Here is a 55,336-nt window from a genome sequence, read left to right as displayed (position 1 = left end):
GCTGGGACAAGATCAAGCTCTATTTCATGATCGGCCTGCCGGGAGAGACTGACGCCGATGTCATTGGGATTGCCCGCACGGTTGAGATGCTGCAGCGAGAATGTGCGGCCTTGGGTCACAAGAAGGTGGAGTTTACCCTCACGGTCTCCAACTTTGTCCCCAAGCCCCACACCCCCTTCCAGTGGCACCGGGTGGACTACGCCGACGTGCAGCGCAAGCAGGCCTTGCTGCAAAAGGAGCTGCGGCGGCTGCGGGGGGTCAAAGCCCACTTCACCGACATCCGCTTCAGCATCCTGGAAGACTTTATTGGCAAGGGGGATCGCTCCCTGGGCCGCATGATCGAGCAGGCCTGGCGGGCCGGCGCCGGCCTGGACGCCTGGTGGGAAAACATCGACGCCGCCTATGCCGCCTGGGTCAAGGCCTACTGCGGCGAAGCGGTGGATCCCAGCGCCGATCCGGTTGCCCTCTGCGCCCATCTCCCCATGCGCGAATTGGGCCTGGAGGATCCCTTGCCCTGGGATCACATCGATACCGGCATCGACAAAAAATGGCTGCAGAAAGACTACCGCCGCGCCCTGGAAGCCCTCACTGTGGAAGACTGCTCCTTCGAGGGCTGCTCCGCCTGCGGCATCTGCGGCCCCGGCTTCGGCCACAACATCGTCATCCCGCCCCCGCCCGTCCCACCCCTGCAAAGCCGGCCCACCCCCACCCCAGATCCCCTGGAGCCGCAGCCGCCCGCCCAGCGCTTCCGCATCACCTACGGCAAAACTGGGGATCTGCGCTGGCTGGGCCACCTGGATCTGATGCGGCTGTGGGAACGGGCCTGTCGGCGAGCGGGGCTGCCTCTGGCCTTTAGCGGCGGTTACCACCCCATGCCCCGCCTGGCTAACGCCAACGCCCTGCCCATCGGCCAGGAAGGCTATGGGGAGATCCTCGATCTGGAACTCCTGGCCCGCCCCGGGGCTCCCTTTACCCCGGAGGAGCTGCGCGCCCTGCTGGCCGAGCAACTGCCCCCCGAAATTCCCATCCAGGCCATTCAAGAGATCGGCCTGCGGGATCCCTCGGCTACCGAAGCGGTTTACGCCGCCGAATATCAACTCAGCGTGAGCTGCGAGTTGCCCGAAGCCGACTGGCCGACCTGGGTTACCCAGATCCTGGATGCGCGGGAAATTTGGATTGAAAAATCCACCAAATCCGGCAAACCCTGTCGCTTCAACGCTCGCCCCCTGCTCTACTACCTGGAGTTTCAGGGCCTGGCCCCCGACGGCAGCGCCCGCCTCCTCTACCGCGGCAGTTGCCGCAACGACGGCGCTTACCTGCGGCCCAATCAACTCGTGCAAATGGCCGAGTCCTTGGGCTTGCCCCGCTGGACGCTACAGATGGCCAGGCGGCTGCGTCTGCTGTGGCAAGACGGCACCTCCGATCCCGACTGAGGAGCGGCCTCAGGATCGACCGGACAAAAAGGAGACCAAGGCTGGGCTCTGCCCCTGTCTGGAGGGGGGGATCCGACAGGCGCTATGTTGTCTATTGCTGGCTTCTGCCGCTGCGGAGCTTGCCGGGATCAACTTGGCCAAAGGCAGGGCAGGCAGCAGGCAACAGTTTGATCGGATTCTGAAATGGAGACCCAGAAGGATAGCTTGGCGGCCCTGTACTTTAGTTAGTACGGTGCGGAAAAGCCCGCAAGCAACTTCGGTTGCTCGCCAATGGTGCTCAGGGAGTTAGTATACTTGTTGATGAGGCGTACCGTTTCCAGGCGAGCACCTAATCACGGTGAAAAACCCGACCGGTGGCAAGCGCCGAGGAGATGTCAACGTCTCAACCAACCTGATCAGAAAAGGTAAGCAGAACCTTGGAACTTTGCCCCAAGGAACTGTCCAGAGGCGGCTTGACAACGCCTTTACGAGTTCGTCTGTGGACTGCGTAAGAATCCCCCGCTTTCAGGCGGAGGGAGTGTCAACCCTAACTCAGTACCCAGGGCAGGTAACGGGCGCAACAGGGCCCAGTCGATAGGCGGTACAGAGAGGTGTGCCCCTGTGGCCTGGCTCTAGCACTATATTTTTTCTCCTGAGAAGGTGTTTCTTTCCGCGTGCAAACCCTGTCTTTCTGTGGATCTAGGCTGGCACGATTGGGGTTCTGCCACGAACCATCGTCTAATCTCTTCTGGGATGTCTGAGGCGGAGGGGTGTCATCTTGCCTCCTGAGCCTATCCATCAATCCCCATGCAAATCCCACCCAATCCTAAGGATCCGATGAGCTTGGACTCACCTCATCAATGGTGGAGTGGAAGCCCAGCAAATCGGTCATCCTCCGTCAAAGCAGAGCTTAGGGTAATGGACAGCCTCATGATGAATCGATTCTGGCTAAAAAAACTTGAGCGGATCCCGCCAAAAGGACAGCGCCTCGCCGCAAGGAGGGTTCAATCCACAACCGCAGGCCCTGGGGGCGGGGAGGAACGTTAATGCCCAGGCAGATTGTAATTGATGAGCAACACCGCGTCGCTGCTGTTTTTGCCGAAGACCAAGTCCAAGAGCTGATCGTTGCCAGTGGCACCTACCAGGTGGGAGACGTCTACGTCGGGATCGTCGAGAACGTCCTGCCCAGCATCGACGCTGCCTTTGTCAACATTGGCTCCGGCGAACGCAACGGGTTTATTCACGTCAGCGACCTAGGCCCGCTACGCCTCAAGCGCAACCATGCCTCCATCTCGGAGCTGGTTCTGCCACAGCAAAAGGTGCTGGTGCAGGTTATGAAGGAGCCCACCGGCAACAAAGGGCCACGCCTCACCGGCGATCTGGCCTTTCCAGGGCGGTACTTGGTGCTGCGACCCTACGGCAAAGGGGTTCATCTGTCCCGCCGCATCGAGGATCGGGAAGAACGCAATCGCCTCAAGTCGCTGGCTATTTTGATCAAACCCCCCCAGATGGGCCTGTTGGTGCGCACCGAGGCCGAGGGGGTGTCTGAAGAGGCGATGATCGAAGACCTGGAGCAATTGAAAAAGCTCTGGGAGGATATTCAACAGCAGTATCAGGCGGCACGGGGTCCGGGGCTGCTCAGCCGAGATGACGATTTTATCCAGCGAGTGCTGCGGGATGTCTACTCGGAGGACGTCAACCGCATCGTTACCGACTCGCCGGCAGGGGCGAAGCGGGTGCGTAGCTATTTGCAAGGTTGGAACAAGGGCCAGATGCCGCCCGGTGTTGTGGTCGATGCCCACCGCGAACCCACCCCCATCCTGGAGTATTTCCGGGTCAATGCAGTCATCCGGCAGGCGCTGCGACCCCGGGTGGATCTCCCCTCCGGCGGCTACATCGTCATTGAGCCCACCGAAGCCCTGACGGTGATCGATGTCAACTCTGGCTCTTTCACCCAATCGGCCACCTCTCGCGAGACAGTGCTGTGGACCAACTGTGAGGCGGCTACCGAGATTGCCCGTCAACTGAGGCTGCGCAACATTGCCGGCGTGATCGTGGTGGACTTCATCGACATGGATTCCCGCCGCGACCAGTTGCTGGTTTTGGAGCACTTCAACAAGGCCCTCTCCAGCGACAAAGCTCGCCCCCAGGTGGTTCAGTTGTCGGAATTGGGGCTGGTGGAGCTCACCCGCAAGCGGCAGGGGCAAAGCCTTTACGAGATCTTCGGCCACTCTTGTCCTACTTGTGAGGGGCTAGGGATCCTGGCCCGCCTGCCAGGAGCTGAGCCAGGACGGCTGTTGACGGTCGAAAGTGGCCTGCCGGTAACGTTGCCCACTGAGGGGGAGGACGGTTCCAGCCCAAGCCTGCTCCAGGAGGGCGACTCGCAGCGGGCGGGCCTGCGGCTGGGGAGCAATGGGGTGTCGCGAACCGAAGGCCGTGTCTCCCTGAGCCGCTCCCGTACTGCCCCAGAACAGCGACCGGATCTGGAGGAATCGCGAATTGAGGTGGGGCGCAAACGCTCCCGCGACGAGTGGGTGGATCCCCGCGTAGGCCAGCGCCCAGTTTCCCGGAGCGGAGAGACAGAAGGGGGCAGTCTGGAGGTGCCTGGGGAAGATCTCTTGCAGCCGGCAGGGGGCGGGGCGGAGCAGAAGCGCAAAGAATCCCGGCGTCCCAGCCGGGGAGAAGATGGGGAAGAGCAGGGCTCCCACAGAGACCAGCCTACCGCGGGGCGATCCGCTCGCGCCGGTGGGGTGGAGTCCTCAGAAAGCCGTCCAGCCCGGCAAGCCATTACTGTGGAGATGACCCCCTTGCAACAGCGGGTCTACTCAGAGTTAGGGCTGTCGCCGCTGTTGCTTCTGGATCAGCCACCGCCCTCGGGCCGCGACACGGTGGTTATGGTGGCCCTGCCGGGCACTGTAAAGATGGCCAGCCCGGAAGAGGCGGAGGCCGGTGCAACTTCTGCCAACGGCACGGCGGAGACGGTTGCCCCTGAAGCCGCAGCTTTGCCGGAGCAGGAGCCGGTAAATACTCTTCCCCCGCCAGCACCCTCCGAGCCGCAAACTCCTCCGCCTGTATCATCGATGGCGGAGCCGCCGGCAACGGTGACGCCCCAGGAGGTAGTCATCGACCCGTCTCAGCAATCTCCGGCGGCCTCCAGACGACGGCGCTCCCGCAGCAGCTAGCCGGCCCGCTGAGCCCGGGAGCAAACCTCGCCGTTGGTCGGTTGGCTCGGTCAAGAGGATGGTTGGCTCCGGAGTTGGGGGTGTGGACAAGGTGGTGCAGCCCAGCCTGAAGTGGGAGGGATCCCTGTGGCAACAGGGGATGCGGCGGGTGGCAGGCGTGGATGAGGTGGGGCGGGGGGCCCTGGCGGGGCCGGTGGTGGCGGCGGCGGTGATTTTGCCGGCCCATCTGGATCCGGAGGCGCTGTCAGGGGTGAGAGACTGCAAACAACTGCGCCCGCCGCAGCGCGCCCACTGGGCGGAGCGGATTGCCCAAGTAGCCCTGGCCGTAGGCATTGGCAGCGCCTCTGCCGCCGAGATCGACCAGCTCAACATTCGCCAGGCCACGCTGCTGGCCATGCAACGAGCTCTGGCGCAGGTGGGGGAAGTGGAGCACATCCTGCTGGATGGGTTGCCGTTGGCAGAGCTGGGATCCCGGCAGACGGCCCTGGTCAAAGGGGATCAGCTTAGCCTCTCCATCGCCGCCGCTTCCATCGTGGCCAAAGTCTGGCGGGATACCCTGATGCAGAGCTGGGATCACCAGTACCCCGGCTACGGCTGGCGCACCAACGTCGGCTATGGCACGCAGGAGCACCGACTGGCGCTGCAGCGCTTGGGGCCAAGCCCCCAGCACCGCCGTAGCTTTGCCCCCCTGCGAGACTTGCAGGCAGGCGAAATTGGAGGGTAGGATAGAGTCCACGTACTGCCCACGTAGCTCAGCGGACTAGAGCACTGGGTTCCGGTCCCAGGGGTCGGAGGTTCGAATCCTTTCGTGGGCGTTTCTTCCAGAAGCAGACAGCGAAGGAGCACTTCTCTCAGCAGGATCTGGATCTAAGCCTTAGCTAGGGGCTCGCAGTGGGTTCTGGTAGCACATAAACGGACTCCACCTGGCCTCCTGCTGCTGGCACGGCCTGGATGGTGCCTTTTTCGATGTGATAGATGACTTTTTCTGCTTGCAACTGATTTTCCCCTTGGCGGATGGTGACCTGGCCCTCCAGCTCGATCCGCTGCTCCCGGCTGTAGTACACCGCTCTCTGGGCGCGGGCCGTGAGGCGCTCGGCGGGAAAGCTGAGGGTGACATTGCCGGTGGCTACAAACACCCCCGTGTTGGCATTGGCCTCCTGGACATCGGCGCTGATGCTGAGGGCACGCGGGTTTTGCCCCCAAGCCAGGCTGGGGATCGCCAGCAGCAGCGCCACCCCCACCGCCCAGGCTACCCCCCTTAGCTGGCACCTGTTTTTCTGCTCAAGGTCGATCCCGACCGCCATGCGCATCACCCCAATCAAACCACCCCACCTGCCAGTCTAGCCCGGGATCCCTGGCCCCGCTGGCGGGGCAGCGCGTTAGTCCTTACCATTTCCTCCCTTGGGCAGGCCTTGGGCCAGTTGCTTTTCCAGCTCGCTGACCCGCTGCAGTAACTGGCGGTTGGTTTCCAGCAGCTCGCGGGCTTGGCTGCTGAGATAGGGATCCGATTCCCACCAGTTGATCCCAATCTCCTTGGCCTTGTCCACCGAAGCGATCAGCAGCCGAATGCGCACATTGAGCAGCTCCACATTGCCCACCGAAACGGTGATATCCCCGGCGATGACAATCCCCTTGTCCAAAACCCGCTCCAAGACATCGGCCAGAGAGGAGCCATGCGTTGCCGTGGCCAGGGGTTGAGAGGTAATAGGCACAGAGAATTTCCCTCCAAAGTGTGCGAAAGCATACAAATATCAGCCGGGCAGTTGATCCAGCAAATAGTTGAGCACCTGGGCTCCTTCCTCGTAGCGCTTGCCGGCCCTGGGCAACAGCACGTCGGCGCACAGAGCGCGAAAATCGGCATTGTCCTTGCTCACCGCCAGCTCGTGCTCCTTGACAATGCGTCCGATCATCAGACAACTGCGCAGGCTGGGGTGGCGGGTCAGATCCAATTTGCGGCGAAAAGCGCGGACGATGTGGACGATCTTGAGCGCATCAGGGGCAGAGAGACCGATGCGCGCGGTGAGGATCTCCTTTTCGGTCTCGATATCCGGCTCGCCGATATCGATGGTGATCATCCGATCCAGCAGCGCATCCTGGGCCTTGTGAACTCCGGTGTATTCCTCTGGGTTGGAGGTGAAGATGGCCCGGAACTGGGGATGCACCCGCAGATACTCCGAGCGGTTGCTGTCCGGCGGCAACACCAGCAGCCTCTCCTCCAAGGCACTCAGGAGAGCATTGTTGGCCTCAGGGCGGGAGCGATTGAACTCGTCGTAGATGAGGGTAAACCCCTCTCGGCAAGCCAAGGTGAGGCGGGCATCCACCCAGCGCTGCTGCACATCCTCCTCCGTCTTCACCACCGAGTGGATAAAGTTGTCCACCACCCGCCGATGGGTAAAGCCGGTGCGCCCCCCGATCAGGTCGGAAGAATCGAAGCGATCGTCGCCGTAGATCAGCAGATCAGCATGATGGGACGGCCCAGCAGGCTAGCCAGATGCATCGCCAGGGTAGTCTTGCCCGTGCCCGAAGGGCCCCGCAGATGCACCGCAAAACCCGATTGCAGATAGCGCAAAGCGCGGCGGGTAATCCGCTCGATGTAAGGAGTGTTTACGAACTGGCGGGGACGCGCCTGCAGAACCGTGGCCATAGCAATACCCAACTCTCAATTGCCTTGACGCTCTTGCCTCGACTATAGCGGCAACGGTCTTCTTGCGCTCACAGGTGTTAGGCCGGGATCAGATAGCAACCGTCGCTGACACCATACGCCGCAAGGTGGCCAGGATCTCGGAGGGATCCACCCCCAGATCCACCGCACCGCGGGCCAGCAGATCCCGCACCCGCTCCCGATCCCCGATCACCTGCAGCAAAGTTAGATCGGGAGCCTGCGCTTGCAGGTTGGTTACATAGTTGTTGACGTAGGCCATGATGCGATCCGAACTTGCCTCCTGCGGGGGCGCGGGCCGAACTGGAGCAGGTTCAGGTGGTGGCGGAGTCACCACAGGCTGAGGGGGAGGAGGAGCCGCCTCTTCTGAGACCGCAACCACAGGCTTTGGCAGGGAAACCTCAGCCGAAACCGTTTTCGAGGCATTGGCCGAGCTCTCAGACTTTTCACCTTCCAAGCCCTCAGAAGGGATGATGGGTTGGGCCTCTGGGATCCCATTCCCCCAGACCTGCTCGTGCAACGCCCTGCGGAAAGCCGCCAAAGCTTGCCGCAGAGCCTGGGCCTCTGCCCGCTGATCCTGAGCGACCTGAGCCAGCTCCTGCCGCGCGAGCTGCTGCAAAGCCTGTACCCGCTGCCGCAACTCAGCATAAAAAGACTGGCGAGCTTGTCGAGTTTGGCCGGCCATGGTCTGCCGGGCCTGTGCACAGGTGCTCAGCAATCTCCCCACCGTCGCTGTCAAGTTGGCTTGAAAAGTCTGCAGCTCCTGCTGCTGGGCCTGCGATTGGGCGGCTCGCTCTTGAGCCATGCGGGAGAGAAGCTCCGCCACCGCTTTGACCCGCTGGGCCACAGCCTCCATGCGAGAATGCTCGTCCAAGGCCCGCTGCGCCGCCCGGCTCTGGTTGAAGCTCTTCAGTTGCCTACGGGTTTGCTCCCTCTGTTGCCGGATTGCCTCTTGTCGTTCCCGGCGGCGTTGCTCCAGCTCGGCTATCAGAGCTCGGTGCTGCTCCAGACGCTGCTGCCGGGATTGACTGAACAAACTTTGATTCTGGGCCACCCGTTGGTTGTGGGCCATGGCCCACTGTTCCCGCAAACTCATGGCGCTCCCTCTCTCCTGTTGGTTTTTACTTTGACACTCCCACCGCCTAAAGGCGGGGGATTCTTACGCAGTCCACAAAAGAACCCGTAACGGCGTTGTCAAAGCGCCTCTAGACAGTTCCTTCACGCAAAGCCCCAAGGTTCTGCTGACTTTCTTAAGCAGGTTGGCGGCAGCATTTGCCTCAGCGTTGACCAACCACCCCTTTGCCGTTTGGTACAGGCCCCGCTTGACACGCTTTCCAGAGGGTCTCCACCCGTCGGGTTTTTCACCATAATTAGGTAGCCCATCTCCATCTAGGAAGCTTGCCTGCGAGCTGTACGCCTCCTCTACCTCAATAAATTCAATGCCATAATGCTGACTACCCTTTTGTGTGGGTCAGGGGCACTACGGCCTTTTTCCCTTCTCCCAGATAGCTGGCTTCGGCACTTGCGTGGCAATGCAAACCGGCAGGCCGCACAAGTCCTCCACCTGGGAGCGGGAATAGCCGGGCTGTTGGTCGGTCAAAGTTGGCCAGAACTGAGCAAAGCGAGGCAGAGACTCTACCCTGGTCCCTGCCTCACTAGCCACCTGCTTCGACAGGACTGCCAAGCTATAGCGGCTGCGGGAGGCAGCTGCCGCCTCTTTACAAGTGGCTGAAGACGGCCAGACTTAGACGGCAGGGGCAGCAGCAGTAGCCGTCAGGCCCACCGCCTCGGCGTATTTCAGGTAGGTTTCCACCGAAGCCACGACAACGCGAGCTTCAATGGCCAACAGCTCGATCCCCACCAGAGAAACCCGCACCCAGGCATCGACCACGATCCCTTTGTCCAAAATGCGGTCGATCACTTCGGCCAGGCTGGAAGAAGAGTTCACTTTCTCAACTGCCATGACGATCTCTCCTGCACTGATGATGGTTGGATGGTTGAAGACGAATCGGCGGCAAAATTGCAGGTTGGAAGGGATCCTAACCTTGGATCGGCCCCCTGGGGTAACACCCGCCCCTTGTATCACCCCAGCCCCATTGTGCTGGCTTTTTTCGGGGAGAACACCCGTAGATTCGCTTAAAAAACGTGACGGGCTGACAAGAGTCGCCGTCTCCTCCGAGCGCCACCCCGCCTTCATAGTACCCGCTGGTAGAGAAAATGGGTCAAAGGGTGAGAGCGTCCCGGGGAGAGGCCCTCAAGTCAGGGTGCGGGCCGGCAGGGATCCCCTATACTGAGAGCAGTGCGCTTGCCGACATGCCGTCCTTCCGCTGGCCAAGAGGGCTGCTGTGACCGAGTTCAACACCGGGATCCCAAGCGTGCGTCGCCTGCAGCGGGTGATCCGGGATCGGGAAATCGTTGAGGTTAAGCTCAATACCGGCGATGTCTTCGTCGGCCAGTTGCGCTGGCAGGATCCCGACTGCCTTTGTTTGGCCGACGCTGAGGGACAAGAATCGCTGCTGTGGCGCTCCGCCATCGCCTTCGTCAAAGTCAGACCTCCCTCCTAAACCCAAACCCCTGCAGCCCTTGGCCGTCGCTGGCTTCCCGGCGGCAAGGGTTTCTTTGGCGCACCTATCGACAGCTCTGGCCAAAGCCCCCGGCGAAAAGGCTATGATTCAGCAAGAAGTGTGAAAAAATTTACCCTCCTCCCCTCTAGCCATGTCAACCGGCCCCATCGAGCTTGCCCTGCAACCTGTCGCCCAGCGGCATAACCACTACAGCCGCGAGGATTTTTTTCGCTTCGACCGCTCCCAGGGATCCCTAGTAGACTGGACGGGCGCGCGCAACGTCTTGGTAAGCGAGGATTTTATCCTAGGTTTGCAACAGGGCCTGGAAGAAGAAGTGGGGGATGCCTCGGCCTCCTTGATGTACACCATTGGCCGCGAGTGGGGCCGCAACGATGCAATCCACTTCTCCCACTGGTTTGAGGAAGAGTATCGGCGCAAACCCAAGCAGAGCCACCTGATGTTCCTCTTGGAAACCTGGTGGTGGCCCTTGACCTCGCAAGGCTGGGGGCGCTGGGAGGTGGAGACCGAGAGCCGGCGGCAGGGGTTTATTTTTATCAACCTCTTTGACTCCGCCGTGGCCCGCACCCTGGGGGATGTGGGCAAGCCGGTTTGCCATCTCTACGCTGGCTTATTTGCCGGGTTTTTCAGCGCCATGGTGGAACGGCAGCTCAACTGCATCGAGATCCAGTGCTACTCCATGGGAGAAAGCTACTGTAAGTTTTTGCTCGGCAGCAAAGATCGCATCGATGCGGCTGCCTTTTGGCTCAACGAAGGGGCCAGCGCCAGCGAAATTGCCCAAAAGTTGCGCTCCGGTCAAGGAGTGACCAAGCCATGACAGCAGAGGTTTTTCTGGAAGAATCGGTGCAGAGCTTTTTTGCTCGCCTGAATTGGGATAACCGCCCTCTGCAAGACCCCTCGCTGCCCATGCCTTTTGTACGGGTGCGAGAGCATTTTGCCTCCATCCCCTGGACGGGGGATCCCCTGGCTTTGGCGGCCCGTTCCTTGGGATCCCTCTCGGCAGCGCTGCCGCCCCAGCCTGAAGAGGAACCGATTACTTTGGCCGATTTATTCAGCCTGTTTTGAACGCCGACACCCGCTGAGCACCCACCAACACTTTGGAGAAGTGAGATGGTGAGCCCACTGGAGCAGATGCTAATTGAGGCCGAGGCCCGCTACCTCACGCCGGAGCAACTGGAGCAGCTCAAAGCCTATGTGCTCGGCTGGCCAAAGCGGCTGCACGTGTACCGGGTCGTACGGGAAGGGGAGAGCCAGATGGTGAGCCGCACCCTAGACACCCTTCAAAAGGAGATGCCCAATCTTTCTCCGCAAACGGTAAACCTGTGCCGGCGGCACCTGCTCCTGTTGCTGCGTCAGAGCGCCCTGGCCATGTTGCTGCAGGACGAAAACCTCTTGAAGGAGCGGCTGATCGAGTGGATGGAAGAGGAGGTGCGCCTGTACGAGCTGCAGAGCGTTTATGAGGTAGTCCATCGGACTTTTCAGCAAGAGCTTAGGGATCACCTAACTCCCGGCGAACTGGAGTTCATCCGCCCCTGGATCACCCAGGTGCAGGCAGCTTTGCTCTCTTTAAACGGCCTCAAATCCGCCTAGAACCTTCCCCACCGCCTTTTGGTAACTTACCGATACTGATAACCCAGGGATCCCCTATGGCCAGCACCCCCCCCATCCCCAGCAGCCTCGCCGACTTTGACCCCTACACGCCTGTTTTGGCCAACTATTACGCGCCCAGCGCCTATCTGCAAGGCGATCTGGAGTCCGGTTTGCTGGAAAGTCGCCACGGCGACCGGCTCTTGGCCCTTCCAGAAGCATTGCTACGAGGCATCTACACCGGCTTGGAATACGAGACAGGGCAGGCCGCCCGCCTGGTATTGCGCAACTGTGGCCGTATGTGGGGCAAAGAGTTTTTCCGCCGCTTTGCCCAGGAGCTCTCCGACTACTACCAGAAGCCTTTGTCCGAGCTGGAGATGGGGCTCTTTTTACAAAATCTCAAACAAGCCTGGAAGACCCACGGCTGGGGGCTGATCGACATCGACTGGACCTACAAAAATCAGGGGGTGCTGGTGGTGTCGATCCGCAACTCTCCCTTTGCCGCTGCCACACCCCCCCACTTCAAGCGCCCGATGGGCTTTTTGGAGGCAGGGCTGTTGGCCACCTGGTTTAGCCAGCTGACCGGCCAGGATCTGGGCTGTGTGCAAACCACCAGCGAGGCTTTGGGAGCGAAGAGCAACTTGTTTATCTTGACCGCTGCCGCCCGCCTCAAGGAAGGAGAGGTCTGGGTGGACTCCGGCCTCAGCCACGACCAGATCCTGGAGAAGTTGTTACAGCCCGCCCCGTAACCAGATCCAGCAGCGGGATGGGATCCCGTCGGGACGAGTCTGTATAATTCTCTGGAAGCAGGACGAGCTCAAGCGCTTGAGGGTGTAGCCATTGGGGTGGCGGGTCAGAGCAATCCGAGGGGCCATCACCGTTCCGGCAAACACTGCCGAGGCCATTGGCGCTGCGGTGAACGAGCTACTGGACGCCCTGGAACATCGCAACGCCATCAATCCGGCGGAGTTGGTGAGCGTCATTTTCTCCGTTACCCCCGATCTCAACGCGGCCTTTCCTGCCCAATTTGCCCGCCGCCGCCCCGGCTGGGAGTTGGTGCCTCTGTTGGACGTGCAACAAATGGACGTCAACGGCGCTCTGCCCCGTTGTATCCGCGTTTTGATCCAACTGAACACCCCGCTGGCCCAGGCTGAGATGCACCACGTCTATCTGCGAGGTGCCCGCGAGCTACGGCCTGATCTCAGCCCAGTTTAGGAGGATAGCTTCTCGCGCAGCCGAGCCTCCCACTGTTGCAGCTGCTCCTGGCGGGCAGCTATCTCCGCTTCGCGACGGCTTAACTCTTGGCTTTGCCGAGTTAGCGAGAGACGCCAGTTTTCAATCTCTGTCCAGTCAACTAGGCTGTAGGCTTGGGAGAGGCTGTGCAGCATCTCCACCAGCTTCATCGCTGCCTCTTCCACCTGCTGCACCTGCCGGTTTTCTCCCAGCTCGACCAGCAGCAACACCCCGACGTTGTAAGGGGCTGCCTCCTTGAGAGTAATCCGCTCCGGCTGAGGCAGCGGTGTCCAAATCCCCTTCTCGCCCTGTTGGGCTAGAAGCTGTAACTCCGCTGGGCCAAAAAGACTTTTCTTGTCTACCCGTGCCAGGTACAGCATGGAGCCTACTGGGAGCTGCCGTCGATTCTAGCACCAACCCCTCCCTACCAAAGCATCCTGATCCTGGGCCGTGCCAGCAGAAGGATTGGTGTTAGGATCGGCTCTGAAAGGGGTAAAGCTTACAGCTTTCCCGCTCCTATCGTTTGGGGATCCCTGGCATGTTTCTCACCCAAAGCCCCTACTTTTTGATGGCAGCCCTGGTGGCAATTGCCAGTGGAGCCATCTTTGCCGTCCGATTTGTCAAGCCCGAAGCCTCGGAAGAGTCAGATGTAATCTTCGCTACGATGGGCCTGATCTATTCCATCTCTCTGCTCCTGGAAGGTCAGCGCCTAATCCCCTTGCTGTTTTTTGCCCAGGTGCTGTTGGCAGTGATGGCGGGCTGGTTTGCCATCCAGACCTTCCGCCTGCGCATTCTCCTAAACGAGAAGGTGCGCCAGATAACTGGAGTTCGTCCAGCTATGCGGCGCCAAGGCTTTAGCCGCACCTATCCGCCCGATGGCTATGGCCAAGGACGTGCCGTTGCCAGCGCGGCCAGCGGATCCCGCATTCGCGACACCTCCTCCGCCAGCCGCTCCATTCCTGAACGCAGCGAGGAACCAGCGCGCCGCCCGCGGCCCCAACTGACCAGCGATACCCGTGTGCGCCCCCGCCCTCGCCCGGCAGCGGAGGAGTATTACGAGGAGCAAGAGACCCGCTTCCGTCGGGACACCGAGGACGATGAGCCGGATCCCTCTCGCCGCTCGGCTGCCGAGGACTATCCCGAGGATGTGCAGGAAGAACGAGGCACAGTCACCCGCCGTCGTCCCCCCCGTCTGCCTCAAGACCAGGGTGAGAGCTACGTTGAGGAAAAACCTCGTCGTCCTTCCCGCCGTGTTGTCGAGGTGGAATCGGTGGAAGTGCAAGAGGCGGAGCCAGACGAGTACGAAGATGATTTGTTCTGACCTCACCCTCAAGCCGTCCTGGCCTGAGGGCTGCTCCTGCTGAGGCAACTCCCAACCGCCTTGCTCCCGGAGATATCCTAGGCCGGTTGGAGAGGGCCGTAGCTATCCTTGATCCCCAGGAAGAGTCGGTGCTCAGCCTGTGTTGCGCATACCGGCGGCGATGCCGTTGATGGTGAGCAGAGCTCCCCGCAGCAGCTCGGCGCGGTTGTACTGGGTGTTGTGGAAATGGGATTTTTGCTTGCCACGCAGGCGCTTGAGGAGCGAGACCTGGATAAACCCGAGGGGCACGATTGAACGGTTGCGCAGTTGCACCGAGCGCTTCAGATAGGGGTCGTTCTCCAACAGCTCCTTGTGTCCTGTAATTTTCAAAACCATCTCCCGGGTGCGGTACATCTCCTGGGCAATGAGCTCGAATAGCTCCATCGCCCGCTCCAGGCGCTCGGGGGAGCTCATCTCTCGCACGTAGTGGCGGGCAATTTGCAGATCCGCCTTGGCCAGGGTCATCTCCACTTTGGAGATCACCATGCGGAAGAAGGGCCACTCGCGGTAGAGATGCTGCAGGTGGTTGAGGTTGTGTTCGCCTTTAGCCGCGTATTCCTCTAGAGCGGTGCCCACTCCATACCATGCGGGCAAGAGAAAACGGCTCTGTGTCCAACTGAATACCCAGGGAATGGCCCGCAGGGATCCGATATCTTTCGAGTTGCCGCTGCGGCGAGCTGGGCGGGAGCTAATCTGCAGTTGGCTGATCTCTTCGATGGGGGTGACCTCGTGGAAAAACTCGACAAAGCCTTCCTGCTCGTAGACCAGGTTGCGGTACACCTGGCGAGAGCGCTCTGCCAGCGATTCCATCAGGCGCGACCACTCGTGCAGGTCGTTGGGGTAGGTGCGCAGCAGGCTCGCCTGGATGACGGCGCTGGTAACAGTTTCCAGGTTAAAAATGGCCAGATCCTGGAGAGAGTACTTAGAGGCCAACACCTCTCCCTGCTCAGTAATCTTGATGCGGCCCCCCACGCTGCGCCCCGGCTGGGCCAAGATCGCCTCGTAGGCCGGCCCTCCCCCGCGCCCCACCGAGCCACCCCGGCCATGGAAGATCTGCAACTTCACCCCATAGGACTCGGCCACCGCCTGCAGCCGCTGCTGGGCTTTGTAGATCTCCCAGTTGCTGCTTAGAAAGCCAGCGTCCTTGTTGCTATCCGAGTAGCCCAGCATCACCTCCTGTAGGTTTTCCTGCTGGGCCAGGTACTGGCGATAGAAGGGGATCTCCAACAACTGCCGCAGCACCTCTGGCGCCCCCTTTAGGTCTTCAACGGTCTCGAACAACGGCACCACCGCCAGGGATCCGCGCCCGCTGATGGGATCGTAAAGGCCCACCTCCTTAGCCAGCAGCAGCACCTCTAACAGATCGCTCAACTGGCGGCTCATGCTGATCACGTAGGTTTGGCACATGGCCATGCCAAATTCCTGCTGCAGCCGGCGCAGGGTGCGAAAGGTGGCAATCAGCTCCGCCGCTTTATCGGAAAAGGGAGCTTCTAGAGGGATGAGGGGCCGGCGGGTTTGCAGCTCCCGCAGGAGAAAAGCTGTTTTTTCCTCCTCCGTCATCTCGCTGTAGGGCCGCGGCAAGATCCGCAAGTACTCGAAGATCTCGGTGAGAGCGGCCTCGTGGTAGCTGCTGTCTTGGCGGATATCCAGGTGGGCCAGATGGAAGCCAAAGACCTGCACCTGGCAAATGAGGTGATCCAACTGGCGGCAGGAGAGGCCACTGTTTTTCAAGCTGCTCTGAATAAGCTGCAAGTCGGCCAGAAATTCTTCTGCATTGGCGTAGGCGTTGTCCAGAGGGGGCGGGACAGGCAGGCAAGCGGAGTCGGCCAAATTGCGGTTGCGCTCCCGCGTCAACTCCAGCCGCCGCTGGATGTAGCTGAGCTTGAGCCGGTAGGGCTCTTGGCGATATTGCAGCGAAAAGGACTCGTAAACCTCGGGCATGCGGCGGCGATCCTGCTCAAGGACATCCAGCAACTGGCTGTCCACATCCCCCCAGTGCAAAGAGACGCTCAGGGTTTTGGTGAGGGCCTTCACGGACTCGATGTACTTGCCCAAAATCAGGTTGCGCTGGTAGCGGGCCGTTTGCCAGGTAACGTCGGCAGTGACGGAAGGGTTGCCGTCCCGATCCCCGCCCACCCACGAGCCGAAGTTGCAAAAGCCTGCCGGCGGTGGCTCGACGCTGGGAAAGGACTTTTTCAAGCTGCGGCTGAGGTACTCATGCAGCAGAGGGATAGCCTGAAACAAAACCTCTTCAAAATAGTGCAAGGTGTAATCGACTTCGTTCAGAACGGTCGGTTTGGACTGATGCAACTCGTCGGTGCGCCACCAGAGCAGAACCTCCTCCGCCAGTTGTTCTCTCAACATCTGGGCCTGCAGAGGGTGAGACTGCTCTGCCCAGTCCAGTTGGCTGAGCAAGTGGGAGAAGGCCCGTTGCTTTTCGCGGATGGTGTGGCGGACGATCTCGGTGGGGTGGGCGGTGAACACCAGGCGGATGTGCAGCCGCTCCAGCAGCCGGCGCAGCAGTCCCGGCGGCACCCCCTGAAGCCGCAGGTAAGGGAACAGACGTTCAAATTTTTCGTTTTCCCGCACGGTGCGCTGCTGGCTGTCCACCATGCGCATATCTGAGTCTTCTGCCCGTTCGTAGTGCTGTTCAACGATGTTGATCAACTGAAAGAACAAAGCGAAGGCGCGGGCCGTTTGAATGGCTGCATCAAGGCTGAGATGCTCGACAATTTGTAGTACTTCCGGGATGGGGTACTCCAAGGCCTGCCCTTCAGGGGAACACATGGAGCGCAGCCGCTGCAACAGATCTACCAAAGGCTGCCCGCACTCCTGCAGGATTACGGCTTCCCAAAGTTCTTCCACCATTTGCAGGCGGCGATTCAACAGGTTGTTCCTGCGGTCGAGCGCTTCATCCACGGCGAGGGCACGGGCCAAGGGATCCCGTTCCGCCAGTGGAGGGGCCTCCTTCAGGCCGTTGGCAGAACCCACTGCCCGCTCTGCAGTCGTCAGGTGGGAGGAAGAGGTCATGAAGGCAGCTCCTAGAACAACCATCCCAATATTAGAGCCTGTTCGCTGGAAGCGCAGATTACTCTTGGAGGAGAGCTGTCTCGGCAGCATGGCCAACTCTCCCCCTGTTTGCCCAGGGATCCCTAGAGGCGGCTACGAATAACAAATGAGTAGTTGCTGCCGGGCTCTAGTAAGTAATCCGATTTCTCCAAAAAACGGCTCAAGGGATCGCAAATCAAGGCCCGCCCTACAGAGGGTTCCACCTTCAGCTCCCCGGATCGAAAGCGCCAGCAAAAGCGCCAAACCCAACCGTTGGCGTTGACTTCCCCTTCAATGGCGCCCTCCTGCCAGGAGCGGCGGGTAATTTGTACATGGGCGGTGGTCTGCGGCAGTCGGCTCATCCAGAACCTCCCGACGGGATCCCCTGTAAGGTAGCGCGCAAACCCCTCTCCGAGAAGTCGAAGATGGGCGATGAGGGGCTAGATAGATGCTAGGTGGAAAGGGATCCCGTTAATTGGATGGTTCTCTTGCCGAGGATAAAAGCAAGCCCCCCGTGGGGGGGCTGTTTCTTCAGCTCCTGAGGCCGGTATTGATATAGAAACTATTGAGCGGCAGTTGCCAGAGCCTTGGAAGATTTTTTCTCCGGCTTCTCAGCCGCAACCTGCGCTAGCAAAGCCCGTAAGCTGGGAAAGAGAAAGTGATTCTCTTCGACATATTGCGCGCCGAATAGTCCCTTCTCCGCCCAGAAAAATCGGTCTATCGTGTGCTCGTTTCGCCGAACCAGAATCAGCGCAGGCGGCTGAATAGAGTTTTCCTGTATGTATCTCCGGGCGGCGGTTACAGACTTTTCTTCGCCGCTATCTAATTTAAATTGAGGAATATAATCTAAAATTTTGCGCCCCTCCAAACGACGGCGGCTCTTACGCTTTCTTCTCCTGACCAATGTCAGCCTCCTGTGGAAGGATTACAAGACAACCTTAAAAAAAAAATATATCAGCAATACCTAAGAAAATCAATAACTTCTACCGGCTTTTGTTATCATCCTTTACAGAAATAACAAAGGACAACGAACGTCCTCCTCCACGATCGGAAAAGGAAGGCAACTTACCTCTGTCTCCCCTCCAAGAACTTTGCCGGGAAACTGCTTATTCAGTTGAAAAATAAACCCTTTCTCCCCGGAAGGGAGCAAAGAGAAATAGGGTATCGATTAGCTCTGATGCCTGCGAAGAAAGTCAACTGCCAGCGCAGGAGACTCCCTTCCGATCTGGCCTCTGAGCTAGCATCGACAATAAGGAACGCTCAACAGAACACATACCTAAACCTAGGTACGGGCAACTCCCCTTAGTGGGGATTAGGGTTGGCCAATTGCAACTGCGCAAACCTAGAGCAGCTTCACCAAAAGGAATACTCGCGGGGCGAGCAGCCTTTGGAGAGGGTACTACGACTATACAACCAATTTTCCGTTTCTACAATATGTCCAGGATAGGTTTCCCGTACTGCGTTAAACCCTTAGACGGCAGACAGACCTCTTGCTACTCTGGCTTCAGGGATGACCTGAGCCATAAGGGTTCCGGTCGGTCTCAGGTAGAAGCTGCAGGAGCCCCGCTTCGTACTCCCTTCCATCCCCCCGCCTCCCTGCCCCTGGTATGCGGGGGGTTGGGGGGGAAGGGAGGCGGTCGGAGCCGGGTAGTTTACTCTAGGTCGAGGGAGTTTTGGGCATGAGGAAATTCGCGTTGCTGGTGAGTCTGGGATTGATTCTGGGATCCCCGCCGCTTTGGGCGCAGGAGGCAACCCCGCTCCCCAGTCCTGCTGCAACTCCTTCTGCGGCTACAGGGGGGGCTCCCAGCCCGCAAGCTTCCCCAACTCTAACCCCAGAGCAAGTTACCGATGCTCAGGTGGAGCAGTTGGTGCAGATTCTGTTGGAATTGGATCCTTTGATCCGGGAAGCCAGCGCTCAGTTGCGAGAGACCCAGAACGAAGAAGAGTACGAGCAGATCATGCAGCGCACGGAAACCCAAGCCAGCCGCATTGTCGAGAAGCAGGGGCTGACGGTGGCCGAATATCGCGAGCTGATGACCTTGGCCAACGAAGATCCCGTTTTGAACCAGCGAGTGCGGGCCCGCTTGCAAAAAGTGATCGAAGAAAGGGAATCCTCTGCTTCTCCCCAGCCAGCCACCCCGACGCCTAGGCCCTAGGCTGAGCTGACTGCTGTTGGCCGGAGACAGAAAGAAGCCGGGGCAACCGCAAGGTAAAACAAGTGTGGTCGGCCTCGCTGTTAAGGTAGATTTTCCCTTGCAACAAGTTTACCCGTTGTTGCACAAGGGCCAAGCCCAACCCTGTCCCTCCCCGCCGCCGGGGATCCGAGCTGGGCACGCGGTAAAACTTCTCAAATACCCGCTTTTGTTCTGCAGGGGGGATGATGATGCCGGTGTTGCCAATTTGGATTTCCAGGTGAGGAGGAGCGCTGGTGACCTGTAGGTTAATCCGGTGCTGGGCAGGAGTAAATTTCCCGGAAAGCGCCGTAAAGCCCCTATCTTTGGGCAGGGGATATAAGGCGCTTTCTGGTAACCCCGTTAGCGGGTCGGGGGCCAAACTCTACACTTGGGGTACTGAGCAACTTTTTGGCAATCTTCCCGCTCCCGTCTCTCCAGGATGAGATCCTAGAATTGGAGTCTTCTAGGATCTTTTCTGGGACTTGAGGATGAAAACTCCGCCTGAAAGGCCCGCCCCCAAAGTCCAGGCGGGATCTCTGCGAGCTGCGCTGAGCATTGCGCTGTTTCTGTTCTTACTGGCGCTGGTTTCCTACTTGAGCCTCAACTTCGTGCTGGCCTTGGTGGACAAGCTCAGCTAGCCACTCCCTGAGGCGATTCCTCGGCGCGGATCTGCCGATAGCCCTTTGTCTTCGGCAGCAGGAAAGATACAATGGATTTACAGGGCTTAACACCTTTTCTCAGTTTCTACGCTCCCCATCATGAGCCCCCTCTCATGGCTGAGACCATTTTCTTGGTTCGCAGGTTTGCCGGGATCCGCTGGGCCTTATCTTGAGTCTCAACCTGCGCTGACTTGGCCCCGCCGGGATCTGGGCTGGAGGCGCTGGCTGCGGTACCTGTATCTGCGCCTGTTGCGAATGCAATCCTCCCCCAAAGAAATTGCCCGCGGCCTGGCGGCGGGAGTTTTTGCGGGTTGTTTTCCCATCTTCGGCTTTCAAACCCTGGTGGCCCTGCTGTTGGCCGTTCCTTTGCGGGGCAACAAGCTGGTGGCGGCGGCAGGAACTTGGGTGAGCAACCCCCTCACCTATGTGCCGATCTATGCCTTTAACTACCGGGTGGGGGAATGGCTGCTGGGATCCCGAACAGCCTTTGCCACTTCGGAACTGGTGGTAGCTCAGAACTGGATGCAGTGGGGCCTGGAGGTGTCGGCCACACTCTTGGTGGGCTGTGCGTTTGTCGGGTTTTGGGGCGCCCTCGTTAGCTACTTTCTGGGGCTGTGGCTGGTGGAGTGGATCCGCCGGCGGCGGAGAAGGGGCCGGGTCTCCTGTGAAGGGATGTAGGGCGGCTCAAAAGGCCCAACCCAAAGCTGAGCTAGGCCGGGATCCCTGCCGCCTCAGACTTCGGAGATGGATCCAACTTCAGAGAACAGAAGGGTTTGACGATGGAAGATATGCGATCGCTATTAACCGATCTCAGCCGCCGCTCTCAGCGATGGGGGGAACAGTTGGGATCCGCCTTGCAGACGGGCATGAGCCAGCTTACCCAAGCTCCTCAGCCGATTGTGTTGCTCTCGTCGCGGGAGCTGGAGAAGATGCGACGGGCCTGCCGCCTGGCTGCGGATCTGCTCAAGCACCTGGAGCCGATGGTGCAGCCGGGGGTCACCACCCAAGAGCTTAACGACGAGGCGGAGCGCTGGACGCGGGCCCACGGGGCCAGGAGCGCCCCTCTGGGCTACCACGGCTTTCCCAGGTCCATCTGCACCAGCGTCAACCACGTTGTCTGCCACGGCATTCCCAGCCCCAAGCAGGTCCTGCGGGAAGGGGACATTATCAATATCGATGTCACCCCCGTTTTGGATGGCTACCACGGCGACACTTCCAAAACGTTCTTTGTCGGGCAGCCTTCCGAGCGGGCGCGGCGTCTGGTGGAGGTGGCGGAAGAGTGCCTGCGGCGGGGCATTGCCGCCGTGAGGCCAGGCGGCAGAGTTGGGGATATTGGGGCTGCTATTCAAGAGTACGCCGAGTCCCAGGGCTACAGCGTGGTGCGGGACTTTGTCGGCCACGGGGTAGGACGGCAGTTCCACACGGCGCCCCAGATCCCCCACTACGGCGAACGGGGGAAGGGGGAAAAACTCCGCCCCGGCATGGTGTTTACCATCGAGCCGATGATCAACGAAGGCACGTGGGAGGTGAAGGTGCTTGCAGACGGATGGACTGCTGTGACGGCAGACGGCAAGCTCTCCGCCCAGTTTGAACATACGGTTGCCGTTACCGAAACCGGCGTGGAGATCCTGACCCTACCCTCCTCCGGCCCTTGAGCAGGTATGAATAGCGCTAGCGTTGCCGATCCCCGCCTGCGTCTTTCCTCTGAGAATCTGCTGCTGCTGCTGGCGGCAGCGGCGGGGCTGGGCACAGGTTTGTTGGTGATCGGGTTTCGCTATCTCATCGGCTGGTGTCGCTATCTTTTGCAGGATACTCTCGTCGACAGCATTGTCAGGGCTGCGCAACAACACGGCCTGTTGCTGCTGGGATCCTGGGCAACCATTTTGGCGCCGCTGCTGGGGGGTCTGTTGATCGGCACCCTGGGGGTGGTTCTGCCTTTCCCCAACCTCAGCCTCTCCAGTTTGGTGAGTGCCAACCGGCCTCTCGCCCCTCGCCCAGAATGGATCCCACTTAAGCTGGTGGCTGCCGCCGTCTCGTTGGGGGCGGGAGCTGCGCTTGGGCCGGAGGCCCCCAGCGTGGAAAGCGGGGCCCTACTGGGATGCCTGCTGGGGCAAAACCTGCGCCTTGCGCGGGAGCGGGTGCAACTGTTGATGGCCGCCGGGGCGGCGGCGGGGCTGGCGGCGGGGTTTAACGCGCCGATTGCCGGGGTGTTTTTGGCGCTGGAGCTGGCTTTGGCCCGCACGTTCACCACTTCTGCCGTCAGTGTGGTGGTGTTGGCAGCGGTGGTGTCGGCCCTGATTGCCCAGGTGGGGCTGGGGGCGCAGCCGGCCTTTTTGCTGCCGACCATTACGCAGCCGGCTTTTGTCTTGCCCGCCTACGAGCTGCACAGTCTGCTGGAGGTGCCCCTCTATTTGGGTTTGGGCCTTTTGGCCAGCTTGGTCTCCATCGCCTTCGGCTATGCACTGGAATGGGTCAAGCACCTGTTCGGCAGTGGCCCCCTGGCGGCCTGGCCAGCCTGGAGCAAGCCGATTCTGGGCGGTGGGATCCTGGGCTGTGTCGGCCTGGGGATCCCGTTGGCCCTGGGGGTGGGCTACGAGACCATTGAGTCGATCTTGCAGGGGGTGCCCTTTTCCCTCGGCCAGCTTAGCTTGCTGTTGCTGGGCAAGGTATTCCTCAGCGCGGTGAGCGTGGGCAGCGGCTTTGTCGGGGGAACCTTTGCCCCGGCTTTGTTCTTGGGAGCGGTGCTGGGGGCAGGCTACGGCCAGGTGGTGGGAAAGGCTTTGCCTGCTATTGCCCTCTCTCCCCCTGCCGCCTACGCCATGGTGGGTATGGGGGCGGTATTGGCGGCCAGCGTGCGGGCTCCCCTGACGGCCATTCTGCTGCTGTTTGAGATGACGCGGGACTACCACATCGCCTTGCCGGTGATGGCGGCGGTGGGCCTGAGTATCTGGCTGACGGAGCAGTTGCACCCGCCGGCCATCTACCCCTCCGCCCGTCGCAGGCAGGAGCCGAAGGGCCTGACGGTGCAAGAGGTGATGGTGCCCCCTTCTCTGCTGCTACCCCAGGATACGCCCCTGCGGGAGGCGCTGGAGCGCTTGCTGCAGCAAAAGTGCCACAGCGCTTTGGTGGTGGACGGGCAAGAGCGGCTGCGGGGCATTCTCACCCTGGAAGACCTGGAGCGGGCCCTGGCCCACAAGCAGGCCGGGGAACTGGCCGAGCTGACGGTGGAGCAGGTCAGCCAGTCGCCTGTGCTCACCACTTTCCCCGACGAAGCCGTGGCGGTGGCCGCCGAGCCGCTGTACGAATACGATTTGCGCCAGTTGCCGGTGGTCTCGCGGGAGGATCCGGAGCATGTGGTTGGCCTCTTGGATCGGGAGCGGGTGTTGCTCTCCCAAGAGATCGAATCTGTGCGGCAAGTCCTCGAGCCGGAAGTTCCTGCCCCAGGTGGGGTCGAAAACGGGATCCCTGCCCAGCCCACTCCCTCTTCCCCTGCGCCGGCAGACTAGGGATCAGCGCTGCCGCAGCAGGGCGGAGGGGCATTCGTGTCGCAGAGGGCAGCGGCCACATTCGGGCATGCGCGCCTTACAGATGCGTTTGCCCAGCCGGATCAAGTTGACGTGCAGGGAATAGGCCTTGCCCGCCGGGATCCGCGGCGACAGTTGGGCAAAGGTGTCGTCGGGGTGTCTGGCCCGCACCAAGCCAAGACGGTTGGCCACCCGATGCACATGGGTATCCACCGGGCAGAGATCCCGGCCCAGGCCAAACAACAGCACGCAGGCGGCTGTCTTCAGTCCTACCCCCTTCAGGGAAAGGAGATAGGCCAGAGCGTCCGCGTCGTCCAGATCCCGCAAAAAGTCCAGGCTCAGGGATCCCTGTCGCTTGACAATGGCAGCCAGAATCTCCTGAATGCGGGCTGCTTTGAGTTGGGCCAGGCCCCCGGGACGGATCACCTGGGCCAGCTTGGTTGGATCAGCAGCTAAGACAGCTTCCCAGGAGGGGAAAGCGGCTTTGAGGGCGCGAAAGGCGCGGCTGCTATTGTGGTCGGTGGTGTTCTGGGAGAGGATCGTGCCCACCAATTCGTCCAAGAGGTCGGGATAGAGGGGCAGACCATCAGGGCTGCGAGGACGTTGGGGGATGCCAAAGCACTGTTCCAGGCGCGCCAACAGTGATTCCAGCACGACGGCGTTGGGGCTCGCCTCACCAGGACGAGGTTCCAGCCAGGCTGAAGTCTCCATGGCTGCGGCAGGCTCAGGCAGGCGGCGGGCAAGAGGATCCCGATCCAATCTCGGCTGTACCACGGCTGGCCCCTTGGGGGAGTTAACGGGCGGAATCTCGGCAGATCTCCTGGAGCAGGCGGGCAACTGCCTTGCTGGCAGCAGGAGGAGCTGTCGCCTTCAAGTTGGCGGCCATTTGGGCAACCACCTGGGGCTGAGCCAACCAGGCCAGGGCCGTCTGCCGCAGCAAGTCCAGATTCGCTTCCGATTCTCGCATGACCACTCCCCCGCCGCGACCCACAAAAGCCAGGGCGTTGTGGTACTGATGATCCTCGGCGGCAAAGGGGTAGGGGATCAAAATGGCCGGGGTGGCGGTGGCCCACAACTCCGCCAAGCTGAGAGCGCCAGCCCGGCTGATGGCAAAAGTTGCCCGCTGCAGCAAGGCAGCCACATCGGCGCGGAAAGGAAAAGCGCGGTAGCGGGGGTGGGAAGGGATCCCGACCTCACTGCCGCCGGTCAAATGCACAATCCACGCCCCTGCCTCCAACCAGGCGGGGGCACAGGCGGCAACCAGGCGGTTCAGGCCCCGCGCCCCCTGGCTCCCCCCCATCACCACAATCAAAGGATCCCCCTCTGGAATCGGCAGATCCGCGGGCAAGGGCTGGGGCTGATAGAACTCCGCCCGCACTGGCGTGCCCACCACCCGGGTAACTGCCCCTGGCAAATGCTCTGCCGTTTCCGCCATGCCCAGGGCCACCAGCCGGCAAAATCTTCCCAGCCAGCGGGTCACCTTGCCCGGAAGGCAGTTGGACTCGTGCAGCAACACCGGCACCCCCAGCGAGCGAGCTGCCAAGATGGTCGGGGCGGCGATGTAGCCGCCGGTGGTCAACACCACGTCAAACTGGCCTGAAGCCAGGATCTGCCGCACCTGCAGCGTTGCCCGCGCCAACTGAACCAGGGATCCCAGCTTCTGCCAGGGGGATCCCTGCCAGCCGGACATGGCCACTCGGTGCAGCGGGTAGCGGTCCGGCACCAGCTTCGCCTCCAGCCGCTGCGGCACCCCTAGCCACTCAATCTGCCAGGTGGGCAACTGCTCGACAACGGCCAGCGCCGGAAAGATATGCCCCCCCGTCCCGCTGGCCGCCACCAGCAGCCGCGGTGGGGAAGCGGGATCCCTGCTGGTTCTCTTCACCCTTGCCCTGGGATCAGGAGCTGCCGTAGCCGACGTAGCGCAGAAGCGTGCCTCGCTGCCCCAGGATAAACCCTCGGTCGGGGCCGAAAAACTCGATGCTGTAGAAATTGGCGGGAATGTTGCTCAATTTCTTGGCCTCCTCCCAGGTTTTGCCGCCATCGGGGCTGTGGATCAGAGTGCCGCCGCCGCCCACCACCCAGAGGTCGTGGTCGTTCTGGTAGGCCGCATTTAGATAGCCAAAGCTGAGGGCACGCCCGGGTCGCAACGGCTTGGACCACTCGCCGGAGGTGAAGTCACTCGTGAAGGCGATCTCCGCGCCTTGGTTCAATTTCCAGGCGCTGCCGTTGGGGCCAAAGCCCATGTTCTGAATGCGGCGAGAGCTTTCCCGCGGATACGGCTTCCAGGATCGGCTTTCTGGAGTGTAGAGAAAGTAGAAGCTGCCCCGCGACGACACGGCCAGATACTCTCCTCCTGGGCCGCGGGCAATGTTTTTAATCGCCCCAATCGGCTCTTCCACCTGGGCATGCCAGGTCTGTCCTCCATCTTCTGTGCGGTAGATGGCCCCCACATTGGTTACCATCTCAGCCGCTCCAGGACCCAGGGCTTGGATTAGGATCGGCTCCCCCGGCAGTTGCTTGCTGAGACGAATGGATGTCCAGTCGGATCCCTCGTTGAGCGTGTGGAGGAGGATCCTCGGCTGCCCCACCACCCAGCCTTCTGCTCCGGCAAAGCTAATCGAGCTCAGATAGGCTTCCGGCTCCAGTGCCGTCAGCTTGCGCACCTGCCAGTGGAGGCCGCCATCCTGAGACTCCAACAGCGTCGCTTTATCGCCCACCAGCCAGCCATGAGAAGGGTTGGTGCCGGTGAAAGCAATGTCCAGCAGAATGTTCTGGGTGGGCACCTCGACTTGTTGCCAGGGCACCACCTTCATGTCCGGCATCCGCGCCGCCATCAGCAAGAGAGAGAAGGCAGCTAGCAGCACCAGTCTCCAGAGCTTAAGCATTTTGGCCATCACTCGACGAAATAGAAACTCATCAAAAACAAAAATCCCAGCGCCAACCCCAAGAAGATGAGCAGGTTTTTCTGGGCAGGGGTCATCACATTGACCCCCAGGCCATAGCGCAAGTTCTCTTGAAAACCGGAAGGCTTGCCCTTGGCGCCCACCGCTTGAAACAGGCGCTTGCCGGCGCGGCACACCGGACATCTCCAGTCGGCGGGCAGCTCCTCAAAGGGCACACCTGCCGGGATCCGATTGAGCTGATCCCCCTTGGCCGGCTCGTAAACATAGCCACAAGAGCGACATTCATAGCGCTGCATGCGCAGGGGATCGCCAACCTGTGCATCGGTTTCATCTTCCGGCAACTCGATCAGCTTCGGTACCCTAGAGGGCTTGGGCTGGTTGACGGGATCCGGTTGCGAGCCATTCATGGTCTGGGAGGCATTTGCATCATCAAATCTTATTATGAGAGGAATTGTTACAAAAATCTACTCGGCCTTCTGCTCCTTTCCTTTCTCAGACCTTTCCTCAAAGCATCGATTGCCAACTCAGGGGGCAGGGAGATTTTGCGGAGTTAAAAACAGCCACGAGATGGGATCCCCTGGGACTCGGTCTTGAACAGGGGCATACCTGGCCTCTCTTGACACCTCTCTGGCAGCGTCAAGGAACGTCGTCTCACTCGCCAGCAGGGCAAGGGCTCTGGCAGACAAACCGGCCAGGGTTCACGCCTCGGATCCCATGCTATGTTTTGACTATCCTATTCGCGTGTTGTGCCAGTGGGTGTCCGCTATGACCACGCCCCCTCGCCGACCTACCCTTAACCACGTGTTGATCGTCAAGGATCGCCACGGGCCAAAGGCCTACTGGCTGACAGCCGAGCTCTATTCCTTGGGGCGGGATCCGAGCAACAGCATCCGCATCGACTCCCAATACGTCTCCCGCCACCACGCCATTTTAGTGAAGACCGAATCTCCCTCCTCTCCCGATGGGTTTACTTACCAAATCATCGATGGAGACATCCATGGCACGCCCAGCACCAACGGCCTTTACATCCGGGGGGAGCGGGTGGAGTTTCGCGATCTTGAGGACGGAGACGAGATCCAGTTTGGCAACGACGCTACTGCCACCTACTCCCTGCAAGCTCAGGATTTGGACAGGATTCTCTCCTCCTTTGAAAATACCCAGATCGTTGGCCTGTGAGAGCCGACTCATCAGTCAGGGGGAAGGTTTTGGCGAGGTAGGATGGTTGCCGGCGGGGGATGCTCAACTCCTTGCAGCGCGGCAGCTCCCTGATTTAGAGGCCTGCAGCTTGCCGTCGCCAGTGGTGGGGAGGAGCGCTGCCCGCCACTGTGGAACGGGTAGGCTGCTACTGGGCAGCAAGCGCTGACCGCAGTCTGCAAGCCGGCTCCAACTCCAGAGCCGGCGACCAAGAAAGGCCTACAGCTCGCTGGCGCGAGCCGAGGGAGTAACCGGCAGCCACGCTCCAGAAGGGAGCGGCGTCGCGCTAGTAGTTGGGCGTCCTACCAGTTGCGGCAAATTGATTACCTACGAAGTGCTGTGGGCAGGGGTAGCGATGGTGTGGGTGCCACCTGCCTACAGGTCTCAGACCTGCCACCAGTACTTGTAGATTGGCCAACGGGAAGGGAAGCGATTCCGTTGTAGTCTGGGTTTGCCTTTACCTCTGGGTGGTGATGCGGATTTTGTTTCCCCGCTGGCGCTTTCGCGGCGGAGAGTGGCTGGGGCCATGGCCTCGCTCCGACAACTAGAGAGAGATGGAGGGATCCATTGCCGTCAGAATCGGGCTGGGAGAGCTTCCCGGAGAAGCCTGGGTTTTGAACAGGTCTGTACAGGCTGAGGGGAGCTGAGAGTTATTGCTGATCCAGAGTTTCGCCCCATGCAAGTGCTGGCGCCAAGATCAACCTCTACCTGAAAATCCTCGGATCCCGTCCGGATGGGTATCCGGAGATGTAGAGTTTGACCCACCGGGATTCTGCTGGATCCCTGCAGCCTCAGCTAGGGTGTCAACTGGATTGATCGGATACGGGATCCCCATCTGGATCCTTCCGTCTGCTTGCCATAGTAGGATCAGCACCTACGTACCCTACCTTGCACGGGCCGCCGGCTTAAGCGGCCAGGGTTCTTCTGACTTGGAACGCTCTCCATGCCGCCCATTACCAAGATCCTGATTGCCAACCGAGGCGAGATCGCCCTGCGCATCATCCGCACCTGTCAGGAAATGGGGATCCGCACCGTGGCTGTCTACTCCACTGCGGATCAGAACTCTCTACATGTCCAACTGGCGGACGAAGCAGTCTGTGTGGGGGAAGCCCCAGTGGCCAAAAGTTATCTCAACATCCCCAACATCATCTCGGCAGCCCTCACCCGCGGGGCCACTGCCATTCATCCGGGCTATGGGTTCTTGGCGGAAAATGCCAAATTTGCCGAGATGTGTGCCGACCACAACTTGATCTTCATCGGCCCCTCGCCAGAGGCGATGCGCAAAATGGCCGACAAAGCCACGGCCCGCGAGACCATGCAGGCGGTGGGCGTGCCGACCGTGCCCGGCAGCCGCGGGCTGATCACCTCTGACGAGGAAGCGGTGAGGCTGGCGGAGAAAATCGGCTATCCCGTGATCATCAAAGCCACCGCCGGCGGCGGGGGGCGGGGCATGCGGGTGGCCAGAGATGCCCAAGAATTGCTGAAGATGATGCGCACCGCCCAGGGGGAAGCCCAGGCGGCCTTTGGCGATGGGGGCATCTATCTGGAGAAATACATCGAGCGCCCCCGCCATGTGGAGTTTCAGATTTTGGCCGACAGCCACGGCAATGTGGTGCACCTCTACGAGCGGGATTGCTCGATTCAGCGGCGCCACCAAAAGCTGCTGGAAGAGGCCCCCAGCCCGGCTCTGACCACGAGCTTGCGCGCCCGCATGGGGGCAGCGGCGGTGAAGGCAGCCAAAGCGGTGAACTACGTGGGGGCGGGCACGGTGGAGTTTCTGCTGGATAAAAACGGCCAGTTCTACTTCATCGAGATGAACACCCGCATCCAGGTGGAGCACCCGGTTACCGAGATGGTGACGGGGCTGGATTTGATTGCCGAGCAAATTCGCATCGCTCAAGGTCAACCCCTGACCTTTCGCCAGAAGGATGTGGAACTGCGGGGCCATGCCATCGAATGCCGCATCAACGCCGAGGATCCCAAGCAGCAGTTTCGCCCTTGCGCTGGCACCATCAGCGCCTATTTGCCTCCTGGAGGGCCGGGGGTGCGCATGGACTCCCACATCTACACCGACTACACCATTCCCCCCTATTACGATTCGCTGTTGGGCAAGCTGATCGTCTGGGGGCCCAACCGGGCAGCCGCCATCCGCCGCATGCAGCGGGCGCTGGGGGAATGCGCCATCACCGGGGTGCCCACCACGATCCCTTTCCACCAGCAGATCCTGCGCCACGAGGCTTTTTTGCGGGGCGAGGTGTACACGGATTTCATCGCCCAACACCTGCTGACTGGCCAGTAGCAATCCCTTCGGAGATTGCCAGAGAGCGTCTTTGAACGGCGCTGGCCAAAAGTTGAGGCTAAAGTTAAAGGTGAGTGGAGGGTTGCTGGTCGTGCCGATGAGGGATCCCCGGCCCGGCTTGGTTCAACAGGCCCATCTCCAGCGTCAGGCGAGCTGCCCCGTGCCCAGCCTGAGCCAGTTGGTGGGGCAATTTTTGCAGGAGCGGCAGCGGGATCTGGCCCCGGCCAGCCGCCGCACCTACCGCATTGCCCTGGAACAGTTTGCCAAAACTTGCCCGGTGCCGCTGCCTCAGGTGCAGCCGTCCCACGTTCAGTCTTTTTTAAACAGCTTGAAGGGGCGTCCATTTCGCAACCGCTCCGGCCAGTGGGTTCATCCGCCCGCCTCTCCCGCCACCTACAACCTCAAGCGGCTGGCGCTGCAGCAGTTTTTTGAGTGGGCCAGCCAACGGGGCTACTTTCCAGATCCCTTGCCCACCCAGGCGATTCGGCCTGCCCGCCTGCCCGCCCGTCTGCCTCGCGACCTGGATCGGCTGTTGTTGCAGCGGGTTCTGCAGCGGGCCCAGAGCCATTCTCTGCGCTATGCGGCCTTGATCCGCCTGCTGCTGGAGTGCGGGCTGCGGGCACAGGAGCTGTTGGACTTGACGGTGCAGGATTTTCAGATCAGCCCTGAGGGATCCCTGTTGGAGGTGCGCTGTGGCAAGGGCAGCAAACCCCGCGCTGTGGCGGTCGGGGATCCCCTCTCCGAGCTGCTGCAACAATATCTGAGCCGAGAACGGGGCCCGTGCGCGCCGACGGATCCCTTGTTTGTCTCCCAATCCCGCTGCCCGGCCTACCGGGGCCGTCTCCTCACCTACGATGGCCTACGTCATATTGTGCTCAAGCTTACCGAGCCCGAGCCGGGCCACCAAACCCCCCACCAGTTTCGCCACAGCTTTGCCACCTTGCTGCTGGATCGCGGCGTTGCCCCCGAACACATCCAACACCTGCTGGGCCATACGACTGCCGCCATGACGATGCGCTACACCCAGCGGGCCAACTTGAGAGCAGCTATTGCCCATTCCCGCGCGATCTTGGATCAGGGCTTGATCTAGGGATCCCCTGTTGCGCCGTGGCCTCTATTACTAGTAGGGAGAGGTTCAGATTGCTAACAGAAAGGGAAGCCGGACATCCAAAGGGCAGCCCCGAAAAAGAAATCAATCAGGTACACCTGGCTAAGGTGCTTGGAATGACCTGAAAACAATCGAATGGGTTATTTCAAGTTACACGCTGGAGAGGAAGGTAGAGCACATGTTCTCTCTCCTTTCCCATAGGCACCTGCGAGCCAAGGCTGGCCTTCTGCTGCTCCAACCAGATGATCAGATGTCTGTTCTCAGGGTAGTATTCCAGAACATACTTAATGAAGTCATCAATTGTACATGGCTTGCTGAAACCTCCCATCCACTGATGAAAGTGGCAATGCACTTCGTCGGCTATGGTAATCAGGTTGGAGAGATTCGCTGCAAGCTTTGGATAGTGCGCTTCAGAGTAGAGATGATGAACCGTTAGGCTACTGGCTGCTTTTCGAGTAACTCTACAAAGATTTTTATCCCTTTTTCTTGCAAGATCTTTTGCCCTTTCTATCTCTCTTTGTCGATCCTGGATTTTCTTGACGATTACCTGAATTTGAGGTTCAATGCGTTCGCTAACATATTGACACCAGTCTTTTCTGTGGTTTTGCTTGAGAACCTCTCCCATAACCTTGGCAAGCTCATAGATACCTCGCAAAGAGAGGTAAACAGTGTCATCATTACCAAAACGTGTGTAATGAACGTCTTTGATTAACTTACTTTGCTTCGATGCAAGCTCAAGCGCCTTCTTAAGGTAGTCAGTTCGAGTTCTAAAGATCATCACAACATCTCGACGAGATAGCCAAAACTGATCTTGTCTTTTGACCAGAGAGGAGCTGTTTTGAAGGATCCTGTAATCTACCAGAGCTTTCTGCTTCTTGCGATGCTCTTCCTTGAACCAATTCCTAATGCTTGTACCTGTAGAGGATTTGCAACCTTGCTCTGATCGAGACCTTAAAAAGGATAAAATGGCATAAGCGCCGGACCGCGTGTATTCCCTTAGCCCAGAACTTTTGTTGATAACACGATAGTCTTTACCTTCCACCAGTTTCCATGCATCATCGGGGATACTGTCAAAGTGAGCTTCAATCTCTCTGAGTTCCTCAAGGCTGATACCCAAGAAGTTGGCGAGCTTGTTTGAGGAAACATAGACTATAGCCATTGCTCAAACTTCTCCGTAAGGCTTTTGTAGAAAAGAGTCAATCGCTGGAAAATTTTGTCATCTCCCGTCGGAGAATCGGGATGGTAAATCTTGCTCAGGCGATAAAAAGCAGCTTTGATGTCTTCATCGGTAGCTCGATCAGGGTCAAGCCCAAAAACCCGCCAAGGCAAGTCGTACTTGAAGATGTTGATCCCATTGATGCAGCCATACCCCTCTTCTCCCTCTTCGTTGGGAAGGATCCCGATGTGCTGACGATAAATGCGCTCCAAATCATCTATGTTGGATAAGTTCAGCTTGCCCATACCACTGGTTGCCAGTCTGAAGCTGGCTGATTTTCTCAGCTCGGCTGCGTTTTTAACGCCAAAGTGGTTGTAAATGGCTTTCTGCAGCTCTTTGACAGACAGCCGGGGCGGTGGCTGTAGCTGCCTGACTACAAACCGGGCAAAATTCTCTAGGAGCTCCTTAGAAATGCCATAAGTATCCGAAAGACGCTGGATTTCTGCGGCAATCGCCACCTGCGGGTCGGGCCCAGCTCCTTCTTTTGAGGTTGTCCTGGTTGTTTTGGTTTTTGTGCTGGTGGCTTTTCTGGGCACGGTTTCTCCTAAAATCACCAATGCCAAGTGCAAACCTGCACAAAACTCACAGGCTGCCTGTGAACTTATCTGCACGATGAAGCAGAGAATTTCAAATTAGTGAAACAATGTTGTCGGTAACCGTAAAACCCTGCATCACATAGGATGCACCCTGGCGATGCCCAGTTAGATAGATTGGTGTGGGGAGCGAATCCGCACGGGGGATCCCCTGGGCAAATTGCGCCCACATCCGGCCGTTAGAGCACCCTTCCTCTGGAGCGCGCTTACTCTAGCTTGTTTTTCGGATACTTGTCAACCCAAGGTCTGGGGCAGCCTTTGTTTTCCTTCAGCTTTTGGGGATCAGCCGCTTGGGACAGGCAGCACGGATGTGGGATTCGCTCAGGTCGGGCATGAGGGCCAGGGCCCGTTGAGCATCGATTTGCGCTTCGCACACCGCCTCCAGCACCTGTTCGGCCAGAAGGGAAAGGGGCATATCGGCGGTTTGCTCAGGATCGGTATCCTCTCTAATTTGTCGAACTCCCACCGGCGGGGGAGGCAACACCAGCGGTGCCGCCTGCGGCGGCAAGGTGGTGGAGGTACCCACCTCCAACTGCGCTTCGGCCAGAGCCACACCGCGCCCTGCCACCCCACCGGGAAAAGGACTCTCCCATCCAATGTCAAACAAGCGCCGACACCCGTGATTCAGACAAAGCTTCCCTCAGCGCCCGCACCTGGGCCACCATGGCCACTTCATCCTGGAGGCGACTGACAGCTCTGCCCACCCCCACTCCTGAAGCACCGGCAGCGATGGCCAAGGGCACCGTCACCGCTGAGAGGCCAGAGGCGCAGATGACCGGCAGCGAGACCACCCGGCTAATCTCATAGGCGGCAGCCAGGGTGGGGGCAGCCTTCTCGATTAGGCCCAGGGATCCGCCGTGACGGGGCTCAGCGCTGGTGCCGCCCTCGGTTTGGATGAGATCGGCCCCCAGATCCTCCAGTTTCTCTGCCAATTCCGCCTGCTGATCCAAAGGCAGCGTATGGGGAACGGTAACCGACAGGAGAGTGCGCGGCAGCAGGGAGCGGGTTTGGCGAGTGAGATCTAGAACTTCCGCAGCGGAGAAGATGCGGCCCGAAGGGTAGAAGCTGTCGTAATTGCCGATCTCGGCCATGTCGGCCCCCGCCTGCACGGCAGCAGCCAATTGCTGCGGGTCCACCGCCGACACGCAGATGGGCAGCTCGATCTGGGCTCGCACCTGCTGCACCAATTCGGGACTGGCGGCGATATCCACCCAAGTGGCTCCTCCCTCCTGGGCGGCGCGGGTGACTTTCAGCACCGACTGCAGGTCGAAGTTTTGCAGGCCGCTGATGATCTTGAGGGCACGGCGCCGGGCAAGGGCGTCGAAAAGGGCAGCTTGAGAGGCTGTGGTCATAGGCTTGTCAGCTTGTGGAAACGGGACACAGGAGGAGTGCAAGCAAATCGGCTGTGGAAACCTTTGCTCAGTCTAGAGGGTTTGCTGCCATCCTACAAGGGATCCATCCCAATCCTTTCGGACTATCGCAAGATCTTTCAATAAAATAGGAATCCCTTCTTGTGCTCTTGCCATGTACCGCTCTCCTTTCCCCTTCCTGGGCCTGCCTGAGCCGGATCCGGAGATGGCCCAAGCCATTCTGTTGCCCATCCCCTACGAGGCCACCACCTCCTACGGCAAAGGCACCGCCAAAGGCCCCCAAGCACTCCTGGAGGCTTCGGCGTACGTGGAGATCTACGACGAGGTGAGAGACTGCCAGCCGGCTTTCCACCCCAACTTTGCCGCAGAGATCTCCCGCTACTGGACGGCGCCGCCAGTGGAGTTCGAGGGGCTGGACACTCATGAGCTGGCCATGGCCGCAATCCAGCGCCGCGCCGCCGAGTGGGTGAGGCCGGGGCGGTTTTTGCTCTCCATCGGCGGGGAGCACTCCATCACTGGCCCCTTGGTTGCCGCCCACCTGCCCCACTACCCAGAGCTGCACGTGCTGCAGATCGATGCCCACTGCGACCTGAGAGACAGCTACGAGGGATCCCGCTATTCCCACGCTTCCGCCATGGCCCGTGTGGTGGAGCAAGTGGGCGGTCGCCTCACCCAGGTGGGGATCCGCTCCATCTGCGCCGAAGACCGCCAGGCCATTCGCAAGCACCGCTTGCACACCTTCTTCGCCCACAGCCTGCACCACAAGCCCGCCCAGGAGTGGATCCCCGAGGTGATCGCCACGCTGGGATCCCAGGTGTACCTGACGGTGGATGTGGACGGGCTGGATCCTGCTGTTGTGCCGGCCACCGGCACCCCCGAACCGGGTGGACTGGGCTGGTGGGAGACGGTGGAACTGATCCGGGCACTGGGGCAGCAGCGGCAAATCATCGGCGCCGATGTGGTGGAGCTGGCGGTCACCGGGGAACGGGAAACCGATCGCCGCAGCGCCTTCACCGTCGCCAAGCTGGCCTATCAGATCCTGGCGGCGGCCTTGGGCTAAGCTCCAGAAGAACTGGGCTATGGCCGGGTTCCCCCTGTTTCCACCTGGCCGCTGGAGCACCGGCTCCAATCTCGAAGCATCCAGACAAAATGAGGACTGGACTCTCTCTGCCGAGATCTTCTGCTAGCTTCCCAGGTGGCCCCAGCCATGTCTCCGCCTTCTTCCAGCTCCCTTGAACCGTCGCCGCCCCCCGTCGACGAAGAGCTCATCCACAGCCGCATTCAGGCCATCCGCGCCCAGATCCCAGAGCATGTGGAAATCATGGCGGTGAGCAAGGGTTACAGCGTCAACCACATCCGCGCCGCCTATCGGGCCGGGATCCGCCATTTTGGGGAGAGTCGAGTGCAAGAGGCAGCCGCCAAACAGGCGCAACTGCAGGATCTGACCGATATTGTCTGGCACTTGATCGGGCACCTGCAGACCAACAAAGTCAAACCGGCCCTCAGACAATTTGCCTGGATTGACAGCGTCGATAGCCTGCGCCTGGCCAAGCTGATCAACCAAAAAGCCTGGGAGCTGCACCTCACCCCCAAGCTCTGTCTGCAGGTGAAATTGGCCCCGGATCCCCATAAATTTGGCTGGCTCATCCCCGATCTGTTGCAAAGCCTGCCGCAACTGAATCAACTGCTGCAGGTGCAAATTGTGGGCCTGATGACCATTTTGCCTTTGGGCTTGAGCTCAGAGGCAGCCCTGGAGCTGTTTCGCAAGCTGGCCGAGCTGGCCGATCACATCCAGCGCAGCGGCTACGAGCATCTGCAGTTGCACACCCTCTCCATGGGCATGTCCGACGATTACCCCCTGGCGGTGGCAGCAGGCTCTAACTTGATCCGGCTGGGGCGCGCTTTGTTTGCCGATGCCGAACGGAAATAGATAGATGGAGTCTCTATGAAGCCGTTAAATTGTGATTAAATTTTGTGTAAAGCCGTCCAACTCCGGAGCTGCCCTGCAAGGCACGCTCAGGGCTGGAGTTCGGCCTGGATCGGGCAAAAACAGGGGAATCCTGCCTAAAATTTCCCTCGCAGGGCAAATTTTAGGTAAGTTTGTAATCATTGGCGTCACCTCTGTTAACACGTGTTCAAGCCGGACGAGGAGCAGAGTTGACTCTGGCCAGAGCAATGGCCGGACAAGTGGGATGACATCTTTACTTCTTCTGGGTAAACTCGACTCGTCGAGTCCATGGGTTTTGTTAACCTGCGTTGGCAGCTTCTTGAGCAAACCCTGTCTCGGCCTTTTGAAAAACTTTAACTAAAAATATGAGGCTGGAGATGCCCTTTGGCTGGAGTGGGCTACTCAAGATCCCATCAGGAGCCTGAATCCTGCGCTTGCCGCAAACCATGACCTGTAGTGAGGATGTGGACGATGAACGTCAATGGAATCTGGAGCAGGGTAAGAGATTTTGTGGGCCTAAATGATCCCGTGGACAGCCTGGAGGAGTACCCTGAGATGGAAGGGCAGGAGGATTACCAACTGCTCTACGAGGGACGCCGTTCTCAACCGGCTCCCGAAGAGCAGGAAGCCAGTGCCCTTCCACGCGGACGCCGACAGCGGGGAGTGGAAGCTGGGGAAGGGTCTGTCGGTCGAGAAGAGGCGCGGGGCCATCGGCGCAGTCAACATCGGGATCGCCTAGGGGGGGGCAGTATGGGGAGCAACGTGATTGGATTACCGGGCGTCAACCCACCCACTAGCGAAGTGGTGGTGCTGGAGCCGCGCAGCTTTGACGAGATGGCACAAGTCATCCAGTACCTGCGGGAGCGCAAGACGGTGATCATGAACTTGACCCTGATGGATCCCGCCGAGGCGCAGCGATCTGTGGATTTTGTTGCCGGCGGCACCTACGCCATCGATGGCCACCAAGAGCGCATTGGCGAAAACATTTTTTTGTTCACCCCCAGCACGGTGACGGTCTCTACTCCAAGCAGCCAAGGGATGCCGCCGCTGCAGCGCCCTCTGCAAAGCCCCACCCCTCTCTGGCCCAGCGGCTATGAACATTTGCAGGCGGTGGGGCAGCACTAGCCGGCATGGAGCGACCGCTGCTGAGTGTAATCGGGGGTGGAGCCATGGGATCCGCCCTGCTGCGGCGTTGGGTGGCCGCGGGAGTTTATCCTGCAGCTCAGGTGGCTTTGCGGGAGCCCGACCCGGACAAGGCCAATACCCTACAGCAGGAGCTGGGCATTCGGCTGTTGGCGGATCTTGCCCAAGCAGGAGAGTCTGAGATTTTATTTTTGGCCGTCAAGCCCCAGGTTTTCCCGCAGGTGGTGGCAGAGATGGGCCAGCCGTCCGCCACGCAGTTGGTGATCTCGATTATGGCCGGGATCCCATTGCAGCAGTTGCAGCAGGCTTTTCCCCAGCAAAAGGTGGTGCGCACCATGCCCAACACGCCGGCGCTGGTGGGGGCGGGCATAACGGCCATCAGCTACGGGCCGGGGGTGACGCCCGCCCAGGTAGAGCAGGTGGAGAAGCTATTTCGCGCCGTGGGCCAGGTGGTGACGGTGCCGGAGAGCCAGATGGACGCGGTGACGGCCCTTTCGGGGTCGGGGCCAGGGTATTTGGCGGTGATCCTGGAGGCGCTGATCGACGGCGGGGTAGGGGTGGGGTTGCCGCGCTCCATCGCCACTCAGTTGGCGGTGCAGACCTTGGCGGGCACTGCCGCCCTTATGCAGCAAGAGAACCTTCACCCCGCCCTCCTCAAGGATCAGGTTACCAGCCCAGGGGGAACGACCATTGCCGGGATCCAAGCCCTAGAACAGGCGGGGGTGCGGGGGGCCTTGATGCGGGCGGTGCAGGCAGCCTACGAGCGCTCCCGTCAGCTACAGGGATCCTAGCGCCTGCCACAGCGGGCGGGCGATCCAGTTCCATCCCACCTTGAGCTGGTGCTCCAGGGTAGGGAGGCGCACCAGGTAGGCAGCTCGTCGGGCCAAATAGCCCAAGGGGCCGCTTAGGGTGAGGCCAGCGAGGGTGGAGACTACCGCCGCATCCACTCCCAAGCTCAGCATCTCCCCCAGAGAGAAGTAACGGAACGGCAGCAGGGGCCGCTCCTGCGTGAGCAGAGCCCACAGGTTCCAAGCACAATAGCCGGCCTGCTGAAAAGCCGCTTGGGCAGTGGCGGGCACCGGCTGGCCACTGGCATCCAGCACCGCCGCCGCATCTCCCAACGCGAAGATCTCTGGGAAGGTGGGAGTTTGCAGGGTGGGCAAAACCTGCAGCCGTCCCCGCTCAGTTTTGGGCAGATCCAAGTTGGCAATCACCGCTGCCGGTCGGGTTCCGACGGTCCACAGCACGCCATCCACAAGATCCGTGGCCATCTCTTGGGCCGCCAGCCGCTGCAGTTGCAGGCGGAAGGGAGGGGCGCCGTTCTCGCCCAGGGCCTCGATGCCCAAGACCTTGGTTTGCAACTCCACCTGCACCCGCCGTTGGGCCAGCGCCGCCTGGGCCGCCTCCCGGCTGGAGGGGGCAAACCCCGACAAAATCTGGGATCCCACCTCAATAAGCCGGATCTGGCCGCGCGATCCCAGCCGGTCAGCCAATTTGCAGGCTAGCTCTACGCCGCTGGCCCCCGCCCCCACAATAGCCAGGTGGATCGCCTGAGCCGGATCCCGCGCTTCTAGGGCCTGCAAGTGGGCCCGCAGCCGCTGGGCATCGGCCAGGGTGCGGAAGGGAAAGGCCAACTCTGTTGCTCCTGGCACGCCCTGCAGGGGAGTTTCCCCTCCCAGGGCCAGCACCAAGGCGTCGTACTCCAAGGTCTGCCCTTCTGCTAAAAAGACGCGGTGGTCTTGGAGGTCAACCGACTGCACCGCGCCGCGGCGAAACTCTACCCCCTCCGGCAGCAGATCCTGAAAACGGGGGGCCACCTCCCACTCTTCCATCTCACCAGTGAGCAGCTCGTAGAGCAAAGGAGCAAAGACAAAGCGCTCCTGACGATCCACCAGGGTAATCTCGGGCGGCTCCGGCCAAGGTCGGCAGATAAGCTCCAGGGCTGTGTACAGCCCGCCAAAGCCGCCCCCAAGGATGCAAATACGACGCATGTTCAGACGCATGTTCAGAAAGCTGAAGGTAACATTAGCTTAACAAGCTGCCCATCTCCTCCTAGAGCTTGCTGGCCAGGGGAGCAGCCTCCTTGGCGCGAAGGGGCAGAAGGCCATCCAAAACGTTAAGGATCCCCCAGACAAGACTAACGCTGGCCACCCAAAACAACCACAGCCCGCCTGCCCACGCTGGCGGCAGATCCAGAGCCACTCCCCCAATTAGCGGCCCAAGGGCAAAGCCTGCTGCCCAACAGAGGGAGTTGACCGACAGATACACCCCCCGCAGATGATCCGGGGCCAAATCTGCCACCAGCGCCGAAGCGGAGGGATTGTAGCTCACCAAGGCCAACGAGAGCACTGCCAAGGCCAAGGCCGCCATCCCTATAGCCGGCATCGCTCCCAACTGGGCCGCCAGGCCGCTGAGCCAAACCAAACCAAATCCCAGCCCCCACATCAGTGCGGATCCCCGGAGGGCGCGGACACGCGTCCAGCGATTGAGCCAACGAGCTGCCGGCATCTGCAGCAGGGCAACGAGGGCGCCGTGCAGAGCAAACAACGTGCCAATCTGTACCTCAGGCATCCCAGCCCCCTTGCGCAAGTAAAGGGGCAAGCTGCTGCTGAGTTGGGCAATGTAGGTGGTGAAGAAAATGTTGGCCGCGGCAAACACCAATAGGGGGCGATCCCTCAGGGCGGCTTTCCAGCCTGCGAACTCTGCCGCCGACGGAGCTACCCGAGTTTCCCGAATGCAAAGCCAGAGCAGGGCTAAAAAAATCAAGTACGTGAGGCCGTCGATAATAAACAAGAGGCGGTAGTTCTTCGTCAGAGCCACCAGGGCGCTGGCCATGGCCACGCCGAGGCTCAGGCCCAAGTTATCCCCCAGGCGGTTTAGGGCATAGGCTTCGTTGCGCTGCTCGCGCGGGGTTAGATCCGCTACTATTGCTTCCGCCGGCGGCCAATAGAGGCCCTGCCCAAACCCCGCCACCAGGTTGGCCAAGGCAAAGCTCCAGAAGCCACGGGAAAGGGCAAAGCCGAAGGATCCCAGCGCGGAAATGGCCAGCGAGAGGATCAAGGTGGAGCGGCGGCCCCAAGCTCCGTCTGCCATCGAACCTCCGAGGATGCGGCCAAATACGCCAGTAAAGGCCATCAAGCCCAGGCCCAAACCCACCTGGGTAGCTGTCAGCCCCACCTGATTGACGAAAAAGAGGCTGGCGTAGAACAGGGTAAAGCCGGTTCCGGTTTGGGAGAGCAGCCGACCGATAAAGATTAGCCAAACCTGAAAACTTAGCTTTGGCCACCAGGACGGGATCCGCATAGGGGATGCAACGGGAGATAGGTTAGCTAGCTTACGGGATCCCGGTCGCTGACGCCAGATCCACTTCAGCGGGCGGAAAACTGAGGGGGAGCCAGCGGCTCACCCTCCAAAGATCCGGCGGAAACTGCAATTAACTCCCCAAGTTGAGGTATTCGCTCAACAGCCGCGCCAGCCGGTACACTCGGTAGTCGAGCTGGGCCAAGCTATTTTCCATTGCCTTCATCACCCTTGCACACACCTTTTCCTACGCTTTCCTGCAGCCCTTCCTTGAGCCAACCCCGGCTGTTTCCTTGAGCTAGGAAGCGCAAAGGCAAAGGGGCCAGCCAGCAGGGCTGCTAGCCCCGATTATAGACAAAATTTGACAAAGCTTAAACAAGTATTAAGGAGAAAGTGCCCCTGTCCCGCGCCCCCACGGATACCCGGGGCCGCCAGGTTCAGATGGCTGCTAGCTGACGGTCACCGGCGACTCGGCTGCCGCAGCGCGCTCTTCCTCTTCTTCCGGTGGAACAGCCACAAACTCGATGTGGTTGAGCAGCGTCGTCACGAAGGCAAAGAGCAGAAAAGGCAGGGAGATGACCAAGATCAGCGCGATGGTGAGAAAGGCGTAGAGGGGGCTATTCATCAAAGAGAGGGCGGCACCCAGGCCGGCAAAAATCACGATTAGCCAAACGATGATCTGGCCGTAGATATCCCCAAAGGAGAGGGTGCAGGTAAAGCGGTAGCGGGTGTGGGTGTTCATGGCAATTTCTCGGGATAGCCTGGTTGACTCGATCCTGACTAGGAACCAAACCTTAGCCTCATGGGTGGATGAGTATCTTGAGATTTTAGACGAGAGAAGGGGAGATGTCTCTCTTTCCTAAGAAATGCCTCAGGAGTCGGTTGAGCAAGCCGGATCCCCCGCCTCTGAGAATGCTATCGTCGAGGTCACAGACTCTTTCGGGTAGGCAGCAGCCATGTGCATTTGTATTCACTGCTACTATGTGGATCGTTGCACCACCTATCACGCTGTGGAAGCGCAGCACCAGCAGCCCCACCTCACCCTGACGCCAGATTTTGAGCCGCAAGGACCCCAGATCAACGTCAACATCCGCAACGGCGGCACCGAGATGGAGTGGGATGTGGTGGCCTGCCAGAGCTTTCGCGAGGAGCGGAACAAGTGGGCTCGGCTTCGCCCCCAGGAGGTCGTTCCCACTTAAAATCCTAGGAGTGGCCTAGATCGCCGAAAAAGGGTTCTCCGCGCCTGCGGGGCTTGAGCCTTGGGTCTGCCCTTAGCAGAGGGAGGTTGTTCTGTCCGTTTCAAGAGATGGAAAGACGATGATGCTGACCGCAAGCCCGACAGCGCCGCCAACAGATGCCCGTCAACGAGTAAGCCAGTTTATGCGGCACCTCCAGGACGAGATCTGCGCTCGCCTAGAAGCACTGGACGGCAAAGCCAAGTTTCGGGAAGACAGTTGGGAGCGTCCCGGAGGAGGGGGTGGACGCTCGCGGGTTATCCAGCAGGGAGGCGTGTTCGAGCAAGGAGGGGTCAATTTTTCCGAGGTGTTTGGATCCCAGCTGCCCCCTTCGATTTGCAAACAGCGCCCAGAGGCAGCAGGGCATCCTTTCTACGCCACCGGCACCTCGATGGTGTTGCACCCCCGCAACCCCTACGTGCCGACGGTTCACCTCAACTACCGCTATTTTGAGGCGGGGCCGGTTTGGTGGTTTGGCGGCGGCATGGATCTCACCCCCTACTACCTGTTTGAGGAGGATGCGGCCCATTTTCACCGCACTGCCAAGGCGGCCTGCGACCGGCTGGATCCGGCCTACTACCCGGCTTTCAAGATCTGGTGCGACCGCTACTTCTTCTTGCCCCATCGGGGCGAGGCCCGCGGCGTGGGCGGCATTTTCTTTGACTATCAAGACGACCGGCCTGGGCTGCTCTACCGTCCTGAGGGCGAGGCAGAAGCGGATCCCGAGCAGCTCGCCGCTGAGCCGCCGCCCCTCCAGGTGCGGGTGGGATCCCGCAGTTGGGAACACCTCTTTGAGCTGGTGCAAGCCTGTGCCGAGGCGTTCTTGCCCGCCTATGTGCCGATTGTAGAGCGGCGGCAGGGGATGGAATGGGGGGAGCGGGAACGCCAGTTCCAGCTCTACCGGCGCGGCCGCTATGTGGAGTTCAACCTAGTCTACGACCGGGGCACGGTCTTTGGTCTCCAGACCCAAGGCCGTACCGAGTCGATCCTGATGTCGCTGCCGCCCTTGGTGCGCTGGGAATACGGCTACGAGCCACCGCCCGATAGCTGGGAAGCTAAGCTCTACGAAGTGCTGCGCCAGCCTCGGGATTGGGTCTAGGCGGCATTGGTCTCGATTTCTGAGGATTGCAGTGTCTTCCCCGCTGCCCCTTGCCTACCGCTTTCAACCCCCCCGCCACGCCGGGCCCGGCAAGGCGCCGGTGTTGGTGATGCTGCACGGGATCGGCAGTCATGAGGGGGATCTCCTCCAGTTGGCCCCTTACTTGGATCCCCGCTTGGCGGTGATTAGCCTAAGGGCGCCGCTTCCCTGGGGGGCAGGTGGCTTTGCCTGGTTTGAAATGGCCTGGACGCCGGAAGGGCTGGTGGGGGATCCCGAGCAAGCCCGCCGCAGCCGGGAGCTTTTAAGCTGCTTTCTGGATCAGGCTTTGTCCCAGGGAATGGCCGACATTTCCTTGGATCCGGCCCAGGTCTATTTGCTGGGGTTTAGCCAAGGGGCAATCATGAGCTTATATCTGGCTCTAACCCAGCCTGAGAAGCTAGCCGGCGTGGTGGCAATAAGCGGTCGTCTTTCGCCAGAGATCCTGGCCGAGGCGGTAGAGCCAGCCCGGATGCAGCATCTGAAGATCCTGGTGGTTCACGGCACCGCCGATACCGTTTTGCCTGTGGCTTTCGGCCGCCAGATCCGCGACTACTTTGCTTTGCTGCCCCTGAGCTTTACTTATCGCGAGTACGCAATGGGCCACGAGGTTTCCCCAGAAAGTTTGCGGGATATCCAAGGGTGGTTGCAAAGTCAGTTGGACCAAAACTGCGACCCTCCTCGGAGTTGAACCCTGAGCAAGGGCTGGGAGCTGTTGCCTCCTGGCGCCCGAAGGCAAATACAATAGCGGCAAAGTTCTTGCCCCCTCTCCCTAAGGGTCTCAGTGAACGGCGGCCAGCCTCCCTACGACATTCTCATCCTCTCCAACGGCCCCGGCGAGCTGCTCACCTGGGTGCGGCCAGTTGTCCTCGAGTTGCGCCAGCAACTGCCCCAGGCCCGTCTTTCCCTGGTCCTCTCTCCTTGTCCGCACGCTTCTGGGCAAGAGATGAAGATAGCGGAGGAATTTATCCAGGTCGATCGGGTTCAGGATCCCGATTTTTTTCTAGCTTTTTTGCTCACTGGCCAAACCGAAGAAGCTTGGGACTGGGCCAAACGGGGGGTGGTGCTGTTTCTGGGGGGGGATCAGTTTTTTGCTGTCTGGATTGCCCGTCGTCTCGGCTACCGCGTGGTGGTGTATGCCGAGCATCGGCCCCGCTGGCGACCCTGGGTAGACGTTTTTGCGGTGCGGACGGAGGAGATCAAACGTCGCTACGACGGGGGACGCCTCCTGGGCCACCGCTGGGCTGCCAAGATGCACGTGGTCGGGGATCTGATGGCCGATGGCGTGGCCAGTGCTGTCTACTTGCCGGGGATACCTCTTCCCGGCTGGCTCAGCAGCCGCTCCCTTCCCCCGCCGACTCCTAGCGCTGCTCCCAAATCGACGGCAGGCTTTTCCACCCTCCTCCAGCCCCTCCCCGATCCCATCGAGGAGCTGGGATCGCTGCGAACGGCACCGGAAAAGGTGGAACCCACCTCTGCCGACGAAGCCTTGCTGCCGCGCGGCTGGCAACGTCTTGGCGATAGCATCCGCACCCACTACCAGGTGGGGCTGCTCCCCGGCTCCAAGCCGGCCAAGCTCTCCTTGGGGGTGCCGCTGGTGCTGGCGGTGGCCGATGAATTGCGCCAGCTGTTGCCCAACGTCCGCTTTGTGATCCCGGTGGCTCCTGGACAGACCCCACAATCCCTGGCGGCCTATGCCCATCCCCGGCTTAACCCCGATATGGCCATCATCTACGGCACCTCCGCCACCCTGGAGCAAACCAATCTTGGATCCCACTTCGTCACCCCCTTTGGCACCGCGGTACAGCTGTGGACCCGTTTCCCTGCCTATTCGGTGCTGGCCAACTGCGACCTCTGCCTAACCACAGTTGGGGCCAACACCGCCGAGCTGGCCTACTTAGGGGTGCCGATGGTGGTGGCGATCCCCACCAACAAGCTAGAAGCTATGCGCGCCTGGGACGGGATCCCTGGCCTGTTGGCCCGCTTGCCTGGCCTGGGCACCTGGCTAGCCCGCCTCATCAACAGAATTGCCCTGCAGTGGTTGGGCCACCTGGCTTGGCCAAACATCTGGGCCGGACACGAGGTGGTGCCGGAGCTGCGAAGCCATTTGCGCCCAGCCCAGGTGGCCGAACAGATGCGAGCCCTGTTGGTTAATCCCGAGCGGCGTCAGCAGATGCAGAGGGAATTGCAACGTCTAGGGGGCAGTCCGGGTGCGGCCCAGGCCATCGTACAACTCGTGGCCCAGCAGTTGAGCAAAAGCTAAAGGAGACGGCCAAGGCGCTCCCGCAACTCGGCGGCAGCCTGCTCCAGGTGGTCGGGGGTATAGCCGGTGGTCTCCACCCGAACCGCAAGATGGGTGTCCTGGCTCTCGTGGAGGTGGATCCACAGAATGTGGCGGCCATCTTCGGTTTTGCGGTTTGAGGCTTTGACGCTGTTTTTGGGGGCAGCGTAGGCGTGTGGATCGTATCGAACCAGATCCACCCAGGGAATGTCTCGCAGGAGTCTTTCCACTTTGGCCCAACTGCGGGGTCGGTGATGGCTGGCATCGCTTCGGATTTGGATGATCTGGGAGCGATCTCGGCCTGAATCGGGGAGATCTGGGGATCCGGGGCTGAACTTGCGGCTGTAGGTAGGGCAAGTAGACCAGGGATTTGTATTGCTCATGGATGTAGCAAACCGGGACCCCCAATTGGCTGCCCACCACGGCCATGATCATGGCTTGGGCTTTAAACCCGCCGGTAGCGGCAAAGGTGACGATCCCCCTGGCGCTCTCTGCCAACTGTTTCAACAGCTCGGCCATCCGCTCCAGTGAGGATCCCTCTAGCTCGTAGTTGATGCCGGGAAGGGGAACCAAAGAGACCTGCTGCTGACCCAGCTCTTGCTCAAAAAAGAGCTTCAAAATCTGGGCACACTCCAATCCGTCGGGGGTTTCTGAGTGCAGCAAAATCAAGGCATCATTCGAGGTGGGATCCAGCCGCAAGTAGGTGTTGGTTAAGGACTCCGTCCCGCTGGCGCGATCGGCGCTGATCAATTCCAGGTCTGCTTCTTTCATCCAGGCCAGAGCACGCTGGGGATCCCCAATGGTTTTTTGTCCCAGCCAGGGGCGCTGCGGCTCTAGGTTCTTGTCGGGATTGGTGAGCAAGGAAGTGCCCACCGTCATGATGATGGTCTGCATGGATGGCCGGTTAACTCAAACTTTTCGAGGGCTCTGTTCCGCTTTGTGCTCAGAGCAGCTTGGCCTTGCGGATTCTGCCATCTTCCTTTAGATCCAGAACTTCCACCTGCACCTCTTGCCCCACCGAGAGGGATCCCGCCCGTTTGGGCTCCTTCTGGGTGAGCTTGGTGTCTGTGTCCAGAATCTGGAAGGTGACTTCGTTGCCCTTGATGTTGGTGATGGTGGCCTTCAGCTTTTGCCCGGTCTGGAAGCGGGCTTTGCGGGCCTGATGCTGGGCCTGGTCTTGTTGGTGTTGATGGTTTTGTTGTTGTCTGTCGTCCTGGGATTTGTTTCCCGCCCCTTGGGGAACGGAGTCCTTGCGACCGGAGTTGTCGTTGGGTCGGGATCCCTGAGGTGGTGGAATCTCGCCAATGGGGATCCCTCCATCCTTGTAGTAGCGGGCCAGCCGGGCTGCCCAGCCCAGGATCTGCAGCATCTCCGCCGGCCTGTCTTGCAGAGGTTGCAAGTACCTTTTGCAGGTTTCGTCAATGAGCTGATGGTACCTTCTGGTTTGTTGGGTACGGCATAGGCCATTTTCCCGCACCAGCTCGCCGGTGAATCGGAAAAAGCGGGATCCCGCGTCAGGGTGATGGGCAACCGAGCGCAGATAGGCGACGCATTTGCTCAACTCGTTGACATCCACCCTTTCCTTGGCCAAGGTCAGGGCGATGCCGTGGGCGAGATCCCAAGATTGGGGGCTGAGATCGACAGTGTCTGACAGCATGGGGGAACCCTCAGTACACTCCGGTGGGCGGCTCGCGCAGAGCAGTGGGACTCAGGATGGCGGCCAATCGCTTGAGTTGTTCGGGCAAGATGTAGCCCTGGGCAGCTCGAATTTGCTCTTGCACAAAGGCTTGGAGGCGTTTTCCTTCCAGGGTATCGGCTTCTGGGGGATCGTAGCGGCTGTAGCGATCTTTTAGGTTGCCGGGCCGCTCGATCTTGTCGAGGGTGACCTGCAGGGATCCCAGGCCCACGGGCTTACCGCCCCCCACCTTCAGCAGCATGGGATGGTTGGGATCCTGCCCCAAAACCGTGAGCAAGGTGCCCAGCTCGGCAGGGGTGAGGTTTTTGAAGTGGATTTGGGTTTTGAAAACTGTGTTTTGTATCGCGTGCTGGGTGGGCGTTCCCCTTGAACTGTCCTGCAACGCGTTTTTGTGGGTGTAGTAGAACTTGCGCCCGATGACTCTGCCGTTTTCCTTCTGAAAATAAGCTTTGCACTGATCCGGGCGTGGACGGTACAGGGGGGGCAGGGATCCACCGCCGGATCCGGCACTGGTGGCAATGGCATCCCTGAACTCCACCAATCCCTGCCAGTTCAGGGCACCGAAAACGCGGCTGGCCGGACAAAGCTGCTCCTTGTTGCGGCAGGGGTGCCGCTCCGGGGGGATCTGATTTTTGTACCGGCTCGTCATCACCGCAAGGGTGCTGTTGGTGATCGCCTCGTACATGGCCCGGATGGCCCCCTTGAGGGAGCTGCCCTGGATTTTAAGCCTTCCGTTGGGAGTGGTGGTCATGGTTTTGAGCACCGGGATCCCTTTCACCCCGACATCGCTGCCCAAGGCCAAGTGGCCGGTGGAGATGTGGACGGCAGTCTGCACCGTTAGGGTGAGGAAGAGGGTGCCGTGCAACCTATCGGGATGGAACTGGGCGTGGCCGGCGGGCCGCTCCAGCGTGGGGCGCTGGGTGGGAAACGGGATCAGCTCGTAGGGTTTGGGAAACACGGTTGGTTTGCCTCCACCTGGACTGCTGTTGCCGGCAGACGATCTTGCAGAGGCAGCCTGGTTGGGCAATGGGCGAGGGCCTTGGGGGGTCATGGTCACCTCGGAATCAGGGCAATAAAGTGAACGCGGGCAGTTCGCTCATCTCGGAAGTAGCGCTGGCCCACCTTGAGATCTTGGGGATGGCTGAGGGGCTTGGGAAAGCGGGTTTCTCGATTTTGGGATCCGTACAGGTCGGCTGCGTGATCCTCCCACCGCCACTCTCCCGGCAGAGGGATAAAGGAGTCCGGGGGAGCTTGGATCCCCAGATACAGCAGATCCCAGCCGTGGGGGGTGCTTTTCCAGCGCAGTTCCCCTTGTTGGGAGAAAACTTGCCCCTCTGGACAGACGGGATCCGCCGGAATCCCCACCTGAATGCCGCTGACTCGATGGGGCCAGCGCAGAAAGGAGTAAGTTTTTTCAGAAGTGGAAAAACAAGCCGAGAGCACTTGGGAAAGCGAGGACTCTGCCCCATCTTGAATCTTGAGGGAGGCGACGTAGGCTGGTTTCATACGGCTTTGGCCTCCGCTTGCAGGAGTTTGGCCCAACTGTTTACGGCGGTGGCGAGCAGATGTTCCACCTTGGCCTCAGACGTCTGATCCCAGGTCAGCCGCGCCCCAAATCCCAAGGGCATTGGCTCCGCTCCCACCGGCACCGCTTGGCAATCGGGTTTGGGGAAGCCGTATTTGCCTGCCTCTTCGGGGGTTAAAAATTCGCCCGCCCCCAACAGGGATCCCTGTGGCCAGGTCAGGGGGGATCCCAGCAGTCGAATCTGCTTGTTTGCCTCATCCACCAGGCAGCCCGGATAGTCCACCACCGCCCACTCGTACTCAACCCGAACGGTGCCCATGCCGCGGGACTTGGCAAAGCCGATGCCAAACCAGCCTTCATCCAGATCCCGCAACGCCAGTCCCAGCAGACCCAGTTGGGCCAGGGTAAAGTTTTTCAGGTGGATCTTGGTTTGAAAGGATCCCTCTACGCACACTTGATAGCTGAACGGCCCCACCGCCACTGAGCCGAAGACGCGGTCGATGGCCACCCCATTACGTTCCTCCAGGCGCAGAGGGGTTCCCGGCTTGGGATAGGCATCTTCGATGCGGACCCGGCTGGCGATGGCTGTGTTGCCGAACATCTGATCCGTGAAGGAAGAAAGGGCGTAAACCTGGTGGGGCTCTTCAATTTTTTCCAGCCATTGATTGGCCTTTTGGTCGAGGGGATCGCTGGCCCAGAGTTTGAAGCCTCCCCCCTCAGGACGTCTGTCGCTGCCCACCGTTCGGACGATGCGCTCCGCATGGGCGCGAATTGCCCCTTTGAGGGAGCTGCCGGGAAAATAGACCGTTCGCCCGCCGCCGTGATAGGTTTCGACGAACTCCATATCCGGCTTCGTCGGGTCAGCCCCTTCTTTGCCCGCCTTGATGAGAACAGGGCCATCGGGCTTGAGGGTGAGGCAGAGGGTGCAATGGTTAACGTAGCGTTTGTGCATAGCCTGGGATCCTTCACACCAGAACAGGAGCTTTTGGTTGAGGGGCTTGGGGCGGCAAGCAGTCTGTCCAGTTTGTCAACCGATAGGGGTGGAAAACGCTGACCGTATCGCCAACCGTTGTAGAGTCCATGAAGACCATCGGGATCCCTCCTGACATGAAATAGGGCTAGCGGCGGGGGCCGACCGATTGCCGTTGAGAGGCGGTTGTTAATTTGGCAACCAGGGCTTCCACCCAGTCTTGGCGCAAAGCGGCAGCCTGCTCCGGGCTGAGCGGCTGTCGGGATCCGGCCACCAGCTCTTGAAGGTAGGCCAGCAGCCGTCTTGGATCCCCTTCCGAGTCGAACCAATAGATTGCCGAGATCTGCAGGCGGACAACCCCCAAGCCACGGGAGCGCCCCCCTCCCAGGGGGATCTGTTCCGTTTCCAATTGGTGCAGGCCAATGGCCAAGAGGCCCAGTTCCCATTCCTCGGCATTTTCGACGACGGCATGAAACCGGAAGGGGGTGCTGGCAGGCACCACTTGCAAGTCGTACAGCTTGCCATCTGCCGCCGTTTCCGTATCCCGATCGATGGCCACGCCATCCCGCTCTTGGTACTGGCCAAACCAGGCTTCCGGCACCACGGGCAAATCTCGGATCTGCACCTTGCCGGCCAACCAAGGGGATCCAAACACCTGCGAGACCCAGTCGGTGGCCTCAATGAGCTTTTGAGTCAGAGCCGCATCGTCCCCTTTGTAGTCATTTTTAATTTGGTTGATGATCTGAAATTGCTCGCTGCTGGTCAATTCGCCGGGATCCCTGGCCAGCTCTGGGTTGATGCCCCGCAAGAAACTTTCCAGGCGAGAGCGCATCGCCCCCTTCAAACTGGAGCCGGGAATGAGCGGACGGCCCAGCGCATCCTTGAGAAACGGCAAATCCGAGCCGATGGGTTCGGTGGAGCGGCCCACCCCGATGTGCAGAGCGGTCACGGTGGTGAGGGTGCCGGTGATTTCCAAGCGGTTTTTGAAAACGTCGAACATTGTTCCCTCAAATGGCTGCTCAAGTTAAGGCTTGTACTGCAGAGGTTTGCCATTCCCGAAGCGAGACGGAGCCCTTAATAAAACTCAAGAGGATCCCTAGGATCTGAGCAATTTCTGAGATAAAGTACTCCCTGTCATCGATAAAGAGTTGGTCACCCTCGAGTTTTGCAAATCGCCAGTTGGTTCCTGAGGTTACTGCTCCATAGACACTGTCTACTTGAGAATTGGAGTTCTTGTTAAAGACCTGTGCCCCCACCATACCGGCAACGCACTGGCCCAGACCCCCGATCAAGTCTTCTTTTTTGGCCTCAACGATAATCACCACCGGATCTTGAATGTAGAGTTGGAGAGGGGATAGGCAAATGATGTAGTCGCATAGGCCCACCAACCCCCTCTCGGGATCCACGTTGAATTCCTTGCCGGAAAACAGCGAGATTTGATCCCGACATAGGTACTTCACCTCTCCCAGCACAGGGGCGATGATAAACTCGGAGCGGGCTTTTTCGCTGTTGACCGAGGTGGCCAAGCCGAGATAGCGATCTAGGGTTATTTTCAAGTAATCGGAGCACTCAGTCGGTGGAACCTCTGCAAACAGGCCATGGATGATTCTTGACCTGAGCTGAAAGGTCGAAATGGCTCTCTCAAGGGTAAAACTGCTGTAGGTCACGGTCTAGGATCCTCCTCCCTCTCGCTTGTACTTGAGGTAGCGGGCCCCATAGCCCAGGTAGCGCCGAATCAAGTCAACTTTGATCTCGTTGACTTTGGGGGATGCTCTTTCAATTCCGGCTTCCCTGGCGATGGCTATAGCCCTTTGATGAATCCAGTTGTCGATGTCTTTGATGATGGCTTCTGCCAAAGAGTCTTTGCCCCGCCCCCACTTGTCATCGCGCCCCACCTGGTAGCGCAAAAAGTTCTTGATCACCTCTGAGCTTTCGGTGGAAGCTGCCACGTGCAATAGGTTGCGATATTGGGCCTCTTCCAATCTGTTGAGACCTCTGAAGTTATCCAAGGCGGCTTGAATTCTGGCGACCAGATCATCTTCGGCCAGCCGGATTTGCCGTTGGATCTTGAGCTCTTGTTCCGATGTGATCTCGCTGGTGGCGAAGGTCATAGCGGGTTCTCCCAGAAATGATGATGGAACGGACTGCAAACTTCGATTTGGCCGAATCCTTCAGCAGTGCGTTCGCCAATCCCCCAGTATTCCATCTCCGCCAAAATCGGGATCCAACGCTCCAGTTGCGTGGTGCTCAGCAGAAAGACGCTGCCCTGCGTGGTTACCAATTCTACATCTTTGAACAGACCCCAGGCAGCGTTCCAGCCGGAGACATAGGCGTAGCTGCTGAAGGCCAGCTCCAAAGCCAGGGATCCATCTTCGCAGTTGGCCTCTTCCTGGAGCATCTGGGGGGTGAGCACGGTGGTGCGTTGCCAGCGCTCTTTGAGAATGGCCCCCGACTGCAGCCCAATGGAGAAATACTGTCGCTCCGGCGGAAGGGGCTGCCAGGGATCCCCGAACACCTGCCATTGTTGCCAGCGCTGCCGCAGCTTTTGGTTGAAGGCTTCCACCCGCTGGGCCAGGGAAGGCCGGGGAGCAGCCAGACGCCGAGCCGTGACGTTGACCCGGCCCAATCCCCGCGACACCCCTCCTCCCAAGCGCAGCAGGTGGGCGTGGGCGTTGAGGTAGCGGGTGAGGGTCTCGGCCAGCTCGGGATCCCGCAGGTAGATGTAGCCGCTGAAAAGGGAGCGCTCCAGATGCCCATTGGGGCGGGCTTTGCCCTCGTTCATCACCTCTAGGCTGTAGAGGATTTGGTCGGCAGCAGTGGCGCGGCGACGGTTGATCCCCACCCGCGTGAGCAGGCGTTTGGACACAGCAGCTCGTTCGTAGCGGGGCCCCAGGTCAGACTCCTGCTGGCTGTAGAACCCCCCTAAGGGCTCCACTCTTCCCCCGGAGCCGTCCGGCTCTGTGGGATCGAACGGGATCCCCAGCCGCTGTGAGCAGAAGCGATCCAGGAGCGTGTCGAACACCCCCGTTTTGCCCGCCTCTGAGCGGAAGCCGGGATTGTTTTTCGAGCTGAAGGCCGTGGCCGGCAAGACCTTGCTGCCGGATCCCGGATAGGCGTGGGTAAACACAGCAGGCCGAGCTGCCGTAAACAGGGCGGCCAAATCTCCTTCCAGCGCCTCGGCAGGGCGATGTTGGGTTTGGCTGAGCATGAGGTCGGCCAGAGCACCGCGAATCACGCTGCCGGGAATGTAATCCTGGGCCTCGCTGATGGAGCCGCCCGGCTTTTGCCGACCGATGGCCAAGGGAGACTGAGCCGTTAGGGTGAGTTGAATGGCTTCCATCAGCTCCCTCCCTGGGCCAAGAAAGCCCAATCGGCTGCGGTGGGCTGGAGAGCCTGCAGGGATCCAGGATCCCAGTGCAGCCAGCCCAAACCTGCGGATTTGCTGCCCCCCAGCGCGATCAGGTGGTGCAGGGCCGCCAACAGGAGAGTTTTGCCCCAGGAAGGGCAATCGGGCAAAAGCTGCAGGGATCCGGAAAAAGTCAGCTCAGCCGCGGGAGAGGTCTCAATGAGGTAGAGCCGCTGATCCTCGGCGGTGCGGCGGCGGCGGTTGAGGGTGACCCCAGGGCGAAGGGTTGGTTCCAGAGCTGCTGGCGGCACCTCGCAGACGAGATCCTCCACCCACAGGCGGGCAGGCAGGGCCGGATTGCCGAATATCTGGCAGACCAGACAATGGGATCCGGCGTAGCCCTCCACCTGGTATTCGGGGCGGTGGAAATTTCCTGCGCTGCCCTCCCGCTGCGGACACATGCGCTCTGGGTCGGGAGAGCGGCAAATGGCCCAGCCCAGGCCACGGGCCAGTTTCTCGCACTCGTGGCGCAGCCGCCCCTTCAGTTGGGAGCCGGGAATGATCAGCCTGCCAAAGGCATCTTTGAGCAGGGGCTTATCCGCCAGGGAGCCGCTGGAGCCGCCGGCTCCCACCGCCAGGGCAGAGGCGAGGGTGGCCCTCAAAGGGATAGAGGTGATCGTTCGCCCCGCTTGGGGCAGCTCTGCCAGTCTCACCATCACTCCACCTCCGCCAGAACGGGCCGACCCTCGGCCTGGGGCTGTTTTTGCACAAAGGCGTACAAATCCACCAGATCCCGCCAGATGGTTTCATAGGTTGGCGTTGACGAGGATACCTGTGGCTCAACATACATCCAGGGGGGAAGGTGGCCGTCGTTGGTTTTGGCCTTGCACCAGGTGCGTTCAAAGGCCTCGATCAGCGGCTGCCCTTTTTGGCCCAGCCGGGTGCGGAAGTAGAGGTAGTTGAGGGTGGCGGTGCGCTTGCCTTTTTCCAAAAAGCCGCGGATTTGGTAGAGCTGGGAGCGGGGAAAATCCGCCGCCTGCAAAGCTTGCACCGTTCTCAGCAGCCCACGGATCTCCGGGACGGTGTAGGGGCCGGCGTAGAGCTTGAGGAGGTGGCCGTTCTGGCGATTCTCCAGGGCCTGCTGGCGAAAATCCTGGATGCTGGAGGCGATCAAAGTCACCGATTTCAAAGAGAGAAAGTCGATGGTGGCCACCGAAAAGTCTTGATCGCGGGGCTTCAGCTTTTTGGCGCGGCTTTTGGCAGATTTCAACAGTTGTTCGGTCAGCCTTTCGGCATAGTAGATGGGGGTGTCTTCCGAGGCAAACAGCACGCCTGCCGAGGTGGAGAGCCGACAGAGCTGGTCTGGGCTGTCGGCCGGGTAGCGGTGCGGCACCTGGCCGAGGGAGCGGGCGGCGTAGGTGGCCGATTTGGCCAGCAGGATCTGCTCGAACTGCTCACAAAAGGTGGCGGCAATGTCCAGGGCCTTGTGGGCTGGCACCACCATCAGCACATCGTCCCCGCCGATGGTCAGGATCTCGAAGGGGTGGATCCACTCGCCGTTGCGGTCTCTGCCGCTTTCCGGATCCGGCGGCAGGCCCCGCAGCCGGTGCGCCTGCAGGTGCTGGGCAAGGGCGCGGTAAACGGCTTGTTCCGTGGCCTCGGAAACGTCGCGGCTAAATTGCCGGTAGGCCTCTGGGGTTTGGATCTGCTGCACGTAGCCGCCCATGTTGTTGCCGTCGGCGTAGAGGTAGGCCACAAAGCCCTGGCTGGCGTTGGCCACTTCCCGCAGCGATTGCGCCTCGCCGATCCCCTGGCCGGATCCCGCGCAGGGCTGCAAATAGCGCTCCCGGTAGGGCTCGCCGGCGGGAGAGTCGAGGAAGCGGGCAAATCGCGTTACCCAGCTTTCCACAAAGCCGGGATCCCAGGTGGGGAACTTGCGGAACCACCCTTGCTTGCCTGTTTCAATGCGCTTGGCCTGGCGACCCACCAGGGCTTTGCGAGCGGTGGCTTCCGAGAGCCAGGGCTGATCGACCAGGTCGGCTTTGGCGATGGCAGGGCGACGGTCGGTGCTGTCGCGGCGCAGGTAGGGATGGGTTTCAAAAAAGGCGGGATGGGCGCGGCTGGGGCGACCGGGATCCGGATTGCCGTTGCGGCGGTGGGTGAAGCGGGCGGCCAGGTAACCCACCAACTCGTTGAAACTTTTGCGGTCTTGAAATCTGGCTTCGCTGCCATCCCCAAAATAGGCTCTCACCAGGGGATGGGTTTTGTGTTGCGCCAGCCAATCCAGCCAGGGGGTGCGTTCGATGGGATCCCGCAACAGGCCGTAGCGCAGTTCCAGCAGCCGAAAGGCGGATCCCACGGCGCAGGCGTTAGCGGTGAGGGTTTCTTCGGTGTAGCGCCGCTCGATGGCCTCACAGAGATCGTCCACATGGGCCGCCGGGCAAAAGGCCAGGAGATTGCCCCCGGTGGAGTAGATGATGAGCTCCGGGATCAGGGCTTGCGCCAAAGCCGGGTAGTGCTGCTGCAGCCAAGGCCGGATCTGCTCGGCCACATAGGCCCTCAGCTCTGCTTGAGACTCTTTCCCCAAACCTTCCCATCCCAGGTAGGTTTGCTCGGGATCCCCGAAAAAGGCGGGCAGATCCACCAGGTTAATG

General features: G+C 60.2%; 59 protein-coding genes, 1 tRNA gene and 2 pseudogenes (1 of these 62 cut by a window edge). 28 read left to right on the top strand and 34 right to left on the bottom strand.

Going from position 1 to position 55,336, the window contains the following annotated elements; genetic code table 11:
* From NW846_RS05790 to NW846_RS05775, 4 genes are all read left to right on the top strand, one after another.
* Positions 1-1,433: the 3' portion of a TIGR03960 family B12-binding radical SAM protein gene (locus NW846_RS05790; RefSeq protein ID WP_414515536.1), read on the top strand. Its footprint begins 1,207 nt before the window's first position; the window shows 1,433 of its 2,640 coding nt (coding positions 1,208-2,640); its start codon lies off the left edge, out of view; it ends in the stop codon at positions 1,431-1,433.
* 1,025 nt (positions 1,434-2,458) lie between these two features.
* Positions 2,459-4,594, top strand: coding sequence for an Rne/Rng family ribonuclease (locus tag NW846_RS05785; protein ID WP_414346860.1), 2,136 nt, complete (start codon positions 2,459-2,461; stop codon positions 4,592-4,594).
* 58 nt (positions 4,595-4,652) lie between these two features.
* A complete protein-coding gene (locus NW846_RS05780; RefSeq protein ID WP_011429711.1) occupies positions 4,653-5,318 on the top strand; it encodes a ribonuclease HII in 666 nt (221 codons plus the stop codon).
* Positions 5,319-5,335: 17 nt separating this feature from the next.
* Positions 5,336-5,409: transfer RNA gene (locus tag NW846_RS05775), tRNA-Arg, on the top strand.
* A gap of 63 nt (positions 5,410-5,472) precedes the next feature.
* Here NW846_RS05775 and NW846_RS05770 read toward each other — a convergent pair.
* The 6 genes from NW846_RS05770 to gvpA form a co-directional block, all read right to left on the bottom strand.
* Entirely contained in the window at positions 5,473-5,904 is a 432-nt protein-coding gene (locus NW846_RS05770; RefSeq protein ID WP_228375437.1) for an LptA/OstA family protein, read from the bottom strand.
* A 69-nt stretch (positions 5,905-5,973) separates the two neighbouring features.
* Positions 5,974-6,306: a gas vesicle protein gene (locus NW846_RS05765; RefSeq protein WP_011429713.1), complete on the bottom strand. Its 333-nt coding sequence runs from the start codon at positions 6,304-6,306 to the stop codon at positions 5,974-5,976.
* Between the two features lie 39 nt (positions 6,307-6,345).
* The gene (locus tag NW846_RS05760; RefSeq protein WP_414515542.1) at positions 6,346-7,008 is read right to left on the bottom strand and encodes an AAA family ATPase; all 663 of its coding nucleotides are present in this window, start codon (positions 7,006-7,008) and stop codon (positions 6,346-6,348) included.
* A gap of 35 nt (positions 7,009-7,043) precedes the next feature.
* Positions 7,044-7,238, bottom strand: coding sequence for an AAA family ATPase (locus tag NW846_RS05755; protein WP_414515533.1), 195 nt, complete (start codon positions 7,236-7,238; stop codon positions 7,044-7,046).
* An 88-nt stretch (positions 7,239-7,326) separates the two neighbouring features.
* Positions 7,327-8,349, bottom strand: coding sequence for a gas vesicle protein GvpC (gene gvpC, locus NW846_RS05750; protein WP_099812338.1), 1,023 nt, complete (start codon positions 8,347-8,349; stop codon positions 7,327-7,329).
* A gap of 648 nt (positions 8,350-8,997) precedes the next feature.
* Positions 8,998-9,216: a gas vesicle structural protein GvpA gene (gene gvpA / locus NW846_RS05745; protein ID WP_011429717.1), complete on the bottom strand. Its 219-nt coding sequence runs from the start codon at positions 9,214-9,216 to the stop codon at positions 8,998-9,000.
* A gap of 382 nt (positions 9,217-9,598) precedes the next feature.
* On the opposite strand from gvpA, the gene NW846_RS05740 reads away from it, so the two are divergent.
* The 6 genes from NW846_RS05740 (at position 9,599) to aroH (ending at position 12,637) form a co-directional block, all read left to right on the top strand.
* Positions 9,599-9,817, top strand: coding sequence for an Hfq-related RNA-binding protein (locus NW846_RS05740; protein ID WP_011429718.1), 219 nt, complete (start codon positions 9,599-9,601; stop codon positions 9,815-9,817).
* Positions 9,818-9,968: 151 nt separating this feature from the next.
* Positions 9,969-10,652 (top strand): V4R domain-containing protein, encoded by a 684-nt coding sequence (locus NW846_RS05735; RefSeq protein WP_011429719.1) that lies wholly within the window; start codon positions 9,969-9,971, stop codon positions 10,650-10,652.
* A complete protein-coding gene (locus NW846_RS05730) occupies positions 10,649-10,900 on the top strand; it encodes a hypothetical protein (RefSeq protein ID WP_011429720.1) in 252 nt (83 codons plus the stop codon). Before NW846_RS05735 ends, NW846_RS05730 begins: the two co-directional genes overlap by 4 nt.
* A gap of 45 nt (positions 10,901-10,945) precedes the next feature.
* On the top strand, positions 10,946-11,425 hold the full coding sequence (locus NW846_RS05725) for a hypothetical protein (RefSeq protein WP_011429721.1): 480 nt from the start codon (positions 10,946-10,948) through the stop codon (positions 11,423-11,425).
* A gap of 56 nt (positions 11,426-11,481) precedes the next feature.
* A complete protein-coding gene (locus tag NW846_RS05720; protein WP_414347956.1) occupies positions 11,482-12,171 on the top strand; it encodes a V4R domain-containing protein in 690 nt (229 codons plus the stop codon).
* Positions 12,172-12,262: 91 nt separating this feature from the next.
* Positions 12,263-12,637, top strand: coding sequence for a chorismate mutase (gene aroH / locus NW846_RS05715; protein ID WP_011429723.1), 375 nt, complete (start codon positions 12,263-12,265; stop codon positions 12,635-12,637).
* Here the strand turns inward: aroH and NW846_RS05710 are convergent.
* Positions 12,634-13,035, bottom strand: coding sequence for a hypothetical protein (locus tag NW846_RS05710; RefSeq protein ID WP_414347953.1), 402 nt, complete (start codon positions 13,033-13,035; stop codon positions 12,634-12,636). The two genes, aroH and NW846_RS05710, sit on opposite strands and share 4 nt — an antisense overlap.
* A 158-nt stretch (positions 13,036-13,193) precedes the next feature.
* Here NW846_RS05710 and NW846_RS05705 point away from each other — a divergent pair, with 158 nt between their 5' ends.
* Positions 13,194-13,976 (top strand): Ycf66 family protein, encoded by a 783-nt coding sequence (locus tag NW846_RS05705; protein WP_414347950.1) that lies wholly within the window; start codon positions 13,194-13,196, stop codon positions 13,974-13,976.
* 132 nt (positions 13,977-14,108) lie between these two features.
* On the opposite strand, the gene ppc is transcribed toward NW846_RS05705, so the two are convergent.
* From ppc to NW846_RS05690, 3 genes are all read right to left on the bottom strand, one after another.
* Positions 14,109-17,045 carry a phosphoenolpyruvate carboxylase gene (gene ppc, locus NW846_RS05700; RefSeq protein WP_099884165.1) on the bottom strand — a complete coding sequence of 979 codons (2,937 nt, stop codon included), beginning with the start codon at positions 17,043-17,045 and terminating at the stop codon, positions 14,109-14,111.
* 122 nt (positions 17,046-17,167) lie between these two features.
* Complete coding sequence (locus NW846_RS05695; protein ID WP_011429727.1) at positions 17,168-17,425, bottom strand: DUF3146 family protein; 258 nt, start codon at positions 17,423-17,425, stop codon at positions 17,168-17,170.
* A gap of 200 nt (positions 17,426-17,625) precedes the next feature.
* Complete coding sequence (locus NW846_RS05690) at positions 17,626-17,967, bottom strand: DUF3155 domain-containing protein (protein WP_041438161.1); 342 nt, start codon at positions 17,965-17,967, stop codon at positions 17,626-17,628.
* A 775-nt stretch (positions 17,968-18,742) separates the two neighbouring features.
* On the opposite strand from NW846_RS05690, the gene NW846_RS05685 reads away from it, so the two are divergent.
* Entirely contained in the window at positions 18,743-19,219 is a 477-nt protein-coding gene (locus NW846_RS05685; protein WP_011429728.1) for a DUF4168 domain-containing protein, read from the top strand.
* Here the strand turns inward: NW846_RS05685 and NW846_RS05680 are convergent.
* Positions 19,209-19,616: an ATP-binding protein gene (locus NW846_RS05680; RefSeq protein ID WP_099884163.1), complete on the bottom strand. Its 408-nt coding sequence runs from the start codon at positions 19,614-19,616 to the stop codon at positions 19,209-19,211. The genes NW846_RS05685 and NW846_RS05680 overlap by 11 nt on opposite strands.
* Positions 19,617-19,725: 109 nt before the next feature.
* Between NW846_RS05680 and NW846_RS05675 the strand changes: the two genes are divergently transcribed.
* From NW846_RS05675 to NW846_RS05660, 4 genes are all read left to right on the top strand, one after another.
* Complete coding sequence (locus NW846_RS05675; protein WP_011429730.1) at positions 19,726-19,875, top strand: hypothetical protein; 150 nt, start codon at positions 19,726-19,728, stop codon at positions 19,873-19,875.
* 165 nt (positions 19,876-20,040) lie between these two features.
* Positions 20,041-20,574, top strand: coding sequence for a DUF2062 domain-containing protein (locus NW846_RS05670; protein ID WP_414347020.1), 534 nt, complete (start codon positions 20,041-20,043; stop codon positions 20,572-20,574).
* Between the two features lie 188 nt (positions 20,575-20,762).
* Positions 20,763-21,551, top strand: coding sequence for a type I methionyl aminopeptidase (gene map, locus NW846_RS05665; protein ID WP_011429732.1), 789 nt, complete (start codon positions 20,763-20,765; stop codon positions 21,549-21,551).
* Positions 21,552-21,557: 6 nt separating this feature from the next.
* On the top strand, positions 21,558-23,402 hold the full coding sequence (locus NW846_RS05660; protein ID WP_099835609.1) for a chloride channel protein: 1,845 nt from the start codon (positions 21,558-21,560) through the stop codon (positions 23,400-23,402).
* A gap of 3 nt (positions 23,403-23,405) precedes the next feature.
* Here NW846_RS05660 and NW846_RS05655 read toward each other — a convergent pair whose 3' ends face one another.
* The 4 genes from NW846_RS05655 to NW846_RS05640 are packed head-to-tail and all read right to left on the bottom strand — an operon-like array spanning position 23,406 to position 26,730.
* Entirely contained in the window at positions 23,406-24,194 is a 789-nt protein-coding gene (locus NW846_RS05655; RefSeq protein ID WP_228375438.1) for an endonuclease III domain-containing protein, read from the bottom strand.
* Between the two features lie 19 nt (positions 24,195-24,213).
* Positions 24,214-25,302: an undecaprenyldiphospho-muramoylpentapeptide beta-N-acetylglucosaminyltransferase gene (murG, locus tag NW846_RS05650; RefSeq protein ID WP_414347019.1), complete on the bottom strand. Its 1,089-nt coding sequence runs from the start codon at positions 25,300-25,302 to the stop codon at positions 24,214-24,216.
* A gap of 13 nt (positions 25,303-25,315) precedes the next feature.
* Positions 25,316-26,305, bottom strand: coding sequence for a photosynthesis system II assembly factor Ycf48 (locus tag NW846_RS05645; protein ID WP_414347018.1), 990 nt, complete (start codon positions 26,303-26,305; stop codon positions 25,316-25,318).
* An 8-nt stretch (positions 26,306-26,313) separates the two neighbouring features.
* Positions 26,314-26,730, bottom strand: a complete 417-nt coding sequence (locus NW846_RS05640; protein ID WP_346426045.1) for a rubredoxin — start codon at positions 26,728-26,730, stop codon at positions 26,314-26,316.
* A 358-nt stretch (positions 26,731-27,088) separates the two neighbouring features.
* On the opposite strand from NW846_RS05640, the gene NW846_RS05635 reads away from it, so the two are divergent.
* The 4 genes and pseudogenes from NW846_RS05635 (at position 27,089) to NW846_RS05620 (ending at position 30,906) form a co-directional block, all read left to right on the top strand.
* On the top strand, positions 27,089-27,499 hold the full coding sequence (locus NW846_RS05635; protein WP_011429738.1) for an FHA domain-containing protein: 411 nt from the start codon (positions 27,089-27,091) through the stop codon (positions 27,497-27,499).
* A 267-nt stretch (positions 27,500-27,766) separates the two neighbouring features.
* A pseudogene (locus tag NW846_RS05630) lies at positions 27,767-27,926 on the top strand (RNA-guided endonuclease TnpB family protein); the annotation flags it as partial.
* A 534-nt stretch (positions 27,927-28,460) separates the two neighbouring features.
* Positions 28,461-29,816 carry an acetyl-CoA carboxylase biotin carboxylase subunit gene (gene accC / locus NW846_RS05625; RefSeq protein WP_011429740.1) on the top strand — a complete coding sequence of 452 codons (1,356 nt, stop codon included), beginning with the start codon at positions 28,461-28,463 and terminating at the stop codon, positions 29,814-29,816.
* 31 nt (positions 29,817-29,847) lie between these two features.
* Positions 29,848-30,906, top strand: a complete 1,059-nt coding sequence (locus NW846_RS05620; protein WP_414515530.1) for a tyrosine-type recombinase/integrase — start codon at positions 29,848-29,850, stop codon at positions 30,904-30,906.
* A gap of 163 nt (positions 30,907-31,069) precedes the next feature.
* On the opposite strand, the gene NW846_RS05615 is transcribed toward NW846_RS05620, so the two are convergent.
* The 4 genes from NW846_RS05615 to NW846_RS05600 form a co-directional block, all read right to left on the bottom strand.
* Positions 31,070-32,083, bottom strand: a complete 1,014-nt coding sequence (locus NW846_RS05615; RefSeq protein ID WP_011429743.1) for a hypothetical protein — start codon at positions 32,081-32,083, stop codon at positions 31,070-31,072.
* A complete protein-coding gene (locus tag NW846_RS05610; RefSeq protein WP_414515540.1) occupies positions 32,074-32,694 on the bottom strand; it encodes a J domain-containing protein in 621 nt (206 codons plus the stop codon). Before NW846_RS05610 ends, NW846_RS05615 begins: the two co-directional genes overlap by 10 nt.
* A gap of 307 nt (positions 32,695-33,001) precedes the next feature.
* A complete protein-coding gene (locus NW846_RS05605) occupies positions 33,002-33,286 on the bottom strand; it encodes a hypothetical protein (protein ID WP_011429745.1) in 285 nt (94 codons plus the stop codon).
* Between the two features lie 46 nt (positions 33,287-33,332).
* Complete coding sequence (locus NW846_RS05600) at positions 33,333-34,085, bottom strand: DUF561 domain-containing protein (RefSeq protein ID WP_011429746.1); 753 nt, start codon at positions 34,083-34,085, stop codon at positions 33,333-33,335.
* A 172-nt stretch (positions 34,086-34,257) separates the two neighbouring features.
* Between NW846_RS05600 and speB the strand changes: the two genes are divergently transcribed.
* The 4 genes from speB to proC all read left to right on the top strand — a co-directional run bounded on the left by speB (position 34,258) and on the right by proC (position 37,985).
* The gene (gene speB, locus NW846_RS05595) at positions 34,258-35,163 is read left to right on the top strand and encodes an agmatinase (RefSeq protein ID WP_011429747.1); all 906 of its coding nucleotides are present in this window, start codon (positions 34,258-34,260) and stop codon (positions 35,161-35,163) included.
* Positions 35,164-35,310: 147 nt separating this feature from the next.
* Positions 35,311-36,033 (top strand): YggS family pyridoxal phosphate-dependent enzyme, encoded by a 723-nt coding sequence (locus tag NW846_RS05590; RefSeq protein WP_206336810.1) that lies wholly within the window; start codon positions 35,311-35,313, stop codon positions 36,031-36,033.
* Positions 36,034-36,606: 573 nt separating this feature from the next.
* The gene (locus tag NW846_RS05585; RefSeq protein WP_011429749.1) at positions 36,607-37,176 is read left to right on the top strand and encodes a cell division protein SepF; all 570 of its coding nucleotides are present in this window, start codon (positions 36,607-36,609) and stop codon (positions 37,174-37,176) included.
* Between the two features lie 5 nt (positions 37,177-37,181).
* Entirely contained in the window at positions 37,182-37,985 is an 804-nt protein-coding gene (proC, locus tag NW846_RS05580) for a pyrroline-5-carboxylate reductase (RefSeq protein ID WP_011429750.1), read from the top strand.
* Here proC and NW846_RS05575 read toward each other — a convergent pair.
* From NW846_RS05575 to NW846_RS05565, 3 genes are all read right to left on the bottom strand, one after another.
* Positions 37,971-39,185, bottom strand: a complete 1,215-nt coding sequence (locus NW846_RS05575; protein ID WP_414347780.1) for an NAD(P)/FAD-dependent oxidoreductase — start codon at positions 39,183-39,185, stop codon at positions 37,971-37,973. The two genes, proC and NW846_RS05575, sit on opposite strands and share 15 nt — an antisense overlap.
* A 61-nt stretch (positions 39,186-39,246) precedes the next feature.
* Positions 39,247-40,497, bottom strand: a complete 1,251-nt coding sequence (locus NW846_RS05570; protein WP_011429752.1) for an MDR family MFS transporter — start codon at positions 40,495-40,497, stop codon at positions 39,247-39,249.
* 445 nt (positions 40,498-40,942) lie between these two features.
* The gene (locus NW846_RS05565; protein ID WP_011429755.1) at positions 40,943-41,236 is read right to left on the bottom strand and encodes a hypothetical protein; all 294 of its coding nucleotides are present in this window, start codon (positions 41,234-41,236) and stop codon (positions 40,943-40,945) included.
* 214 nt (positions 41,237-41,450) lie between these two features.
* On the opposite strand from NW846_RS05565, the gene NW846_RS05560 reads away from it, so the two are divergent.
* The 4 genes from NW846_RS05560 (at position 41,451) to NW846_RS05545 (ending at position 45,127) form a co-directional block, all read left to right on the top strand.
* Complete coding sequence (locus NW846_RS05560; RefSeq protein WP_011429756.1) at positions 41,451-41,693, top strand: Ycf34 family protein; 243 nt, start codon at positions 41,451-41,453, stop codon at positions 41,691-41,693.
* Positions 41,694-41,814: 121 nt separating this feature from the next.
* Entirely contained in the window at positions 41,815-42,828 is a 1,014-nt protein-coding gene (gene hemF / locus NW846_RS05555) for an oxygen-dependent coproporphyrinogen oxidase (RefSeq protein ID WP_099813229.1), read from the top strand.
* A gap of 31 nt (positions 42,829-42,859) precedes the next feature.
* Positions 42,860-43,555 carry an alpha/beta hydrolase gene (locus NW846_RS05550; protein WP_099884159.1) on the top strand — a complete coding sequence of 232 codons (696 nt, stop codon included), beginning with the start codon at positions 42,860-42,862 and terminating at the stop codon, positions 43,553-43,555.
* Positions 43,556-43,648: 93 nt separating this feature from the next.
* Positions 43,649-45,127, top strand: a complete 1,479-nt coding sequence (locus NW846_RS05545; protein ID WP_099812328.1) for a hypothetical protein — start codon at positions 43,649-43,651, stop codon at positions 45,125-45,127.
* On the opposite strand, the gene NW846_RS05540 is transcribed toward NW846_RS05545, so the two are convergent.
* The 12 genes and pseudogenes from NW846_RS05540 to cas10 form a co-directional block, all read right to left on the bottom strand.
* Positions 45,124-45,528, bottom strand: a complete 405-nt coding sequence (locus NW846_RS05540; RefSeq protein WP_414515546.1) for a hypothetical protein — start codon at positions 45,526-45,528, stop codon at positions 45,124-45,126. The genes NW846_RS05545 and NW846_RS05540 overlap by 4 nt on opposite strands.
* A 22-nt stretch (positions 45,529-45,550) precedes the next feature.
* Positions 45,551-45,916 (bottom strand): annotated as a pseudogene (locus tag NW846_RS05535) (putative CRISPR-associated protein); the annotation flags it as partial.
* Positions 45,917-46,088: 172 nt separating this feature from the next.
* Positions 46,089-46,802, bottom strand: a complete 714-nt coding sequence (locus tag NW846_RS05530; protein WP_414515527.1) for a hypothetical protein — start codon at positions 46,800-46,802, stop codon at positions 46,089-46,091.
* A 10-nt stretch (positions 46,803-46,812) separates the two neighbouring features.
* On the bottom strand, positions 46,813-47,799 hold the full coding sequence (locus NW846_RS05525) for an RAMP superfamily CRISPR-associated protein (protein ID WP_414515525.1): 987 nt from the start codon (positions 47,797-47,799) through the stop codon (positions 46,813-46,815).
* 95 nt (positions 47,800-47,894) lie between these two features.
* Positions 47,895-48,347, bottom strand: a complete 453-nt coding sequence (locus tag NW846_RS05520) for a hypothetical protein (RefSeq protein WP_011432237.1) — start codon at positions 48,345-48,347, stop codon at positions 47,895-47,897.
* Positions 48,344-49,318 (bottom strand): RAMP superfamily CRISPR-associated protein, encoded by a 975-nt coding sequence (locus NW846_RS05515; protein ID WP_414356026.1) that lies wholly within the window; start codon positions 49,316-49,318, stop codon positions 48,344-48,346. Before NW846_RS05515 ends, NW846_RS05520 begins: the two co-directional genes overlap by 4 nt.
* Before the next feature lie 166 nt (positions 49,319-49,484).
* Positions 49,485-50,336 carry a CRISPR-associated RAMP protein Csx7 gene (gene csx7 / locus NW846_RS05510; protein ID WP_414515522.1) on the bottom strand — a complete coding sequence of 284 codons (852 nt, stop codon included), beginning with the start codon at positions 50,334-50,336 and terminating at the stop codon, positions 49,485-49,487.
* A gap of 19 nt (positions 50,337-50,355) precedes the next feature.
* On the bottom strand, positions 50,356-51,003 hold the full coding sequence (locus NW846_RS05505; RefSeq protein ID WP_414329367.1) for a hypothetical protein: 648 nt from the start codon (positions 51,001-51,003) through the stop codon (positions 50,356-50,358).
* A 3-nt stretch (positions 51,004-51,006) separates the two neighbouring features.
* Positions 51,007-51,447 (bottom strand): hypothetical protein, encoded by a 441-nt coding sequence (locus tag NW846_RS05500; protein ID WP_414515520.1) that lies wholly within the window; start codon positions 51,445-51,447, stop codon positions 51,007-51,009.
* On the bottom strand, positions 51,444-52,676 hold the full coding sequence (gene csx10 / locus NW846_RS05495; protein ID WP_414515518.1) for a CRISPR-associated RAMP protein Csx10: 1,233 nt from the start codon (positions 52,674-52,676) through the stop codon (positions 51,444-51,446). Before csx10 ends, NW846_RS05500 begins: the two co-directional genes overlap by 4 nt.
* Positions 52,676-53,398 carry an RAMP superfamily CRISPR-associated protein gene (locus NW846_RS05490; protein WP_011432243.1) on the bottom strand — a complete coding sequence of 241 codons (723 nt, stop codon included), beginning with the start codon at positions 53,396-53,398 and terminating at the stop codon, positions 52,676-52,678. Before NW846_RS05490 ends, csx10 begins: the two co-directional genes overlap by 1 nt.
* Positions 53,398-55,336 (bottom strand): type III-B CRISPR-associated protein Cas10/Cmr2 (gene cas10, locus NW846_RS05485; RefSeq protein WP_414515516.1); only part of this gene is annotated, 1,939 nt, incomplete at its 5' end. The genes cas10 and NW846_RS05490, both read right to left, overlap by 1 nt.

The sequence above is a fragment of the Synechococcus sp. W60.3 genome, from assembly GCF_047502615.1.
Taxonomy (GTDB): Bacteria; Cyanobacteriota; Cyanobacteriia; order Thermostichales; family Thermostichaceae; genus Thermostichus.
This window is presented reverse-complemented; position numbering and strand designations above follow the sequence as displayed.

What these genes read in the sequence shown, in the direction of transcription:
- NW846_RS05785 (WP_414346860.1), top strand. Translation starts at nt 2,459, where the DNA reads ATGCCCAGGCAGATTGTAATTGATGAGCAACACCGCGTCGCTGCTGTT.
- NW846_RS05780 (WP_011429711.1), top strand. Translation starts at nt 4,653, where the DNA reads ATGGTTGGCTCCGGAGTTGGGGGTGTGGACAAGGTGGTGCAGCCCAGC.
- NW846_RS05770 (WP_228375437.1), bottom strand. Translation starts at nt 5,904, where the DNA reads ATGCGCATGGCGGTCGGGATCGACCTTGAGCAGAAAAACAGGTGCCAG.
- NW846_RS05755 (WP_414515533.1), bottom strand. Translation starts at nt 7,238, where the DNA reads ATGGCCACGGTTCTGCAGGCGCGTCCCCGCCAGTTCGTAAACACTCCT.
- gvpC (WP_099812338.1), bottom strand. Translation starts at nt 8,349, where the DNA reads ATGAGTTTGCGGGAACAGTGGGCCATGGCCCACAACCAACGGGTGGCC.
- gvpA (WP_011429717.1), bottom strand. Translation starts at nt 9,216, where the DNA reads ATGGCAGTTGAGAAAGTGAACTCTTCTTCCAGCCTGGCCGAAGTGATC.
- NW846_RS05735 (WP_011429719.1), top strand. Translation starts at nt 9,969, where the DNA reads ATGTCAACCGGCCCCATCGAGCTTGCCCTGCAACCTGTCGCCCAGCGG.
- NW846_RS05730 (WP_011429720.1), top strand. Translation starts at nt 10,649, where the DNA reads ATGACAGCAGAGGTTTTTCTGGAAGAATCGGTGCAGAGCTTTTTTGCT.
- NW846_RS05725 (WP_011429721.1), top strand. Translation starts at nt 10,946, where the DNA reads ATGGTGAGCCCACTGGAGCAGATGCTAATTGAGGCCGAGGCCCGCTAC.
- NW846_RS05720 (WP_414347956.1), top strand. Translation starts at nt 11,482, where the DNA reads ATGGCCAGCACCCCCCCCATCCCCAGCAGCCTCGCCGACTTTGACCCC.
- NW846_RS05710 (WP_414347953.1), bottom strand. Translation starts at nt 13,035, where the DNA reads ATGCTGTACCTGGCACGGGTAGACAAGAAAAGTCTTTTTGGCCCAGCG.
- NW846_RS05705 (WP_414347950.1), top strand. Translation starts at nt 13,194, where the DNA reads ATGTTTCTCACCCAAAGCCCCTACTTTTTGATGGCAGCCCTGGTGGCA.
- ppc (WP_099884165.1), bottom strand. Translation starts at nt 17,045, where the DNA reads ATGACCTCTTCCTCCCACCTGACGACTGCAGAGCGGGCAGTGGGTTCT.
- NW846_RS05695 (WP_011429727.1), bottom strand. Translation starts at nt 17,425, where the DNA reads ATGAGCCGACTGCCGCAGACCACCGCCCATGTACAAATTACCCGCCGC.
- NW846_RS05685 (WP_011429728.1), top strand. Translation starts at nt 18,743, where the DNA reads ATGAGGAAATTCGCGTTGCTGGTGAGTCTGGGATTGATTCTGGGATCC.
- NW846_RS05675 (WP_011429730.1), top strand. Translation starts at nt 19,726, where the DNA reads ATGAAAACTCCGCCTGAAAGGCCCGCCCCCAAAGTCCAGGCGGGATCT.
- map (WP_011429732.1), top strand. Translation starts at nt 20,763, where the DNA reads ATGAGCCAGCTTACCCAAGCTCCTCAGCCGATTGTGTTGCTCTCGTCG.
- NW846_RS05660 (WP_099835609.1), top strand. Translation starts at nt 21,558, where the DNA reads ATGAATAGCGCTAGCGTTGCCGATCCCCGCCTGCGTCTTTCCTCTGAG.
- NW846_RS05645 (WP_414347018.1), bottom strand. Translation starts at nt 26,305, where the DNA reads ATGCTTAAGCTCTGGAGACTGGTGCTGCTAGCTGCCTTCTCTCTCTTG.
- NW846_RS05640 (WP_346426045.1), bottom strand. Translation starts at nt 26,730, where the DNA reads ATGAATGGCTCGCAACCGGATCCCGTCAACCAGCCCAAGCCCTCTAGG.
- NW846_RS05635 (WP_011429738.1), top strand. Translation starts at nt 27,089, where the DNA reads ATGACCACGCCCCCTCGCCGACCTACCCTTAACCACGTGTTGATCGTC.
- accC (WP_011429740.1), top strand. Translation starts at nt 28,461, where the DNA reads ATGCCGCCCATTACCAAGATCCTGATTGCCAACCGAGGCGAGATCGCC.
- NW846_RS05615 (WP_011429743.1), bottom strand. Translation starts at nt 32,083, where the DNA reads ATGGCTATAGTCTATGTTTCCTCAAACAAGCTCGCCAACTTCTTGGGT.
- NW846_RS05600 (WP_011429746.1), bottom strand. Translation starts at nt 34,085, where the DNA reads ATGACCACAGCCTCTCAAGCTGCCCTTTTCGACGCCCTTGCCCGGCGC.
- speB (WP_011429747.1), top strand. Translation starts at nt 34,258, where the DNA reads ATGTACCGCTCTCCTTTCCCCTTCCTGGGCCTGCCTGAGCCGGATCCG.
- NW846_RS05590 (WP_206336810.1), top strand. Translation starts at nt 35,311, where the DNA reads ATGTCTCCGCCTTCTTCCAGCTCCCTTGAACCGTCGCCGCCCCCCGTC.
- NW846_RS05585 (WP_011429749.1), top strand. Translation starts at nt 36,607, where the DNA reads ATGGAAGGGCAGGAGGATTACCAACTGCTCTACGAGGGACGCCGTTCT.
- proC (WP_011429750.1), top strand. Translation starts at nt 37,182, where the DNA reads ATGGAGCGACCGCTGCTGAGTGTAATCGGGGGTGGAGCCATGGGATCC.
- NW846_RS05575 (WP_414347780.1), bottom strand. Translation starts at nt 39,185, where the DNA reads ATGCGTCGTATTTGCATCCTTGGGGGCGGCTTTGGCGGGCTGTACACA.
- NW846_RS05570 (WP_011429752.1), bottom strand. Translation starts at nt 40,497, where the DNA reads ATGCGGATCCCGTCCTGGTGGCCAAAGCTAAGTTTTCAGGTTTGGCTA.
- NW846_RS05565 (WP_011429755.1), bottom strand. Translation starts at nt 41,236, where the DNA reads ATGAACACCCACACCCGCTACCGCTTTACCTGCACCCTCTCCTTTGGG.
- NW846_RS05560 (WP_011429756.1), top strand. Translation starts at nt 41,451, where the DNA reads ATGTGCATTTGTATTCACTGCTACTATGTGGATCGTTGCACCACCTAT.
- hemF (WP_099813229.1), top strand. Translation starts at nt 41,815, where the DNA reads ATGCTGACCGCAAGCCCGACAGCGCCGCCAACAGATGCCCGTCAACGA.
- NW846_RS05540 (WP_414515546.1), bottom strand. Translation starts at nt 45,528, where the DNA reads ATGAGCAATACAAATCCCTGGTCTACTTGCCCTACCTACAGCCGCAAG.
- NW846_RS05530 (WP_414515527.1), bottom strand. Translation starts at nt 46,802, where the DNA reads ATGCTGTCAGACACTGTCGATCTCAGCCCCCAATCTTGGGATCTCGCC.
- NW846_RS05520 (WP_011432237.1), bottom strand. Translation starts at nt 48,347, where the DNA reads ATGAAACCAGCCTACGTCGCCTCCCTCAAGATTCAAGATGGGGCAGAG.
- NW846_RS05515 (WP_414356026.1), bottom strand. Translation starts at nt 49,318, where the DNA reads ATGCACAAACGCTACGTTAACCATTGCACCCTCTGCCTCACCCTCAAG.
- csx7 (WP_414515522.1), bottom strand. Translation starts at nt 50,336, where the DNA reads ATGTTCGACGTTTTCAAAAACCGCTTGGAAATCACCGGCACCCTCACC.
- NW846_RS05500 (WP_414515520.1), bottom strand. Translation starts at nt 51,447, where the DNA reads ATGACCTTCGCCACCAGCGAGATCACATCGGAACAAGAGCTCAAGATC.
- csx10 (WP_414515518.1), bottom strand. Translation starts at nt 52,676, where the DNA reads ATGGAAGCCATTCAACTCACCCTAACGGCTCAGTCTCCCTTGGCCATC.
- NW846_RS05490 (WP_011432243.1), bottom strand. Translation starts at nt 53,398, where the DNA reads ATGGTGAGACTGGCAGAGCTGCCCCAAGCGGGGCGAACGATCACCTCT.